Genomic DNA, 57,671 nt, shown 5'->3' with positions numbered 1-57,671 from the left:
AAGACGTCAAAATTATGGGTATTTATAGATTACAAGTATCACAATATAAATAGGCGCCATTAGGATCGTCAAAAGAGGCGAATGTCGTTAACATATTTTGCCATTTCGACATTAAAGTATTCATGATAGGGCTTTGAGACTGCGTTTGTTGAATGGGGAGATACACCGCCGCTGTCGCAAAGATATCTTGTATAATTTGTTCTTGCGGGCTGAGCTCTTGTTCAATGAGCTGAGTATCAAATTGTTTTAATTTAGCCATTTCTGCCGCTTTTTGAATGGCCTGTGGCATATCTCCAATAGCATCAACTAAGCCTAGGTCTAAGGCTTGGCTGCCTGTCCAGACACGGCCTTGGGCAATGTTATCAACGGCTTGTTTTTCCATATCACGGCCATTGGCGACAATAGTAATGAAATTATCATATCCCTGTTCAATGGTGCGCTGCATAACCTGACTAAAGGCGGGGGTTAAATCCCGAGTGACACTAAAGCCTGCCCATTGTGAAGTGCCTACACCATCAGTGTAAATACCTAAATCAGCTAACGAGTCTTTAAAGGTGGGGATCAGCCCAAAAATACCAATGGAGCCGGTTAATGTCGTGGGGGTGGCATAAATATAATCGGCATCGGCTGAGATCCAATATCCCCCTGAGGCAGCGTAACTGCCCATACTGACAATAATGGGTTTATTTGCGGCTTTAATTGCTAACACTTCTTGGCGAATTTGCTCTGAAGCAAAGGCGCTGCCGCCCGGGCTGTCCACTCTTAATACAATGGCTTTAACATGATTATCAAAGCGTGCTTTTCGCAGCAGTTTTGAGGTACTTTCACCACCAATTTCACCGCTGGGTTGATTGCCATTGAGTATGTTGCCTTTAGCGACAATAATCGCGACTTTATTCGCCTCTGTAGGCTGAGTGTGGGCTTTTGCTATTGGCAGGTAATCATAGAAACTAATTTGCTTATAGTTATCACCTTGGCTGGCCTTACCGACTCTATCCACCATGGCGAGCCTAAAGGCTTCTGCTGTACTGAGATTATCGACCCAATGCAGATCCAAGGCCATTTTGGCCATATCGTTATCGGCTTTCTCCAATTGGCTTAAGTACTGCTCAGGTGATAGGACGAGTTGATCGGCTTTGATGTTACGATTATTGGCGACCACCTTGCTATAACTGTCCCATAAGTTACTCAGTAAGCTCATATTGGCTTCTTTCGCTGCTGGAGACATATCATCACGAATAAAGGGCTCGACTGCGGATTTAAAGGTCCCTACTCGAAAGACATTCATTTTGATGTTGAGTTTATTCAGTGCCGATTGAAAATATTGGCGATAACGGCCCATTCCTTCAATGGTGACCATACCTTGTGGGTTTAAATACACAGTGTCTGCAAAACTGGCCAGAAAATATTGATTTTGATTGTAGCTGTTGGCGTGCGCAATAATGGGCTTACCCGAGGCTTTAAAGGCTGTGAGCGCATTGCCAATGGATTCTAGTTTGCTCAAGCCTGCGCTTTGTAATTGGTCTAAATCGAGAACCAATGTGCTGATATCATTATCATCTGCGGCACTATTGATCACTTTAATCACATTGGACAATAAAATTTCGTTATCGCTGCTGTTTTTTCTTTCGCTATTCATAATCGCTTCGAGCGGTGCGACGGGCTTTTTCTGCTCAACGATGCTACCAGATAAATTTAGGACCAAGGCGGAGCCTTTTTCTAAATTCACTTTGTCTTCTTTACTCAGTCCAATCAACAGTGCGATCAGTAATCCGAAAAAAATGACATTGAGTAAAAGTTTGCGAATACCGTTTAGGGTATTCCAGAGAACAGAAAATATCTTTTTTAAAAATGAAGGTTTAGCGGACATTTGCCACTCCTTTATGACGAGATTGACGTCATGTTAACTGAAATAATACACAGATGGAAAACTCAATTAAAAACAAATGACTCTTTTCCCTTATTGAGCTTAGTACAGACTCAAGGTATGCTGAATTAAATCATTTGTTTAAAAAGGATGTTTGAATGTCGTTTCCGCATTTATTAGAACCCTTAGATTTAGGCCATACTCAATTGAAAAACAGAGTCTTAATGGGCTCCATGCACACAGGCTTAGAAGAAGAAAAGGGTGGTTTTGAAAAATTAGCGGCTTTTTATAAAGAACGCGCTGCTGGCGGAGTCGGGCTCATCGTCACTGGGGGAATTTCACCCAATTTACGGGGGCGTTTAGCGCCTAATGCATGCCAACTCAGTTTTCCATGGCAAGTTAAAAAACACACCATAGTCACCCAAGCGGTGCATGATGTGGGTGGGAAAATTTGTATGCAGTTACTGCATGCGGGGCGATATGGCTACCATCCTTTCTCGCAAGCCCCCAGTAAAGTGAAATCACCAATCACTCCGTTTACCCCTAGCGCGATGTCAGCAAGGCAAGTGAAAGGCACCATAAAAGATTATGCAACCAGTGCGGCACTGGCGAAAAAAGCAGGTTATGACGGTGTCGAAGTGATGGGCTCAGAAGGTTATTTGATTAATCAGTTTGTCAGTAGCCGCACCAATCAACGCACTGATGAATGGGGCGGCGCATTTGAAAATCGTGCGAAATTCCCCCTTGAGATTGTACGCAGCATTCGTGAAAAAGTGGGCAATGACTTTATCATTATCTTTCGTTTATCCATGTTGGATTTGGTCGATAACGGCTCAACGTGGGATGAAGTGGTGCAATTAGCCAAAGCATTGGCGACAGCTGGAGTCTCGATTTTAAATACGGGTATTGGCTGGCACGAAGCCCGCATCCCCACTATCGCAACGAGTGTGCCAAGGGGCGCTTTTGCCTGGGTGACCGAAAGGCTAAAAAAAGAGGTGTCAGTGCCGTTAGTCGCCACTAACCGCATTAATACGCCAGATATCGCAGAAGGCATTATCGCATCGGGTCAAGCGGATATGGTGTCCATGGCGCGACCCTTTTTGGCCGATGCCGACTTTGTCAATAAAGCCGCTGCGAATACGCCAGAGCTGATTAATACCTGTATTGGCTGTAATCAGGCATGCCTCGATCACACGTTTTCATTGAAGCGTGCCACCTGTTTGGTCAATCCCCGGGCTTGTTATGAAACTGAGATGAATTTTACCCCAGCGACGCACAAGAAACGCATTGCGGTGATGGGCGCAGGACCTGCGGGTATGGCGTTTTCTGTGTATGCGGCGAGTCGTGGCCATGATGTGGTGCTGTTTGAGGCTAAAGCTGAGGTGGGTGGGCAGTTTAATTTGGCCCGTAAAATTCCGGGTAAGGAAGAATTTGATGAAACCATTCGCTATTTTCTTGAGCAAATTAAATTGCATAAAGTGGACTTAAGGCTCAATACGCGCTTGGATGCCTCTGTGGTGCGCGATGAAGCTTTTGATGAGATTGTCATGGCATCGGGTGTGCTGCCAAGAGCCATTGATTTACCGGGATTTGATTCGCCTAAAGTGGTGGATTACCAACAAGTGCTAACGGGTCAAGTGAGCGTGGGCGATAAGGTCGCGCTCATTGGTGCGGGGGGAATAGGCTTTGATATGGCGCACTTTTTAGGCGAAGAAGAGTCGAGCACCTTGCATTTAGATAAATGGCTTAAGCAGTGGGGCATAGACAAAACCTATCAAGAGCGCGGCGGCTTGATGCATCCTCAAAAAGAAGCGGTTCATAAACAGCTGTATTTATTGCAGCGTAAAACGACCAAGATGGGTAAAGGCCTTGGGCGGACCACAGGTTGGATCCATCGCTTAGTCTTAAAGCAGCACCAAGTCATTCAAAAAATCGGCGTGAGTTACGAAAAGTTTGATGAACAAGGTTTGCATATTAGCATTGATGGTCAAAGCGAAGTGCTTGATGTGGATAATGTGGTGTTATGTGCGGGGCAAGTCTCCAATCGCACTTTATTGGAAGAAATGCAGTCCACTGGACTGCCAGTGCATATGATAGGCGGTGTGGATGTGGCCGCCGAGCTCGATGCCAAGCGGGCTATTCGCCAAGGGGCCCAGCTAGCTATAAAATTGTAGCGATTACACTTTAGCCATTAAAGGTTAGCCATTAAACGTTAACGTTTAATCTGGAATTTGTTTGACTGGGTTCACTGGGTTTGTTACTTGTTACTTGTTACTTGTTACTTGTTATTCGTTGATAGTGGATAGGTAGTGGATATTCAGCTTAGCGGTAAGCTAAGCTGGATCTTTTTTAAGCAGTGCTTTTATCTGTCGCTTGTTGGGGGGTTAGGTTTTCAAATGAAAGTTGAGTACATTTTTGTGTTATCCCTTGGTTTATTTGATATTAATAACAACGTCCATGTTTAAGAGCCAGTTCGGCATCGATGCCTCTCGTTCGAAGCGTTTTACAAAGTAAAACCTCACCCTGCCGCAGGTTAAGGTCGTGGATGCCTATCCACACTAGGTTTCTTAAGTGAGCGTTTGGCTCAAGTGGTATTGGAAAGTGTGTTTATTCATTGAAGCTTCATGTGGATTTATCGCTTCCAGCAGGTTAAGGTCGTGGATGTCTATCCACACCATCATCCACACTAGGTTTCTTAAATGAGCGTTTGGCTCCAGTGGTATTGGCTAGTATTTTTTAGCTTTTAGCCTTAATGTTATTCATTGCTGCCGCAGGCTTTTGTGCAAATACAAAAATAACGCGCCGTGAATATATCCCTATAGGCTCAGACGAAGGCATCCTTGCCTCCGATGGTTATTTTTGTATTCACACTGGCTTTAAGAGCAAAGAGCAAAGAGCAAAGAGCAAAGAGCAAAGAGCAAAGAGCAAAGAGCAAAGAGCAAAGAGTAAAATCAACAGAATAATCACAAACGGGGTTTCTTCGAATTGGGTTTGTTGGCTGACTAAGGTGAATAACTTTGTGATAAATATTTATGATAAAGATCAGGTGTTTTCACTTTGCTTCAGGTGTAACTAAATATTTTATTTACAAATGTATTCTCGCAGTGGTATTTTGCTTGGCTAGCGTAAAGAGGCTGGGTTAGCAGTGTACTCTAGCTTAATGATTTGTTTAAAAAAACTGTTTCAAAGAATTAGCAGTTTGGAAGATTATCCTGCTGCTGAATAAGCTGTTATGTGTCTTCGCGATAACTCAGAGTAAAGGAACACTATGACCGAAACCGAAAGGGTTTACTGGGCATTGCAACAATTTATGTTCGCAGCGAAATTTGCAGCTTGTTGTGACAACCAATCTATTTATTACAATGTGTTTAAGCCAGTAAGTACTGTACGCATCCCTAATGATGTTACGTTCGATATACCAGAATGGGATATTTTCAATCAGGAAGGCCTAATGACAGCCGCCCTAAATCAGATGATGACCTCGCTTGGAGCATGTTCTATAGCTGTAGATGAGGCACTTTCGAGTAGGGATGGAAACAGCAGTTTTCGAAATTGGCAGAACAATCAAAACGACCTGAATTCATTACGATAAATAATGTTTTTGTTCAGGTCTGCTTACGCTCACAAAATGCCTGACGTCCATTGGCATATTAGCGGTCCACGGACAACAGCTGTATATACGGTAAATACTCCAGACGGTGTTGTTGAGTTCAATGCCAATGATAAGCATGGAAAAAAATTGGAATTGGCCCATGTTGGCGGACTACGAGGATATATACATCTTGTGTGTTTTGCTTCTGATTTACTGAATTAGGGGTATTTTTGAGAGTAATACATAACAAGTACAGGTTGTCAGAACGTCTTTCCGCTCCTTCGTCGCTACAAGTCGTCTGCAACTGCAGGCGTTATGTTTCAAGGAGAGAATATTGCTAAATATTAATACATTTAAAAGTAAAAAAAAGGTTTATGGTAAAGTATTCTGGGGAGCAATCTCTAATGAATTACTTTTTACCCTATTACCTATTGCGATCATCTTTATTATTCGTTTGGCAACAGACTCCGTTGGTACTGAAGTTTGGCTATGGCCAGACTGGTCATTTGCTTCAATAATATTAGTAGGCTCTGCCCTCACAAGGTTTATACAAATAAAGTCTGCTGATCCATTGGATGGTCAAGATATCTTAGCGATCGGATCAAGGCTCATAATATTTGTCCTCGTTTTATCTGTTGTAACTCTCAGCTTGTCCGTACTAAAGGGATCTGGACTTAATGTGCAGAACTCATTTGTAACCGCCTCACAAAAGATAGTTTTCTGTATCTCTGTACTGCTTGTATTTTGGGCCCATTATTTATCTGGTAAATCTTGGTTCACGGAAATAGATAATAATACTGATTACTACAGGTGGGCACTTAGAAATGCTGACTATGCTTCACAAAGAGTTACATATCTAATTAAAATAACAGAAACTTGCGCTAACCATAATAAAAGGAATAAAAAAGGGCTGGTTAGAAACATAGATGAAGACAGACACTTCAAGCAATTGGAGAAAAAACTAGAAATTGTTTCAGAACAAGCAAATTACTTAGTTGAAAGGTTAGAAGAGTTGAAACATAACAAGCAAAGCCAGTCGGACGTTAGGCTTTTGTAGTCATTGTCGCATGACTCTCTGGGTGCGATACATGGATGTTTAATTGGAGAAAAAGGAATAACCCATGAAAAAAATAGCAAACTTTACCGGTGCCATTGGTGCCTGGCTGACTAGTGAATTGCATCCTGCAGGAGCTACTTACAGCTCCCCCAACAGCAATTTCAGTTCCATTAAGCTCAACGGGATTTACGGCACCCTTGATTACCTCAGTATCGGCTGGTTTGGTGTGGATATGAGCAACCCGACCAATCCTACCCTGAGCACGAGTAACGCGTATCTCGCCCAACAGGTGGCAGATGCCCGTGCACAAAACCCAGACATGATCATATTTGCTTTGCTGGCTTATACCGATCAAATCACCGCTGATCTGCAAAAGATCATCGCCGATTCCATATTGCTTTCCACCTTTGCGAACAATGTGGCCAGTTTTCTGGGTAACAACGGCCTCAATGGTTTCGACATTGATTGGGAGTCTCCTACCAATAGCCTCACTTCGCAGCAATCTGGCGCCTGGTTCAACGCACTAGGTGCGGCTTTCGGGGATACGTATTATCTGGCTGTTTCGGCGAGTTCGAATCAGGGCCAGCAGAGTGTCGACAACCTGAATGCGGATGCTGTGAATGCCAATGTGGATGTGTTCAATTTGCAAAGTCGCTGGGTTAGCGATCCAAGCGTATTTATAGCACACGGCATTAATGCCGATCTGTTGGGATTCGGTGCCTATTTCGAAAGTGGAGTCACTGCGCTTCAAGCCTATCAGCAATACGCGGCAGGGATTCAGTACCAGGGGCAGAGTTACCCCTACCAATCCATGATGAGTTGGCGGCTTGATTCTTCCAACTGGCCTTTCGAGCAAAGTCAGCAACTATTGATCCGACAATACATGACTGGCCAACCGTATGTGTTGGAGTTCGACGATGGTGCCATCCTAAATGTGCAAACCACACCCACGCTTGTTCAAAGTATCGTTATCCGCAGCGGCGATGTCGTGGATGCCATCCAATGTACCAATGTCAGCAGCGATGGTTCGTATTTGGTACAGCTATTGCAACACGGCGGAGATGGTGGCCATGAGAATAATCCTATCAACTTCACCAATGGCCTCACGGCTTTCAGCTACGTTACCGGCAACTGGTACGGACAACAGGTTATTGCTCAGATCACCATTAACGATATCAACTATCCGGCTGCGGTAAGCCCTTCAGTATCCAACCAGCAAATGCATCAGGTTACAGCGCCCGACGGAAAAACCATTATTGCCTTTAGCGGGCAAACCCAATATGTGAACCTCGCGGGCGGCGGCTTCACTTGGGTGCTGGCGCAGATCAACCCTGTTTTTGGATAACACGCCAGTCAAAGCCATAAGGTACGCCAATAGGATGCGCCGAGATAAATAGGTAGACTCTTATTTAAAAAAAGTGGAGGAGGTGAAAGCCCTCTGCTTACTCTTTACTCGAGATGAGGCAAACAGCCAAGACCTTGAGTCATGAGCTCTGCGCTGCGTCGCCTATTGAAAAATACTGTGTGCGTTAGCAGAAGAGGCAGCTATCCTGATATTGTGTCGCGAATACTTTCAAAGGATGAGAAGGAGCATGTTACTCATGATCATAGTCTAACAAATGGCCAAAACATTGTTAAATTTCTGCTATTAAATAGATTGTAAAAATGCATTGTGAGAAAATTGCGCTTAGTCTGCTAAATGGGTAAAAGTAGGCAAATTTTAGAGTCTCAGATCACCTCAGTATTTAATAAAAAGCACTTCCTACTAAGTGCTTGAGTTTTCAACGACTGGATTGTTCTCTTTAGACAGCTAGAGTCCATACGGTATTAGATAATCAATATATCGAGTAAGGTTAGAAATTAAACTAAATTCCGGATAACTTCAATTCAAGTACTGGATAAAGATGGTTAAATGGTTAATGAATATTAATCATTATTATATCCTATGTAAAAACAGTAAATAATATGAAACAGTCATATTTACATACATATTTTACATTTTTTTGTGAAGCTAAAGGACTATATTGTTAGGTTGTTTGTAGGCTAGTTTAAATTTATGCAAAGTTGTTATTGTGCTTTACAAGATAATGTGTTTTTTACTTTCTCGAAGTCACTTGTGGCTTTGGTTAATGTATGAAGAGCAAAGACATTAATTAAGTGAGGTGTAAAATGAATTATGACTATAAATACAGTATTGCGAAGTGGTTTACTTTATTCATTATATTGATACTAGTTATCGGTATGCCTAATAAAGTGAATGCTGAAAATGTTCGGGTATGGGTAGAGAATTACAGTATAACATCTCCACTAGAAGTCTATTTCTCTGAGGAACACTGCGCTAAACCTGCCTATGGTGAGTCTACTGGAAAACTTGGAGAAAGTATTCCAGTTTATATCGAAAATGACGATACATATACAGATTACAAGCGTGCCATTTCAGTCGATTTCGTCACAGGAGTAGGATGTGATACAGAAGCAAGTCATTTCAAACTCACATTTAAAACAGAATTTGATGGTGAAACTGTAGGTGCTGTTCGTTTTAATCAACGCTCATATGGCATATCTAAATGGGGGTATGGTTATGTTGCTTTAACGAGACATGACGGAGGGGTTTTGAATATATTAGATGATAAAGAATTTCGTATTTACACTTATTGTGCTTTTGGTATTGAAATGAATGACGATGTGACTGGAGATAGTTATTTCAGACCCTGGATTAAAGTGTTTGATGAAACGCAATCTAATCATAGTAACGGGCAATGCCAGTAATTTCTCCTTTATACATACTTTAGATATGTTTAGTTTATTTAAAGGTTAATCATCATGAAATATATTATTGATCATTTTTTTAACCAATCAAGCTATATTAAAGCTATTTATACTGGCCTATTATTGTTGATAATCGGAGCCAGCACTTCGGCGTTAGCATGGGAAATGCGTTTTGCTGTTTATAACCATCATTCTGAAGCTGTTCAGGTTTCTTTTTTAAATAATCATTGTTCAAGGCAAGCTGGTGGAGGTGGACCACAAGCACCAGCAGTCTGGAAAACAGTCCTTTCTGATAAAAAAGAAGATTTTAAGATCGACTTTACCTGTTCTGGTAAGAGTGACTTTTATGTTATTTTTAATACACAAAGTGGCCTTCCACTCGGTGATGTTACATTTGACCAAAATTTTTCTGAATATGATACATACGGAATTGATGGTGCCTCAATGTGGGTACATAAAAATAGCGAATTAGGTGAAAAACTAATTCATGTCTATTGTACTGGGGGCTCTAATTTAGAAGATCCCGTGGCGACAATACATGTTTATGACACCGAGCAAAAACCTTTTTATCAAAACTTGTGTTTTCATGATTAAGTGAAAGTGGCCATGCTAAGAATAACTAAGACATATACGGGCACTTCCATTGAATCTGTGTAAGGTGTTTTTTGTACATGTCCTGCGTTGACAGAAGAGGCAGCTATCCTGATATTGTGTCGCGAATACTTTGAAAGGATGAGAAGGAGCATGTTACTTATGCTCATAGCCTAACAAATGACCAAAACATTGTTAAATTTCTGCTATTAAATAGATTGTAAAAATGCATTGCGAGAAAATTGCGCTTAGTCTGCTAAAGAACAATTAAGACATATATGTCTTAATGACTTAAGTTTTTCATAGCACAGAATACTCGTTGAGCGACTGATTGTATCATCCATTCAATTATTTTTATTTACTTCAGATTGCTATCGGCATTTTTTGTGTTTAATCATTATTGGGTTGGCCAAATTTTCGGCGGAATTCGGTCGGTGTGATCCCTGTGCAACTTCTAAATATTCGGCGCAGAAAACTGATATTTTCATAACCAACTTGTGGTGAGATGGCTTCAAATGATAAGTTGGTTGTCACTAAAAGCATTTTAGCGGCTTCAACTCGAGTGAATTGCACATACTTATTAGCGGTTTCCCCAGTTGCAGCTTTGAATCGGCGATTAAATTGTCGAAGGCTTGTCCCCGATTTTTTTGCTAATGCCTCCATTTGGATACTTTCTTGAAAGTTTTTTTCTATCCATTCCTGAGCTTGAAGAATGATTTCATCTTCATGCTCTTTGTTAGGTAAGAACACTGCAAATAGTGCTTGAGAGGTCCTATCTAAATCCACAAGCATACATCGCGAACTTTGTAAGGCTGCTTCACGTCCACAGTATTTTTCTATTAGGTGGAGTGAGAGATTTAAATCAGCGGTGATGCCTCCACCACAAAATAGACGGTCTTCTTCGGTGATCATACATTCTGTTTGCAGAGTTACTTTAGGGAACAGCTTTCGAAACTGATTTGCAAGGCTCCAATGCGTGGTTGCTTTTTTACCATTTAATAAGCCCGTTGAGGCAAGGGTAAATGCACCAGCACAAATAGCGGCCAAATCTGCTCCTTTTTCATACCATTCAATTAACCAAGTGACTTTTTCTTTATGGGCGTCACTCGTCACTTCATAGAAAAAACCTTGTGATGGAATAACTATTAAATCAACCTCCTTGATGTCGTACATAGAACAAGCGGGGATCACTGAAAAATGATTTAGGGCTGTAATGGGCTTACCATCGGTGGTGACTATTTTGACTTCAAATTCTGGACTTGGCTTCTCACCAACGGTCATATTCCATAATACGCCTGTTTGAAGAAACATGTCCATCGGGGCTGCAATGGTAGATAAAACACAATTTTCAGCAGCAAGAATTACGACTTTTTTCATGAATATGTCCCGAATGGTCTTTTTTGGTCCCTTATAAATCTTATATCAATGACTGTGCACAAGTAAAGTATCACTCAGATATTCGAAGAAGCATTTTATTCAATCAATTATTAGGAGTCATGAGCATGAAATTATATGGTATTCCAATGTCCCCATTCGTCCGCAAAGCACGTGTTGTGCTTGAGCTAAAAGGCCTAGATTACGACATCGTTGATATTTATCCCGGCACGAAAACTGCTGAATATTTAGCCATTAGTCCATTGGGGAAAATACCTGCACTCCATGATGGTGATGTGGTTATTTGTGATTCAAGTGTCATTATTGAGTATTTGGAAGAGCAATACCCTGATACCACGGTAAGACCTAAAAGTATTGAGGACCGGGCTAAAAGTCGTTGGTTGGAAGAGTATGGCGGATCAATGTTATTCAAGCCTTGTGCCGATCATATTTTTATGGAGCGACTGACCAAGCCTGTTATGACAAATAATCCCACGGATGAAAGGATTGTGGAAAATAGCATAACAAATTTAGTGCCACCAGTATTTGATTATGTTGAATCTCAACTTCCTGCGACAGGTTTTTTCTTTGGTGAATTAGGTGTTGCAGATATTGCCGTGGCTACGGCTATTATTAATGCAACTTATGCAGATTTTGATGTTGATGCGCTGCGATGGCCAAAGTTGAGCGCACATTTAGCTCAGATCATGGCCCATCCTGTTTTGATGAAATGCATGCAAACGGAAAAACCAATGATTGATTCGTTAAAGAAAATGGTAGGTCAACAAATGGTCGTTCAACAAATGGTCGTTCAAGCTTAATGGTAATCAGTATGAGAAGTACCTGTCATGCTTGTGTTGTTAATTCTATTGTACCATGGAGAATGATATGCCGACTGAACTGATATCCTTAACGTTGATCACTTTATTGACTGCATTGATGTGGGTGCCTTACATGTTCAACCTTGTTAAGGTTAGAGGCATCTCAGATGCACTCGGTTATCCAAGCGGGCCTGCAGATGTTGCAGAATGGGCAGGTAGAGTCGATCGTGCTCATCGAAATGCAATCGAGAATTTAGCGATATTCGCCCCCTTAGTACTTATTGTGCATGTAACTGGAATAAGCAGTGACGCAACGGTTATCGCCTCTGTGGTGTATTGCCTTACTCGTGTGGCTCATTTTTTCATGCTGGTTTTTGCAATACCTATTATTAAATCAATTAGCTTTATGATTGGTTCAATATGTCAGCTAGTGTTAGCTATCGCAATTTTGCAAACATGAAGTCAATTAAACATGACTAATACACTTATTATAGCTAAATCACTTTTCATTCCAGCTGACTATGTCATTTTATATTGATTTAGCTATATTTCAAACCGTAAAGGAGCAACCTGATGAAAATCATTCGACTATTTATGAATAATTTTTTGAGCAATTATTGTCATTTAATTATCTGCGAGCAAACGAATGAGGCGATTATTTTAGACCCACTCGATGTTGATAAATGCTTAGCTGAGGCGGAACGCCATGCTGTAAAAATCACCACAATAGTGAATACTCATGAACACTTTGATCATATTGAAGGGAACCCGGGGATTGTCGCGGCAACTGGCGCCAAAATTTATGCTCATAAAAATGCCATCAGTAGTATCCCCAATGTTGATGTTGGTTTAAGTGCTGGAGAGTTAATTGAGGTTGGCACTGAGATCCGTCTTCGAGTATTACACACACCCGGTCATACCTCAGCGCATGTTTGTTTACTGTCTGAACAAGGTGAACCGGCTTTGTTTTGTGGTGATACCTTGTTCAATGCGAGTGCCGGAAATTGTAAATACGGAGGCAATGTTAATGATTTATATCATACATTTGTTGAGCAATTAGCCAATTTACCAGATGACACAAGGATCTATCCAGGACACGACTATTTCGTTAACAACCTGAAATTTTCGCAACAACGTGAGCCTGGTAATATTCAAGCTGCGGAGCTGTTGGCTGTTGTTAATAGACAAGATCCAGAAAACCGAATGGTTACGACCTTAGGGATTGAAAGACAAATCAATCCTTTCTTTAGGCTTCAAAATGAAGAAATTATCAGCAATCTAAAAAACGAATTGAACGATCAACAGACTGATCCCAAATCGGTATTTATTGGACTGAGAAACTTGCGAGATAGGTGGTAACCTTAAATTGGAGATTAGTCATAAATTAGGTTGTTGGATTTAGCTTACTTATTGATTTTTATGAAAATGGTATAACTTGTTGCGTCAGTTGTGTTTTTGGCGCTTTTTATATTTTGATTAATCATTATTTCTTAGTATCCAATTGAGTATTTGAAGAGCGAGCATATTTTAGGTTATTTAAAGTAATGCTCCACTATTATTTAAATATTCAACCTTATTGGTTTCTAATCTATTTTTTGATAAAGCATTGGGAGTGGAGGGGGATGATATTAGGAAGGAGGCCATAACGTTCATGTTATGGCTCATTAAAGGGGAATGGTTATTGAATGATTGTTGCCTAATTCCCCAACACATCTGGGGTTGATTTTTTAGCCAATTTGGCGGCTTTCTTCTCTTTCGGTGTTAATAGAGGTTTCTTTTTAGCGTCTCTTTTACCTTTTTTACCTTTACTCATAATACTCTCCTTTTAACTGTGACCTATTAAGCCTAGTGTTTAGCTTGAGGTTAGCGTCAGGTTGAAGTGTTAGATTGAATCTCTGTGTTCATTTGTCGCAGTATAAGTATGGCTTAAAAATATGCAATTGGTATAAAAAGTGAGCGAGTTGTGGGAGGTTTATTATCTCAAGCATAATAAAAACTGCCACACTATCAAGGGAACAAAGCGCTTTTTTCGGATTGGAGTGAATGTATCATCTAGAGAAATATGACTGTTTTTTGTATGAATAATACAGGGTTTTCATTAATGAAAATAAAGTGACTGCCGTCGTCATTACGCGGTGGCTTTAGAATTAGAAGAGCAGTTTTTTGCGCTATGTCGAGTGGGTGGTGTTTTTTGGGAATGCATGACAAATGACAGGCGATAAGTGCTATCGCCTGTTAACCTTGTTTCGCCAGTATTAATGGCCAGTTTCATAATTCATAGATGCACTATTGGTGGTTTCCCAGGTGCCATCATCATATAAAATCGTGGCTTTTGCGGTGGTATTACCGCTATAGGCACGAACGGTGACATAACATTGAGTCCCGCCTGAACAACTTGCATCGCCTTGCCAGATCACCGTATCCACATTTTTAGTGATGTTTTGAATCGCAAAACGACCAGAGGTACTATTGCCAAAACTAAAATCCAGACCTGAGCAATTGGCGGTACCATTGCCAAATACATTGCCGCCGGGTTTGACGTTTAAATAGCAGACCAAATTTGCGGATATGGCGTTTTGGGACAGTAATAATGTTGAAAATAATGCCGACGCTTTTAATAGATGAGTTAATTTCATTTGAAGTCCTTTTTCTTTATTTGCTTTGTTGTTAATGAACTGCACTTGATGGATCTTTAAGCTAGCAAGCTTAGGTGCAGTCGACAATGTGTGGATAGGGTGTGGATAGGAAAATTACTCTAAAGAGGGCAGTCAAAAGTAGGGCGTTTTTTTTGGAGGGAAGACAGAGTAGGTTATTGATATTGATGCATTGTTATTTTAACATATAAAAATCAGTTTCTTATCACTTTTTGTGGTGGAATGAAAAGCAGTAAAGGGAATGGTTGTAATATGTTAGTTGTTAAGTGGTACAAAAAAACCAGAGATGATAGTGGCATTTTCTGCCTTATTGATAAGCTTAATTACGGCTGGAGTGAGCGTATATTCAGCTTATGTGGATCGCAGTTATGCTCGAGCATCAGTCTGGCCAAGGTTGGAGTGGCATCGCAGTTTTGGAGAAAATAATTTTAACTATGGTGTGACTAATAGCGGTAATGGCCCAGCGTTAATCCAGTATGCGATAGTGACATATCAGTCTAAACCGATTAAAGAGTGGCGGGATATTCCGGATTTACCTAGAGTGTCTCAATCGCATATTAGTAGCCGAATTTTATCAGCACAAATAATGATTAATCCCTTGTCTTATCAAGGTGACAAAGCCGATTTTTTGTTAGATATGGATGAATTTATCGAGGTTGAACTTTGTTATTGCTCCCTGTATGAAGAGTGTTGGATTATTAATAAAGGCAATGACGTTAAGTCGGTAGCACAGTGCGAGGTTGACCCATCAATGGCATTTACGCAATAGAATGACTTATATGGATATAAAGAGGGGGCAATGTTCAAGGGATAAAGTTAGTGCAAGAGCATTAAAGTTTATTGAAAAAGTGCCGCTATAAATGGGTAATCCCTTTTTTTAATAGGCTCAACTTTATAATGCAAGCAGTAACATTAAAGTTTGCCATCGATGATGGTTCGACAAACGTAAAAATCAGCTGGATAGATAAGGGGCAAGTATGCAGTATCACTTCTCCTAATTCTTTTCGTAAAGACTGGAAAAGTGCCGCACTATTAAGTGATAAAAAAATCTTTAATTATCAGATTGGTTCGACAAAATATACCTATGATGCGACCTCCGATAAAGCCTTATCAACGACCCATGTGGCGTTTCAATATGATGATTTAAATTTACTGTCGGTACATCATGCCTTGTTGCAAACGGGCATAGCCCCTTGTGAAGTGAAAATTCTAGTGACCTTACCCATCACTGAATTTTACAATGCCGATGATTGTCAAAAGAATGAAGATAATATTGCTCGTAAAAAAGCGAACTTAATGCGAGACATCAATTTAAATAAAGGTGAAGTGTTTAAGATTATTGATGTGGAAGTTTTGCCTGAAAGTCTACCGGCAGTATTGACCACATTAGTGGATTCTGGGGTGAATGAATTTACCAAGTCGCTTGTGATTGATGTGGGCGGTACCACATTAGACATGGGCGTCATTGTTGGTGAGTTTGATGATATATCAAGTGTTTATGGTAATGCAGAAATTGGTGTGTCTATGGTGACGGATGCGACGAGAAAAGCATTAGCGGCTGCAGACAGTGATGCCAGTTATTTAGTGGCAAATGAGCTGATAAAACGTCGTCACGATCGTGATTTTGCCAGTGAAGTGATTAATGATTTAAGTAAGCTAGATTGGGTGCTTGAATGTATTGCGAATAAGATTAATGAACTGGGGGATGCGGTGGCCTATGAAGCGAAAACCTTCATGCGAAATCCTAACCGTATTTACCTAGTGGGTGGCGGTGCGACCTTAATTGAACAAGCTGTGAGAGAGGCTTACCCCAGTTTAGCCAGTAAAATTGTTTTGTTGGATGAACCTCAAGAAGCATTGTCACGTGAGATTTGTTGTTATCATGCGGCTGAAGTCGATGATATCGCAGTTGCATCATAAGCTTACTGAATAGAGAGACCGACATGCGTATTCGATGTAGCTTTATTGTTGAGCCAGAATTACATACCCATCATCAGTATGCGATTGATATTTTAAGGGCATGGCAGAAACAAGAAAAAGAAATGGAAAGCGGTAAAGAAGTGATGATTGCGCGAAGTAACGCGTTTCACCAGTCTTTATATTTATCTGGATTGTATTTGCATAAACTGTCCCCTGATTTACCTAAGTTGATCTGCGAACTGTTACCCAATGATGAGTTGAGTGTTGAGCCTTTGCTGTGGCAGCTGGCACAAGTGGGCATTAAACAAAAGCCGCAAGATGCCGTGTTGTCTCAACCTCAATGGCAGCAATTGACCTCAATGCTAGAAAAACACAGTATTGATCAAACTGAGGCGGTAAAAACAGAACTGAGCACATTCTCTCAGCTTGAAGCTGGAGTCACAATCCAGACCCAGCTTGATAATATTGCCTCGCTACAACAAGCGTTATTAGAAGGGTTGAATCAACTTGATATCGAAAAGGGAAGTGAAGTCAATCGCTCCTCAAAAGTGTTAGATATTCGTGAAGTCAATCAAAATATCGAGTCGATTAAAGCGAGCCAACAGGATTTAATTAAACGTGTTGAACACATTTCTCAGCAATTGAAATCGTCATCAAAGGTTGCGCCTTTAGAGAAAGCTGAAGTGGATAGTTTAGAAACCCAATTAAAACGAGCTCGCAGTGTTAAAGCTAAGGGGTTGTGGTAGGTTAATGGATGATAAAATGAAAAGTACACAGCAATAGGGTGTACTTTTTTGATGCCTTTATTGATATTGATTTAGTTATATTGAAGACAAGTAATGAACGCTGAACAATGAGTCTTCATCAATCCAGGTTTTTTTGACTGATAAATTTGCTTTATTCACTAAGCTGTTAAAGCTGTCTAGTGTATATTTGTAGGAGTTTTCAGTATGGATCCGTTCACCTTTTTTAAAGGTCAATGCATGCTTGTTGAGATGAACAATATGATCAATATTGCTGACTAAATGCATTTCAATTCTATGTTGTTTTTCATTATAAAAAGCCAAATGTTCGAATTTTTGTTTGTCAAAGTTGCCATCAACTAATCGATTAACGTGTGATAATATATTTAAATTAAAGGCTGCGGTGATCCCAGCAGCATCATTATAGGCCGCATTTAATTGTTGTGATGATTTATGCAGATCGATGCCAATCAAGATCCCGCCTTTTTGTTGTGAATTGTTCCCATCTATCCATTGACGTAATTGATTTAGGTAATGAATGGCTTGAGGGGGAGTCATATTGCCCAATGTTGAACCGGGGTAAAAAATAATGCGTTTACCTTGAGGTAACTCGTTTGGAAGGGGAGGAGATTGACTAAAATCAGTGCAGATAGCGTGGATATCAAGCCAAGGGTATTTTTCACCTAATTGATTTGCTGCACGTTGTAAAAATTCGGCTGAAATGTCCATAGGCACATAACTTTTCGGCTTGAGTGCTGCTAGCAGTAATCTCACTTTATCGCTGTTGCCGCTGCCAGGTTCAATCAAAATAACCTGCTCTTCGCAATATTGTGCAATTTCTTGAGCATGATGACTTAGTAGGTGCTTTTCTGTTCGTGTTGGATAATATTCAGGTAATTGTGTTATTTTTTCAAAAAGCTCAGATCCCTGTGTATCATAGAAATATTTTGGATTAATGGTTTTTTGTGGTGCTTGCAATCCTTGGAGTAATTTCGTTATATCATCACTTCTGTCTTCTTTGTGATAGTTAAAATAAACATTATCTGCTGATTTTGTTTTGATGACGGAGTCGAACATCTGAAGTCCTTATTAGATTTATTTGGCTAAACGAATACCGCTAAATTGCCAGCGCTGATCAGGGTAAAAAAAGTTTCGGTAACTGGGTCTAAGGTGATTATTAGGACTGACTGGCGAACCCCCTTTAAGCACCCATTGGTTACACATAAATTTTCCGTTATATTCTCCAATGGCGCCTTTGGCTGCTTTAAATCCTGGATAAGGGCGATAAGGGCTACTCGTCCATTGCCAACACGTATCATTAAGGTCGACTAAGGCAGCGTGTTGGTTGGCGGCATGTTCCCATTCTGCTTCAGTGGGGAGTCGCGCGTCTGCCCAGTTGGCGTAAGCATCTGCTTCAAATGCACTAATATGGATGACGGCTTGATCATCATGTCTTTTTTGCAAGCCATATAATGTGTATTGTAGGGCTTCACCCTCTATTGATAGCCAATATAAAGGCTGCTGCCATTGGTTTTTTTGACGGTGATCCCATCCATCTGAAAGCCATAATTCTGGGCGTTCATATCCACCATCGTCGATAAAAGATTGAAACTCTTTATTGGTGACGAGTCGATTAGACAGAGAAAAATCGCTAAGATAAGTGTGATGTTTAGGTGATTCATTATCAAAAGAAAAAGGTAACTCGTCAGGATCTACACCTATTTGGTAAAGACCGCCTTGAAAGGGGAGCCAGTGTTGGGCGTATTGGGGTGGTGCAGCGGGAAGGTCTGTCATTAATGTGGGGTATAAGGGGTTGTGTGATAAAGAATATTTAATGTCGGTATAGAGTAATTCTTGATGCTGTTTTTCATGTTGGATCCCAAGCATGCAGCGTTTGAGAATGATTTGGTGCTTTGGATGATGGATATCACAAATTAAATTGATTATTGCTGTGTCAATGACTTCTCTGTAGGTGAGCACTTCATCAATACTAGGTCTTGATAATAAACCGCGTTGCGATCTTGGGTATTGTTTTCCTATACCGTTATAGTAAGAGTTAAATAGGTGCTCATAAGTTGCGTTAAATGCGACATAATTATCTGTAAACTCTTTCAAAATGAAGGTTTCAAAGAACCAAGTTGTATGGGCTAAATGCCATTTTGGAGGACTGACAAAAGTAGCGGCTTGAATGCCCATATCTTCAAGTGTGAGTAAGTTACAGGCTAAAAGAGAATGTTGCCGAGTGTCGATAAATAATGGTTTGAGTGTGCTAATCTTTGTCATATTATTTTATGTAAAATAGTGTGAGTGTGACGGTTAGCACTTACGGCGTGTGTTAACGCGAGAGGTATATTATAAAAAATCTATGTGTCTGTATGATGACATGAAACCAATTACATTAGCACTTTAGTTAGCAAAATGATAAATATTTATTAAATATTTTATGGCTTTGTTTTACAATTTAGCTGACCAAAATCATCTTTTTGACAGTGATAACCACATTTTATCTCACTCATGTTTTGTATACATTCTTGATCGGGTTTTTGAGCGCATGTCCATTGACCTGCGAATGACTTACAGTCATACCCGCAGACTTTTTGACCATACTGGTCATGGCAGCGGTATTGTTTTTGGGCTTGGGAGGTGTTGATATTGATACTGGGAGGTTGGTTGGTAATGACAAATTGGTAACCTTGGCGGTACGATTGATTGAGTTTTTCAGGCGTAGTGGGGCATCCTTGAGCATAGTTAGGCTGCATATCGATATCATGACGTGCGTCATTAACACCTTGGGTATAAGCTGACTCTTGATTACAATGTTGGGCTATCCAGTCTTGCTGCATTTGTGCGCAACCGGATAATGATAAAATAAATATAATAATGAGATAACGCATCATGTTTCCAAGTTTATAGAGCTTTTTGGTTAAGATTAGCAGATTTATAAAAAAGCGGAAATTAAGATAGCCATGATCCCTCCTGTGACCCCAATTATGGTCTCCATTATTGTCCAAGTTTGAAGAGTTTGCTTTTCGGTTAAGCCTAAGTAGCGATTGGCTAACCAGAAACCAGAGTCATTGACATGAGAGAGAACAACTGAGCCTCCTCCAATGGCAATGGTGATAGCAGCGAGTTGTGCACCGTTAAGATTAAGAGGGGTAATAATGGGGAGAATAAGACCGCATGCAGTCAACATGGCAACGGTTGCAGAACCCTGAATAATTCTCACTGCTGCGGATAAAACGAAAGCAAGTATCACTACGGGTAAGCCTGAACCTGCGAGGAGATCTCCTAAGGCAGTACCGACGCCGGAATCAATCAGTACTTGTTTGAAAATACCTCCCGCACCTGTGACTAAAATGATAATACCTGCGGGTTGCAGGGCGCTATTGCAAATATCCATAATGCGATCGCCAGATATACCACGCTTGATCCCTAAAAAATAAAATGCCATTAAACAAGCGACTAAAATAGCGGTAAAAGGGTGACCAATAAATGCCAGCCATGAGTGTAATGAGGAGTTTGGAGCAATGAGTCGAGTGCCAAAAGTATTAAGTGCAATCAAAAATAGCGGCAGGCTAATTAAGCCTAAGGCCAATAAAAAGCTGGGACTACCTTCTCCTTCACGAGCAATGGTTATAGTGTTGTTTGCTTGAGTTTCATTTTCTATGTTTTGGTTGTTAAAGTCACTTTCATTGGGTAAGTCGACATGGACTTTAGTGGCAATAAAACGGCCAAAAAGGGGACCTGCGAGGATCATGGCTGGAATAGAGGCCAGCAAGCCGAATAAAATCATATAACCAAAGTCAGCATGTAATTGCGATGCGACTAAAATGGGACCTGGTGCAGGAATAAGAAAAGCTTGGCAACTGGCAATACCAGCGAGTAAAGCGATCCCCATTTTGATTAAACTATCATGACTTCGTCTAACGACGGCAAAGGCAACTCCAATGAGCAGTACAACGGCGACATCAAAAAATAAAGGTAACGCACAAATAAAGCCAGTCAGTGTTAGGGCCCAATGTGCATTCTTTTTACCGAATTGTGTCAACAAAGTATGAGCTATACGATCGAGAGCGCCTGTGACTTCCATGATTTTTCCAAACATGGCACCTAATGCAACAACCACGGCAACAAAGCCTAAAGTGCCTCCCATGCCTTTTTGAATCGTGCTCGCAATATTTTCAGGACTCATGCCTGACAGTATCCCTGCAATCATGGATACTAAAATCAGTGCGACAACAGCATGTAATCTTGTTTTCATGACTAAAAAAAGCAATAAGAGGATGGAACCCACAGCTGTAAGGATCAATGATGAGTTAGACATGTTGTTTCCTTATTTGATTATTATTGTCGAATGATTATGTCAATTTAATGTATTGTATAAGTCATAATTCCGATTATCGAATACTTGACTATGGCAGTGAATACTGTGTAATGTTACCGGTAACATTACACGCACCTTATGTTGATGTCTATTAAAAATCAATGATATTTTGAGGGTAGTAAGAACAAATGTATGAGAATATTAATGGTCGATGTCTCATTATTATGGGAGTATCGTGTACGGGGAAGTCTTCTATCGGTAGAGCAATAGCTCAAGCTGTCAATGCCAAGTTTATTGATGGAGATGATTTACATCCCAAAGACAATATTATTAAAATGGCTTCGGGACAATCACTTAATGATGAAGATCGTCAACCTTGGCTTGAGAATGTGCGAGATGCTATTGGATATTTAGTGGATGATGAACACTCAGGCGTAATGGTATGCTCCGCATTGAAAAAACAATATAGAGATGTCCTTCGTGAAGGAAACGAAAAGGCTGTTTTTTTACATCTGTACGGGTCATTTGAGTTGGTTCTTGAGCGAATGAAAATGCGCGAAGATCATTTTATGCCCATTGAATTACTTCAAAGCCAGTTTGACACATTAGTTTTCCCCTCAAGGGATGAAGATGATGTTTATTCCATTCATATTGAAGGGACGTTTGAGCAAGTCCTTGGCAAATGTTTATGTGTGATCCGTCAATTGTAACTTTTTAAGTCTATATTAACCCTTAGGTTGATTAGGTACTTTCTCCTACATGAATACTAAAACCTAAGTCGATGGTTGATTGAACGATATCGTGATTATTGTCTTTAAGATTAAGTTGAGCGAGTAGGGCTTTAGCTGCGGTTTGGCCTATTGCTTCTCTTGGTGTTATAACCGTGGTTAACGTTGGCACCAGTACTTGGCCAATATCATGACCGTGAAATCCTGCAATGGCCATATTATCTGGCACTTTGATACCTTGTCGCTGACATTCAAATATAGCGCCTACTGCGAGATCATCATTAGTACAAAAAATGGCATTGGTTTGGGGATGTGTATCTAATGTCTGTTGTAATAGTTGAGCGCCTAATGAAAACGAAGAAGCGGTTTGGGTGGAAATTTGAATAGGGTTTAGGCAATTTTTCAGCATAGCTTTTTGATAGCCTTGATATTTTAATTCGGTGCGTTTATCTAAACGGGCTGCAAGGTAGACGATTTGACTATAACCTTTGTCAATGAGAGTTTCAGTCATGTCATATGCCGCTAGCACATTATCAAACCCGACCGCTATTCCTGCATGGCTTGAGCGGGTGTCCATCATTTCAATAACCGGAATACCCGATGCTTTGAGCATTTGTAATGTACGTGGAGTGTGTTGCATGTCGGATAAGAGTAAGCCGTCTATATTATAAGATAATAGAGAAGCGATATGTTTTTCTTCTTGATTGGGACAATAGCTATAGTGGGCGAGCATCGTTTGATAATTGGCACTATCGGTAATACTTTCTATGCCTCGGATCACTTCTGCGAAAACTTGGTTGGTCAAAGAGGGAACCAATACCCCAATAGCCTGACTCTTTGCATTAGATAACATACTTGGAGCGCGATTATTGATATAGCCAAGGTGATTAATAGCCTGTTCAAGTTTCTTTTGGACAGGTATAGACACTTGTTGTGGATCTCGAAGAAAACGACTTACGGTCATCTTAGTGACACCAACAAGATCAGCAACATCTTGCAGGTTGGGCCTTCTTTTTTTATTCATTGATATGACTAGAGTAAGCTTGTTTATTGTCTTGATTATACACTTGTAAGATATGCCTATGCTACCTGAGAGTTAATGTTTTTAGCTTTCTTATTATCAGTGTTCATAAAAGGGAGGAGCAATGAAAATGCATTTTTAGATTTTAGAATGGGGAACGTAAAAGGGTTGCTGTGTTTAAATTAAGATCGCAGTGTCGTTCGAAAGGTTTTTTTATTTCTGTTTACCCTTACTTTTTAAGTGGGCTTATATTGAGGTTAAATAGGCATGAATGTTCTCAATATTGAAAAATAGTGTTGGTAAATCGCTTATAAAAGTGATGGATCCTGTTGAAGATCTTAACGTAGACTTGTGCCGCTTTCCATTAGATTAATAACAGATTAAGATGCCGCTTTACTCTTTTTCTAGAAAGGTACGATATGGATAAAATGGCCGCTATTTATTTCTATATTGATGGACTAAGGAAAAATCAGTCTCATGATATACCCTCTGATCTCATTAAGTTTATCCATCTCTCTTTGACTAATGGAAAAGAGCAAATTGAGGGGGCGAGACTTATTCAGAGGTTGCGTTTATTAGATGACTATTGGCGAAATATGACGTGGGAAATGGCCTTGAATGATATTAAACGCTTTAGTCAGTTAATAGTGAATAACGCTGGGCCATTGGCATTTTATGATGATTTATTCGCTTTGCTCACAGCGCATTTATCAATGCAAGATAAACAACAGGCTTTATGGTGGGCGCACAAAATTGTGATTGCCTGCTGTGGTCGCACCCATTTGTATATTGATATGGGTTTTGAAGAAAGACAAGGCATCACGGCGTTGTTTAATCAATATTTTCCTTCTTTTGCCATAAAGAATATCGATAATAAAATGCGTTGGAAAAAATTTCTTTATCGGCAATTTTGTTTAGCTGCTCAATTGCCATTATGTCCAACGGCTTCATGTTCACAATGCTCTTCTTATCAAGAATGTTACTCTGCTTCATGATAGGAATAGGCCCGACTCACTCATTTTAAATTAGTGATAGCTTATTGATTAAGCATGCTTTACAACTTTTGTCGGTATTATCCAATTTATTTTGTTTATTAATTGCACTTTGTCGTCAGCTTGGTACATTAAGTGTGAGCTATATCACATAAAGGACAATGAAAATGGATAATCAAGCTGTTGAGCAATGTCGTGCTGTATACCTTACCGCTGAAGACTTACGGGTTGCTGCCTCTATTCTTTATAATGCATATCATAGCGATCCTTTATTTTTGGATGCATTAACGACAGGCGAGCAAACACAATATGAAAAGAAGTTGAGAGGAGCGATTAGAGAAGAGCTCAATGAATTGTGGCAGCAAGAGCAAGCATTAATCGGTTTGTTTGATGATGATAGATTGATTGGTGTTGCGTGTATTGCGACGCAGCAGGTACCATTGGGAGAAGCAAGATATTGGCATTGGCGTTTAAAAATGCTGTTGAGTACAGGTTGGCAATCCACTCAGGCTTTGATGAAAAAGGAAAGTCAAATTATTGATAATTTACCCAGTAAAGAATGCGGTATTTTGCAATTTATTGCCATTTCTCCTTCTGAACAAGGTAAAGGTTTTGGTCATAAATTAGTCCAAGCGGTGTTGAGCTGGTGTGATGAACAACCGGAGCTTGACGGCATTGGACTTTTTGCTAGCCGTGTATCAGATATTCAACTTTTTAACCATCATCGTTTTGAAAAGCGAACAGAGTTGATGATAGGGAATATCCTTGGCGAATTACTTTTTTATTCTTCAGATCAAACTAGTTAATATATGAGTCTGGAGTAATTAAGGCGTTAAAAAGTTTTAGCTTATGAGTTTACCGGTTTCTTGGCTGATTGAGATAAAGTATGAAAATCTAGAATTTGTTTGGCTTTGTTGACGCCTCGGGTTGAAATATAACTGAAATAGGGACGGATCAGATGACCGAATAATAAGTCAATGAAATAATGGTCGAAAGCGTAAAATAAAGTGCGAGTGAAATAGGTTTTTTGATCTTTGGAGGTTAAGTCGTAACGTACATATCCTCTAATTCCAAAAAGAAAAGCACTCTCTCCATACACTAAAAAATAATGGGGAGCATCATTAATTTGGGGAGTCCATTTTATTTGATGTTGAAGTCCTAATACTTGTGTATGTTCATTAATGGGTGGATGATTGGCCGTTAAGGGCTGTTGTAAATAAGGTTCGGTCTTTATAGACCAAGGATAAAATAAAATAGGCCAATGGTTAGGGTTCGTGACGTAGTCGAAGACTTGATGAATGGGGGCATTGATTAAGACTTGTTTTTTAATGGACGCCATAAAGACCTCTTTAATACTTTTTAAGGTTCACAGTATGCGTGTTTAATCGGTATATTATAAGTATAGTTTATTCATTCTTTCACCCCCTCACTTTTGTTATTTAATTTTATTACTATACATTTTATAAAGTTAAATAGTTTTGTAAAACATGCTGTTAATGACTATTTTTATATTTACCTGTTGCAGCCGATCCTTCTTTTAGTGTTGATTCGCTTTAGCATTCCTGTCTTTATGACGTTTTTAGTATTAACTGTCTTGTGATAGTGAGTAGGCGAGTAAGGCCCTGTTAGCCTAACTGGGCCAGTATTTTTTATTATGGTCTTATGTATTAGATGTTTGGATTTTCTATTTCAGAGGAGAGGAGGCTTCGAAAAATGATACAGGCATAGGGATTGTTATCAGCGTTGGGAAGCATTATACGTACTTTTTTACATGATTTAATAGCTCATCAGAGACTAATCTGATAATCCCCATTTTTATTGACTAAGGTGGCATTGTGTTGAGAGAAAGAGTTTAAGATAATGGAATAGTTATCATATTAATTGTAATATATTTGTTTTTTTTGCGCCTTATTTTTAATAATTGTTTCTATATTTCTCAATATTAATGGGTTAAAAGTGTTTTTTGTTTCTTAAACCTTCTTTTTAATCTAACTTTATTAATCATATATAAACATATTTAACTTTTATTGGTTAAAAGATAAAATATGTGTCAAAATTTGTTTTTTTCTATATTCTTTTATTCTATGATATTTGTATCAATTCAAATGGCTAATATTTTTAGCTGTTATGAGTTTTTGTGTCTATTTAGTTTTATATATAACAATATTAAATATCGAGAGAGTTCTGACTCTTTATTTTTATATTTATTAGAGTGAAAGTATCATGAAAACATATTTTGAAAAAATATTATCAGAGTTGTGTGAAAATGTAGGTGCTTCAATTTCTATGGATTCTGAGGCGATTGTTATTAAATCTAAATGTGGAATGGAGATTAATTTAGAATGGTCTAATAAAAGCCAGTCAATGACATTGTTATCTTATTTTCCCTCTAATGAAATTGAGATTGAAAATATAGAAAGTATTAATTTAAATAGAGATATAATGGGAAGTGCTTGGGTATTATCCATTAATGGCATGACTACTTTGGTGGCGACAGTGATGATTGAATTTGTGACTTATGACAATTTGAATGAGTTAATAGCACGGTTTATTTCATTGAAAAAGCTGATTTTATCCAGTAGTGAGGAAGGTCACGATGTCAAGGTTGAGGATAATAACAGAGCGATGATAAAAGGAAAGCCTTTGTCTTTCTCATTCGCGTAATCCATATCCGTTCATTTATTTTTCTTTTTTTAATCCTTCATTATATGTAGAGGTTTTAATGGTCGACACTACAAATTCAGTGAGTTCTTCAGTATCTCAAACGTCTCAGCAAAGTCAGCAACATAATAGTCACTCTAATATTGGGAGTATTTCATCGGGCTCTCGAACCTTAGATTTGGTTGATAACTTATTAAGTTATTTAGGCTCACATACGAGTAAAAAGCCGGAGATTAGTATAATAGAACCTTCTTTGAAGATGAGTATACCTTTATCTGATGATAGTGGTGAACTTGATTTGTCTTGGAATCGATCAAACTCTCAATATAAAAAGGTATTAACAGGTTTAGACACTCAAGGTGAAACCAAGTTAACATCGCCTTCTTCACCTAGAAGCAAATATGTTAAAGTTTCTCCTTTGAAGGATGGGTTCAATTTAAATGTGGGGGTTGAAAAAGCACATGTTCAATATACGATATCTAAGGTATTAGGGACTCTAGAGACGGTGAATAGTGATAGCGTTTATAGTTCTAAAGGTATTCTTGTTGGGACAAATAAAGGGGATGACCTTTCATTAGAGAGACATCAACTGACGAAAAAACTGTTGTACAATAATAGTGATGTTAAAACTAAACTATCTAAGTTTAAGTTAGCTGACAATAAGAATGACAATATCACTAAAACACCATCGATAAAGAGTCAAACCTTATTTAATGAAAGAGCAAATATAAAATTGGGTAAGGATGATAATGAAAGCTTAGTTAAACTACAGTTGACTCAAACACGAAAAGGGATTGCGAAGTTTGAAGTGACCGCAGGTAGCAAGAGTTATTCTTTTACCGTTGGAGCTACTAGTCCTACAGTTGAAAATATACAAAGTAATACAAGCCGTGCCACAAAAAATGCTTGTGCAGTGAGTCTTCCTGAACCCGTTCCTTTTTATGTTCTACAAACTTTATCGCATTTTGGCTTTAAAAGAATGGCAAATGTACTGGATCCTGGTGCTCAGGTGAGTGGTACTAATCCTAGTATGAGCCCACACCTTAACCATAAACCTATTTCAGTCGGGGACAAAGGTTTTACCTTTACCCCGACAGTCGATAAAAATAGCCCTATTTATCCACCTTTAATGCGTGCTCAAATTGAAGATGCATTTGATTTAATCATGAAGACTAAAACAGGTAGAGATTTGATTAATGCGCTTACTGAAATGGGCATTAAAAATATTGAGCATAGATTCTCAGAAAAGGGCCCGACAGTAGATTGGGATCACGATCATGAATTGAGTAACCCTTCGAGTGTTGATGTTAAATATTTTATGAAGGGGGATCCTACTCGGTCTCATCACTATGAGTCAGTGGATCTTGGGGATAAAAAAGATATTAAATTTCAAACTGTTACCGCGCCTATGGCAAGGGTGATTTTCCATGAGCTTGTTCATGCTTACCATACTAAAGGGACGACTGAAGGCAGGAAGCTTGTTGATCATCAGGTTGAACATAAGCATGAATATGATGAAGTGATACAAGGTACTTGGAGTAATACGGAAGAGTTTCAGACCATTACAGGTGTGACAAAAGATGGGATGAAAGATCCGATTAATGAAAATGCCTTTTTGGCTGAGATAGGCGTGCTTAATCCAAGATCCACTCATAAAACAGGTAAGGCACCGATGGTACAAACAACAGAGTTAGGTAATTACGTGAGAACAGGGGGGACTCAACAAATTTCATTTGAAGAAACCTTTGAAGCTTATGGTGATACTGTTAGAGGTGTTGAGGATAGTACACAAACAGTGAAAAGCTATTCTCCTGAGTCAATAGAAACTAAACTCAAGTTTAAAGATTAATGATATTAATAAATATACGATTGTACTGTATTAATTATCTCATTTTAATTCACCTATTGATAAAATCGAGCACCACTTGATTAAACAATTCGGGGTTTTCCACCATCATAAAGTGGTTACCCCCTTGTTGCTCTTCAAATATAAAGAGTTCTGAATGGGGTACTTGATCATGCATCCATTGATGAGATTGCCAAGGGTGTAAGCTGGCTCTGCCTGTGATAAAAAGCACGGGTAAAGTCAGTTTTTTAATCACATCGCGGAAATCTTGGCATATATTATTTAAATAGAGCTGGCAAGCCGCACTGCCCGGTATTGCCATACAACTTAGAATAAAGTCTTTTTGCGCAGTAGTGGCGTGGGATGTGGTCATGGCATTAACAATATTCTGGCAGAGCTCACTGATATCCTCTTCAAGAAAACCATTGGTTAGCCCGTGAAGTTCTGCCGCTTGATAAATGCTGCCGTATGCTTGTTTCTCATTGTCAGACCAAGCTGGATTAATAAGCAACGCCGCAGGCTCATCAACGACAATGAGCTTTTTAATGGATTGGTGACCGAACAAATCGATATAGTTGTATACCATCGCAGCGCCAAGTGAATGAGCGATAATAGTCACATTGGTTAACGCTAAGTTTGTTAGTAGATCATGTAAATCATGGGCAAAGCGAGACACGCGATAACCATAATCCACTTTTTCGGATTGTCCATGACCGCGTTTATCCAATGAAATGACGCGATATTGCTGACTAAAAACATCGATTTGATGTTGAAAAATATCGGCAGAAAACCCGCCTCCTGGTAGGAGTAATAAGGTGTTGTTTTGATTGGTTTCTAAGCTATCCGCCTCTAATTCCCTTGCTTTGAGACACTTTGCTTCAAGATAGTGTAATCTTGCGCCATCACTGGCTGTAAAATAATGTGATTGAGCAGCATTCATATCAAAAACCTTTGTTTCATGATTGGCTATACCCGTGATACTTGAAGATGCAGGATCCTATATTGCTATTGATTATAGTGTAAGTCTATGGACTTTACTCTAACGGGGTTGCCAATGTGTCGATGACGTTAAGGATTAAGTTCATTCCTTGTTGTAACGTTGCTTCATTCATGCCTGCAAAGCCTATGCGGATATGATGATTGGGTGAAGTGTGTGGTGTGAGCTGAAAGTGCTTTTCTGATAATAAATAGATATTATTTTGATGGCAATAGGTCTCAAGGGTTTCTGCTTTATCACCCACTTCAATCCAAAGGGCCATGCCACCTGCAGGAATGATAAAATGAAGAGGGTTGAGGCTTTGCTGATTGTAGGTCATTAACATTGAGACTAAATGATCTCGGCGCTGGTGGTATATCTTGGTCATTTTTCGTAAGTGGCGTTCAAAACCCCCTGATAGCATCCATTTTGCAACAGCTTGCTGCATTAACACATTGGGTTTGTGGTTCATTAGTTGTCGATAGGCTAAGAGTGCAGGGGCTAAGGTTTTATCGATAGCCATTATGCCTAATCGACTGCCGGGAAACATGATTTTTGAAAATGTGGCTAAATAAATGATTAACCCATGAGGATCATCGCTGGCCATTGGACTTAATGGTTGACTGTCGTAATGAAATTCATGATCGTAATCATCTTCGATGATGGCGATATTGTGTTTGGCGGCGAGCTGGTAAATGGCCATGCGTTCTGCGACGGGTAAAGTTACGGTCGTGGGATATTGGTGTAAAGGGGTTAAATAAATCAGTTTGAGTTTTTGACGCTCTGCAAGTGCTGTTAATTCTTTAATATCAATCCCTTGTTTATGTTGTTTGATAGGCACTAATATCGCCCCAGCTGCGCGAAAAGCTTGCCAAGCAGGCTGATAACCTAGTGCTTCTACAGCGACATGATCTCCTGAGTTAATTAACACTTGTGAGAGTAAATATAACGCTTCTTGAGAGCCGTTAACGGCAATGATGGTTTTGTCTTGTATTCCCCGTGTTTTACGTAAGTAGCGGCTCACTTGCTCAATAAACAGTGCGCTACCGATGCCGCTTCCATAATGCAATTCACTTAAATCTGGTCTGACTAAAGTCTGATTCATAAAAGCTTTAAAGTGATGAAAAGGAAACAAATTGAGATCGGCTTGTCCTCCCGCAAAATTGAACTGAAATTCATGAGCGGGACGCTGAACTTGTGATTTATTTTTGACTGTTGCGAGCATTCTAGGACTGAATAACCACTGAAAGGGAGAAGTAATGTGGTGTTGTGTTTGGCTGAGCATTTGGCTACTTTCAATGGGTAAATGCAGATTAACGGTATAAGCCTTGCGCTCGCTTGCACTGAGCCAGCCTTGGGCGATGAGTTCTTGATAAGCTGACATTACCGTATGACGATGACTGCCAATTTGTTTAGCGAGTGTCCGTGTAGAAGGGAGTCTTTCACCAGGTTCAAGTTGGCCTGAATGAATACAGTGTTTAATGGCCATGGCAATTTGCAAAAAACGGGGTTGAATGGCGTCATCCAGAGATAAGGCAAGTAATGACATGTTTATTCCTTTATTTTATCGACGTTTTTTATTCAATTTTTGTTGCTGGCCATGATTAAATCTGGTCTAAGTAAAATTCAATTTTTGGTTGTTAATCTTATACCACATATGGAGGAGGATAGGATAAAAATAGCATTAAAGGATGAATATGATGATACCCAATATACCCTTTACCCCAGCTCCAACGACATTAACAGCCGCTAAAGTGACCTTAAGGCCTATGTCACATCAAGATGCTCACCCCTTATTTTTAGCCGGCAAATATTCATCGTTATGGCGATGGGTACAGCCTAATCACTGCACTTCTTTGGTCAACACTCAAGCTTGGATAGCCTCGTCTTTGGCGGCTCAAGCAAGAGGGGAGCATATTCCCTTTGTGATCATTGATAATCAAACACACGCTTTAATCGGTACGACGCGATTTTGCTCGATTCGACGTGAGGATCGCAACATAGAAATCGGTTTTACCTTTATCACACCTCAGTATCAGCGAACTTATGTGAATACTCAGGCTAAATACTTACTGCTTGAGCATGCGTTTGAGTCTTTGGGGGCCGTTCGGGTTGAATTTAAAACCCATGAAAATAATCAAAAATCACGGCAGGCTATTTTAAGGCTGGGTGCTTCATTTGAGGGGATATTACGTCATCAACGTATTCTCGCCGATGGGACGTTACGTAATACTGCGCTTTTTAGCATTATTCACACGCAGTGGCCAAGGGTAAAAGCAAGGCTATTACAGTACCCCTCACTGTCTGAGAGAGGATAGTCGCTTGCATAATACAAATGATTTACAGATCTTTATTAAGGCTTATCCTTTTGGCGTGTTAGTGTCTTCTGATTTAACGGCAACCCATTTACCTTTTATCGTCGATATTGATGAAGGGGGGATTGTCACCACGTATGGCCACTTCGCCAGAGCCAATCGTCATTGGCGTCAATTGGAGAGAAAAGAGGTGATGGTTGTTTTTAATGGTCCTCATGACTATATTTCTCCCCGTTGGTATCAAAGCCTGCCAAATGTACCCACTTGGAATTATGCGGCGGTCCAACTTAAAGGCTGCTTGAGCCTATTGGATGATAAACAAACCCTTGACGTGATGGAGCGCACATTTGCGCAGTTCGAACCGACATTATTGGCTGACAATGCTGTGTCGACTCCTGCTTATCGACAAAAACTGTTGGGGGGAATTGTTGCCTTTAAAATAGAGGTAGCACAATGGCAAGGCAAGCAAAAACTGGGGCAACAGAGAAGCCTTGCGGATCAGCAAGGCGTTGTTAAAGGGCTACAAGCATCAAACACTCCCAGTGCCCAAGGCTTATTGCACTATATGCAAATGATGCAAATAGGGCTGGGTGGATCCCAGTAAAGGAGAATTCAAGTAAATCGGGGGGGAGTTACAATGCTTTTCCTTTTAACAGCTTACGCATCCACATTCGATTTGGGCTAAGTAAAGCCACTGTTTCTTGATTAATGGGCAGTGGTTCGCCGCAGATCATGGCAGCTAATGCTTCAGCGGCTAAGGGGCCGGAGCTTAATCCTCGAGATCCTAGACCACCTAATACGTATAAACCTTGATGCACCGGAGCTGGAGTGGTTTGCCAATATTGTCGGCTTTCTGGGGTTAATTGATGTTGCTGGTAACGGGCGAGCACTTGTTCTACATCGGGAACTGGCCCCATCATAGGTGCATGATCCCGTGTCACCATACGCACACCGACTCGAGCCTCATTGTCGCTAACATCAATATCCTCAACCCAAGAGTGATTGGGGTAACTGTGGTGCATTTTGTTTAAGTTGTCGTTTTGCTCTTCTGAACAAAAATTCAGATCGGCGGCATTTTTGACGTAACTGGCACCGACACAATGAGTGTTTTTATATCCAGGGGTGAGGTAACCATGTGCGCACAGAACGGTATTGAGTTCACTCAATTGTCCTTTTGAGGGAATATGACTGACTTGACCTCTAAAGCCTGACAGCTGAAGCGCCTTTGTTTGTGTAAATTGGGTTAAGGCATGGCCATTGGCGAGAACAATGCTGGCAAAGGGGCCGTGTACTTGTTCGCCTTGGTATAAGTACCATTGATTATTGTGCTGTGCGACTCGCTCGATAGGGCAATTGAAATGAAGCGTGAGTGATGTGAGAGTCTTGGCTTTATTGATAGCAGCATGGGTATAATCTTCAGGGCAAATCCAGCCACCTAAGGGATAAAAAATGCCTGACTTATCGATATTTATGCCGGCAAGTTGGCTGGCTTGTTGTTGATCAACTTGCTGAGCAATATCTCGATCCCATGTATGGCCATTAATGATTTTAGTGAGTCGAGCCTGACTTCGCTCATCAAACCCTGTGTGCAGTACACCGCATAAATCATGTGCAATAGTGAAACCGCTTTGATGCAGGGTTGCGAGTCTACGCCGACTATACAAAAAAGCCTGCTGAAAGAATTGACTAAGTGTATTATTTTCAGGCGTTAATAACGGGTAAAGTGCACCTTGTTTATTACCTGAGGCCTGTGCGGCCAGCTGACTATCTTTGCAAAACAGGTGTATCTGCCGTTGCCTGCTTGCTAGGGATAAGGCTAAATTGGCACTGGCGAGTCCTCCACCAATAATGGCGATAGTGCCTTTTGTCGTACTCATTAATGGAAATGGCGCGTTTTTAATGGCTTGTCGATGGCGTAATGCTTGGCGTTCATTGTGGGTGATATCATCATTAACGTTTTTGTGGGGCTGATATGGAATGTGCGGGTGTTGTTTATTGAAATCATGTGTGCCAGCGTCTGACTGGAAAGGGATGCATTGAAAGCCAACGTTTGCAGCTTGCTGCAGAAAGTCAGTGAGGTTGGTTGGCAAATCCTTTGTATTTGTCTTTGAATTTTTGATAAAGAGTTGCGCTGCATCATGGCTTATTTTAGCCATTTTCCAAAGTTGAGTTTGATTCATTTGGCACAGTAATGCCTTGTCGTCACAATACCAATGGGAGATTAAATGTTGTTTTGAAACAATCATCTCATCAATTTGGGTGGATAGCTCTCCCACATGGAAGTCGATGAGCAGGCGTTCATCGTTCAAGCTGAGACGTTGTATACCATTAATATTAATTAATCTTGTCTGTTGAGGTGACGTGAGAGCGGCAGTCATATCAGCAAGATTGAGCACGCTTGCTGCGGATGGAATAAAAATGTTGATTATCAATATTTGAGGCGTTGATTTTTGATGTTGGGTAAGTAACGTTAACCAAGCTTGAGGCTCACCTAGGCCTATTTGACCTAAAACAATAGGTGAGTTATCTGTTTTTGTTGTTTTAACATACTGATAAAGCGTACTGACTGTCATGCTGGGCTCTTTAATGCTACCGTGATAAGCGAAATGAAAAGATGATTATCTTTTTTCTGAGTCAATTGTACATTTTATTGAGCAAAGAATGTTAACCTATTTAGCATTAAATAGGCGTTTAGACAGACTTTTATGGCCCTTTTGTGGAAAGCTGACCACTTTACCTGACTAAAAGGGATACCATTAGCTCAGTAAAATTGGGTACTACATGTACATAATGGATAGCAAAAAATGAAAAGAGTCGTGATCACTGGGCTTGGCGTCGTGTCGAGCATCGGTAACAACAAGCAAGAAGTCACAGAATCCCTAAAAGCCGGCCGTAGTGGTATAACCCATTCCGATCAGTTTGTAGAAATGAAGCTTCGTAGCCATGTTTGGGGCGACATTAAGTTAGACCCAAAAGATCATATTGACCGTAAAGCTTTGCGCTTTATGGGCAAAGCTGCTGCTTATGCTTATATTGCCATGGAACAAGCCATTGAGGATGCGGGACTGACTGAAGAGCAGTATTCTGATCCTCGTGTGGGTATTATTGCTGGAACAGGCGGTGCATCTTCAGCGAATCAAGTTGAAGCCGCAGATATTTTGCGTGAAAAAGGCGTGAAACGTGTGGGCCCTTATATTGTGCCGCGTATTATGGCCAGTACAGCGAGTGCTTGCTTAGCCACACCGTTTAAAATTAAAGGCATGAACTATTCAATTAGTTCGGCTTGCGCAACCAGTGCACATTGTATTGGCCATGCGGTAGAACTTATCCAAATGGGTAAGCAAGATATGGTGTTTGCTGGTGGTGCTGAAGAAGTCGACTGGACATTGACCATGGGCTTTGATGCTATGGGTGCATTATCCACTAAGTATAATGATGATCCGACTAAAGCGTCTCGCACTTATGATGCCGATCGTGATGGTTTTGTGATTTCTGGCGGCGGCGGTATTGTTGTGGTTGAAGAGCTGGAGCATGCTTTGGCCCGTGGTGCTAAAATTTATGCTGAAGTGGTGGGCTATGGCGCATCATCAGACGGTTATGACATGGTTGCACCATCAGGTGAAGGCGCTGTGCGTTGTATGCAAATGGCACTGGCCGATGTGGATACACCGATTGATTATATTAACACTCATGGTACGTCCACACCTGTAGGAGACACGCGTGAGCTTGAAGCATTGCGTGAAACCTTTGCCGATGATTTACCCGCAATTGCGTCAACCAAGTCATTGACAGGTCATGCATTAGGGGCTGCAGGTGTGCATGAGACGATTTACAGTCTTATCATGATGGAAAATAATTTCATTGCACCTAGCATTAACATTGATAATGTCGATGAAAAAGCCGAAGGTATGCCCATTGTCACGCAATATCGCGAAGCAGAGCTGAATACGGTAATGAGTAACAGTTTTGGTTTCGGTGGCACCAATGCGACTTTGGTGATGAGCAAATATAAGTGATCATGATTTTTTGATTATTTTTGAGACTTAAGGGAAGCGATGAGCTTCCCTTTTTTGTATTCAAATTTGCTATTATTTAGCATACTTTCACTGTGGTTGAAGACAATGAGTATTATGGGAAGTACATGAAAATCATAGCTGATGAAAATATGCCCTATGTGGATGCGTTATTTGGCGAACTAGGGAAGATTGAAAAAGTGAATGGACGAACACTGACGGCGGATGATGTGGTTGATGCTGATGTCTTGTTGGTGCGTTCAGTGACACAAGTGAATGCCGAGTTACTTGAGAAAAATACACGGTTAACCTTCGTTGGTAGTGCGACAATTGGGACAGATCATATTGATGTCGAGTATCTTAAGTCTCGTGATATTCCATTTGCCAATGCACCTGGTTGCAATGCAACAGCGGTAGGTGAGTTTGTTTTTATTGCTCTGTTAGAATTAGCCCATCGTTTTGGCGAAACATTAAAAAATAAAACGGTGGGAATAGTGGGGGCGGGCAATACTGGCAGTGCGGTAGCGAAATGTTTAACCGCTTTTGGGGTGAATGTCTTATTACACGATCCATTGTTACAGGCACAAGGTGATGAAAGGGCTTTTGTGTCTCTTGATACTTTAATTGAGCGTTGTGATGTATTAAGTTTACATGTGCCTATGACTCGCACAGGCCCGTTTCCCACATGGCATTTATTGGATGAAAGGCGGCTATCACAATTGGCGACAGGAACTTGGCTTATTAATTGTTGCCGAGGAGATGTCATTGATAATCAAGCCTTAATTAAAATTAAACGGGCCAGATCTGATCTTAAATTAGTGTTAGATGTGTGGGAAGGTGAGCCTCATCCGATGCCAGAATTAGTGCCTTTGGTGGAACTGGCGACCCCTCATATTGCTGGTTACAGCTTAGAAGGTCGCGCTCGAGGCAGCTTTATGTTGTATCAAGCCTTAACGGCACATTTAGGTTATGATTGTAACCATTCGTTGCACGATTTGTTGACACCCCATTGGATCGAGCGTGTTCATTTACACGATTTGCCTGATGAAAAGGCATTATTGCAGCTAGTCCGTCTTGTGTATGATCTCAGAGATGATGATCGTTTGTTTAGAAATCAATTTCTTAATGTAAACGGATTCGATCATATGAGAAAAATTCATAAACATAGACGTGAATTAAGTGTATTAACACTAGTCAATAGCGGACAGTTTGATGTAAATTGGTTATCTTATTTAGGGTTTTCTGGAGTTGAGCTGTAATTATGTCGCAAGAATTTAACGTGGTAGTTTTAGGTGCATCGGGCGCGGTGGGTCAAACAATGATTGAGATCCTAGAAGAGCGCAACTTTCCAGTGGCTAATTTGTACCCACTTGCGAGTAGTCGTAGCGCAGGTGGAACGGTGAATTTTCATGGTAAACAAGTCGAGATCCTTGATGTCGATACCTTTGACTGGTCACAAGCTCAAATTGGTTTCTTTTCTGCTGGTGGTGATGTTTCTGCCAAATGGGCGCCTATCGCAGCTGAAAATGGTTGTGTTGTGATTGATAACACCTCTCACTTTCGTTACGACATCGATATTCCACTTGTTGTGCCTGAAGTGAATCCTGAAGCCATTGCCGATTTTCGTAACCGAAATATTATTGCCAATCCAAATTGTTCAACCATTCAGATGTTAGTCGCACTGAAACCTATTTACGATGCATTTGGTATTGCCCGTATTAATGTGGCGACGTATCAGTCTGTGTCGGGATCGGGTAAACAAGCCATTGAAGAATTAGCGAATCAATGTGCGAAATTATTACAAGGTTTACCCATTGAACCTCAAGCTTACACTAAACAAATCGCCTTCAATGTGTTGCCGCAAATTGATAAATTTATGGATAATGGTTACACCAAAGAAGAAATGAAAATGGTGTGGGAAACACAAAAGATCTTTGGTGATACCAGCATTGAAGTGAACCCCACAGCGGTAAGAGTCCCTGTTTTTTATGGTCATTCAGAAGCTATTCACCTTGAAACACATCAACCGGTTGATGCCGATGATGTTAAAGCTGTGCTTCGAGGCGTTGAAGGCATTGAGCTGTTTGAGTCTGATGACGAATACCCAACTGCAGTGACAGAAGGGGCGGGGGCTGATCCTGTCTATGTTGGGCGTGTCAGAAAAGATATTTCACATCCAAACGGCATTAACCTTTGGGTTGTTTCTGATAATATTCGTAAGGGTGCAGCACTGAACAGTGTGCAAATCGCTGAAGTTTTGATACGAGATTATTACTAAATCGATTGAAACTATCCTATATTTTGTAACAAGGCCTGCGATTAGCAGGCTTTTTTTGTTAACTGTTATTTTTACAATCAGAAAAGTAGCAGAGTGAGAATTTCTGGTTTATAGTAATCTCAATAAATACAATTACCTAAAGTTATCGCCGTAGGGAAACCCCCTCTTGGTGGTAGTGACATGTTTGCAAAGGAAGGTACGATGAACTTTCGGTCTCGAAATGTGATATCCCTGATGGCAACCGGTGCTTTATTGTTAAGTGCTTCTTTTACATATTTTCCTGCGAATGCAGCAGAGCCTTTGAGTGTTGTCGGGCCTCAAGGACAAGTGAATACGGCGGCAAAGCAATATGGCCCGATACAATCGTTTGACACATTGTGGAGTATTGCACAAAAGGTTAAACCTGATCCCAACTTAACGAACTATCAAGTGATGGCAGCCTTGTTTGATGCCAATCCTCAAGCGTTTTCTAGCAGTAGTTACAGTAGCTTAGTGAAGGGAGCTTTGCTTGCTATACCCAGTCAAGCCGCGATGGAGCAATATCCTCGCACTGCCACACAATCAGCAAAGACACAAGTGTCTTCACCTGCGGCGGCTCAATCAGCGGTTAATCAATCGACAAATGATATCAAGCCTGCGGTATCTAAATCTGTGCCAACCGCTGATTTAAAACAGCAAGCCGAGGCATCGGCCCAAACCAGTTTGTTGTCGAGTCAATTGCAAAAGGCTGAGGTGCGAAATCAGCGATTAAGTGCTGAGTTTGTGAAGGTTAAAGATGGATTAGTGCTCGCACAAAGTGATAATCAAGAATTAAAGAGTACCGTTGCCGAATTAAACGAAAAGGTGGCGCTGTTAAATGATAAGTTAAAGGCGAGTTTAATACAGAATGCCAAACAAAAGCAGGCATTAGAGGAAGCGCAAGAGCAAGTTTCGACGTTAACGGCCATTGAGCGGGATTTACGCAGTCAATCTGTAGAGATGCAGTCTCCAACTTTTTGGCAAAGTATCTTAGCTCAGCCTTGGCTATTAGCTGCTTTTGCGAGTGTACCGGCGTTATTACTGATTATTTTATTTTGGGTAGGATTGAGTCGACGCTCAAAACCAAGTGATCCAACCGATTCGAATGATCCTTCTCCTTCTCCTGCTAATGTAATGGCTGAGCCTGAAACCCATGAAGATAATCTTGCTCCTGATCATGCTGAAGTATCCACCGATAGTGATAGCACTGACAAAACCCTTGATGAGCCGCATAATGATAGGGCGGTGCAGTTGGACACTCCGCTGTCTGAAGAAGAGTTACCGGCATTTGAAACGGAGCAAAGGAATGATTATCTCTCCTCTTTAGAGGCGCAGACTGAAAAGGATACGGCGATTGATGAGCTGTGGGCGGAAGTCATTGAAGAGCATGATGATGAGATAGAAGCGGATAAAGACCTTCCATCCATGGAAGCACAAAATGATGAACAAGTTGATTCGGCTAGTGTGGCGCCTTCTACTGCCTCTTCTATCGATCCCGATATCAATAGTGAAGAAAATGACGTGATGGCTGGGCATCAAGATGTTTCTCTTGAAGCTGATAATATTGTTCAAGATCAGGCCGTCAAGGCGGAGTTCGGTCAAAATCATTTGGATGCCAATAGCTATACCGAATCCCACTTAGACGATCACATTCCTTTTGCTAGCGCTGCAATCGCTGATGAACAATCAGGGCCGTTAAATACGGAACAATCAGGGCCGTTAAATACGGAACAATCAGGGCCGTTAAATACGGAACAATCAGAGCCGTTAAATACGGATGAGATTGAAGATTTCTTTAATGCCAAAACGCATGATGAGGACATCTCTTCAGCGGATGATAATGGGCAGGATAGCGATCATGCTGAGTTGAAGCTATCGCCTGATTTATCGGATAAAATTGCGGCTGAACTGGCTGATGAATTACCTCAGAACCATCTAGATGATGCTGATAATCATTCTAGTAATCAAGATGATGAGTTAAAAAGCTTATTAGCTGAATTTGATAATGTTGAGCCCATAATCAAAACGGCCGATAAAGAAAGTGAACAAGCGACTCAAACGAGCAACACAGATGAGGTTATTGTTGGGTTGAATAGTCATTTAGTCAATGACAGCGTACCCGATGAAGTGGTCAAAGAAAATGCTGCTCAACAGGCGGAGATGGCTGATTCGGTTTCCGACATTGACGCTTTATTGGAAGAGCTGGAAGATGAGGTCGTGATTGTTGATCCCAAGCATCATGCGACTGATGTGGCAGTCGATTTGGGCACTCACTCTGACGCTTCAGTAACGGATGAGCAAGAGGAAACAAACAGCCTTAATCAAGAGCTGGATAAGTTTGCAGAAGAAAACAGCTTTATTGATCTCAATACGTTATTAAATGATGAGCCGGAAAATGATAATGGCCGAGTGGATCCGTTTTTTGAGTCTAATCTTGACATCGATGAACTTGAAACCTTAATCCCCTCAGAGTCCAATAATGATGATGAGATAGACAGTGTTGAGCAAAGTATGGCAGCTAAACTGGACTTGGCCCGTGCTTATATGGACATTGATGATAAAGACAGTGCACGAGCCTTGTTAAAAGAGGTGGGCTTAGAAGGTGACGAGCAGCAAAGGCGAGAAGCTGGCGCACTTTTAAATGAGCTGGTTGGCTTGTAAGGTTTATTACAAGGGATATATACCCGTGATACTTGAAGATGCCTGTTTTCAGAGCCTGTAAAAGTGCCTAATTCAAGGCGTATTATTGCAGGAATGCTTATTGCCTTTTAAGGTGATGCAACGCAGAAGTAGGTGATTTTATAGACTCCCAAGGGGCTGGTTTAAAAGCCTTTTATGCTGCGTTACTGAACACCAGCTTAGAATCACTAGGCACGCTGTTCAAAGCCTTGCCTAAAAGGCTTTTCATTCCAGCTGAATCCTGCATCTTCAAGTATCACGGGTATATCGCTAGGGATGGCTAGAAATGGTTAAAATATCAAGTCAGTATTAAGGTACTGACTTTTTTTGTGCTTAATGTCGCCATAAAACGCCATTAATATGGCAAGGGGGCCGAAATGCTTATTGCCTTTTAAGGTAATACAACGCGGAAGTCGGTGATTTTACAGACTCCCAAAGGGCTGACTCTTATCTGTAAAGAGAAAAGCCTTTTATACTGCGTTGACTTTCCATCAGCTTAGAATCACTAGGCACGCTGTTCAAGCTGACCATCAAGGATGATGGAAATGTCATTTATGCAGGAGCAATTAATGACCTTGTCTAACAGGTTTTTAATTCCAGCTGAATCCTGCATCTTCAAGTGTCACGGGTATATCGCTAGGGATGGCTAGAAATGGTTAAAATATCAAGTCAGTATTAAGGTACTGACTTTTTTGTGCTTAATGTCGCCATAAAACGCCATTAATATGGCAAGGTCGTGGATGCCTATCCACAGAGGGCGCTATTGAATATTAAGCGTCGCTTAATGGAAGGTCGTGAGTTCCCACTCACATAGGGGCAAGAAGGACTGCTCGTCCTATCCTCCTTGCATCCACCATGACGCCCAAAGTGAGTAGGCTTTCAGATGAAGGACGATGACATTTATCTGCCTGTGATTAGTTGGTGTATTTGAGACTGGGAATTTTGTTTAGTCATTAACGTACCATTGTTATTTATTGCTGCCGCAGGCTTTTGTGCAGATACCTTTGTGGCACGCTGTTAACTCATCCCTGAGCGCTCTGCGACTTCTTCCTTGAAGTCGAAGGCCACAAATGCATCTACACGATACTTTAAAAGCAAAAAGCACAAGTAGTATGTTTCTTCGAATGGGCTGTTTATATTGTTAAGCGCTATTTCGACAGCTTGAGTACTAAGTTGCGAGTGAGATCAAGTATTTCCACTTTGTACCAGCTGTAAATAAACATTTTGTTTACAAAAGTAATGTTGAGGTGGTATTTTGCCTGGCTAGTGTGAGGTGGGGCGGCGAAGAAACCCGTTAGTTTATACCATTCAATTGATGAGTTGTGTGCTGGGTTGTAGTGATAGGTTGACGTCACAGAGCGAATGAAGAGGCTGGGTTAGTAGTGTACTCTGGCTTAGTGATTTGTTTAAAAAAACTGTTTCAAAGAGTAGGCAGTTTGGAAGATCACCCTACTGCTGTTGAATAAGCTGTTATACGAAAAGGAGAGTTCATATTAATAAGAAGTATCTTCAAGTATTTGTAGTTTTACTTTTAGTATTGCTGGTAATTCCTGTTTTGGCTTATGTATTTGAGATTTTAGTTAGGGGAAACTATATCTACACTGCATCTCCAAAAGCTTGGGAAAGCTTCGCTGTTTACTTCAATAATATTTCTGGACCATTTCTAGCAACTATAGCCGCAGTTGTTGCATATCTATCTTTGCAATTTCAACTGAATGAAACGAGAAAGTCACAAAGTATCAACCAACAAGCAGAGAATTATTTAAAATACATATCTTTGTTAGGAGGGATGATCGAGAAGAGATGGCAAGTTATTTACACCTACTGTGATATTAATTTTGAGCAGATTGGCGAAAGTGTAATAGATCTCAAAAAACTGAACGAGCTTGCTAATAAACAATACATGACCGCTGATGTTGTAAAGCTAATGAAGTTATTCCATGATTTGAGTTTTGCTGTCCAGTGGTACACATCCATACATAAAAGACAAATTGAATTTAATAAAGATGATTTTCTTTTGAGTGAGTGGAGCCATCTTTCTAACGCATTCATTAGAGAACGAAGTAAACAAATGAGATTTTGTTACTACTTTGGCCTTTCTATTAAAGATTCGCTCAATCAAAACTCTGATGAATTTACTGAAGTTATCATGTATGAGAACTTTTATGAAAATCTTAAGAAACAAGGTCTCGTATAATCACTTAACAAGGGCGTGTGATCTGACTCCGAAAGATGACGCTGGCGTTACGCGTATATCATGAATCAGCTACTGTGAAAAAGTTGAGTGTTACAGTGAAGAAACAGCAACCGTAACACTTGAAAGTGAAGCTGCATCGATTGATGTGTTTTGCCACATGTGTGAATACAAAGAAGGGAATAAAATTGATGATCTCCTTCAAGTTTTAGGTGCAGATGTTAAGGCTGCTTACTTAACAGATTGGCTTGAAGAACTGATTAAAGAAAAATCTAAGGAAAGGTTAGATAAAACAGGTTCTTATTCATATATTGGTTGTGGGAAAGTTGTCGAGACAGAAAGTTCAATTGTAGAGGTACAAGGCTTTCGAATTGACCTAGATGAAATACCAACTCAGGATATAGTTGAGTTTAAAATTTCTAGGCTGGATTTATGGAAAATCCGCCTAACTAATAAGAATAGGCCGCGCGCAACCACGACCTCAATATTAAGATCCGAAAGGTTGGCAAGCGTTTTGTGTTGATCGATTGGTATTAGGGGCGTGTTGTTTAAGTTAGATAAAGAATGAGTGAATATATAACCGAAGAGCAGGATGCTGTCTGTTAGTAACTAAAAGGGCATGTCCGGATCTGTGTGGGCGGCTCAGTAATGGCCCGCTTTATCACAATTATGTTAGTTGATATGATTTTTTGATAGGAGCAAAGATGGCTATAGATGAAGAACAAAAACTTTGGTTACATTCAAGCGTTTCTCGTTCTAACAATAAATTTTTTGGGATTACTTTAGTCAGTATTGGATGTGTTATTGTATTTTTATATCAATATCTTGACTCTTTTTCTTCAACTTCAACTTCAACTTCAACTTCGCAAGTAGTACTAAAAAATTTGCCAGATAGATGTAAAGATAACATGAATGCGTTAACTTTGTATGATAAATCTAGGCTTCAACTTTCTCGTCAGACTAATCAATCTGTCTATATTAATTATCTGAATAATTTGGGGAATACTCATCATTTTAAGTTTGAAGATGATAAGGTTCTATTATTCGGTAAAGGTTCCGGCATTTGGATGGAAATGTGAATCTTGTTCATTTTTCAAGGAACAGCAGCAGGCGTGACGATAAAAACAGTCAGGTGATGATTGGATTAAGACTGAAGATTGAAGTCGGATAAAAACATCTGTATGTTACTGGATTAATAATGGCTGGCTATGGTTAGTCCCGCCGCTTATTCAGGCGTTTGAGTTACTTAGAGAGTGGTGTTAAATTAATTTATGGTGTTAACTCGAAACAGAAATTACTTTCAGATATTTTTTGCATCTTTATCGCCAATGATAGTATTGGTTATTATTCTCGTAGAACTTGATTTTGGCATAGGCTTGTCGTTACCTATTCTTCTCGTAAGTTATTTAATTTCATTAATATTTTGGTTTAAGAACGGAACTAAACCAGCTGCATGGATTAAAGGTGACAAATTGCACATTAGAGATGGTGTTTTTGGAACTGATGTTATTCATAAAAGTTTAGTGGAATCCATGCGTTATGAAACTGGACATAAGCGTGCAGTAGCAGGAAGCAGAAGTGGCGAAGAAACAGATATGCATATAATGGTTATTAAAATGGAAGGCTTTAGTGAATGGGTTTTGCCTATAAAAGATTTAATTGAGCATGGTGCTAACTTAAGGCTTTATAAATTCATAAAAGAAAACTTTTATGAATTGAAGTTGGTTAAAAAGTAGCCCTGACAAATTAGCATAGGTTGCGTGAAGCCTCGACCTTAATGTTATCGATAGGCCAGTGTGGGCAACTAGGAAAATACCTTTATATCATCAATTGCTGCGTGAGAGTTTATGATGGTTAATGTGAAGGTGTTTTTTTGTTTCATTTATGTTTCGTGAGATGGTACCCTTGCCACCATATAAAGATATCTTGCTTATGTACAAGATATCTTTATGAAAAAATCAATACGAAGATGAAAAATTCTAAAAAGGGATAATGATGAAGGTTATTTTTACTTTGCTGATCAGCATGGTGTCTTTGGGGGCTTTTGCTTACGATGGTTGGTCTGGTGCGAATAAAGTTGCCAGTATTCGAGTTTATTCAGACACCAAAGTGTACATCACTATGCCAGGTGCCGAGAACCCTAAAGAGTGCAGTAGTCCTAACTTCTTGATGTTAGCGAATGCTGATACCGATGTGGGTAAGAGGCAATATTCGGCATTACTAACAGCTTATGCGTCAGGAAAGGCTGTCGATTTGGCCTTAACGGGTTGTTCGAACGGCGGAACCAGCGGTTACCCATTGATAGAGCAAGTTTGGTTGAAATAAACACATAACCAGTCAAGAGATGAATGCCTCTTGGGGTTGACGCATTAGCACGCTTTACTTTTTTGGCGGAAGATGTGCTGTAATGAATATGTCGCGTCAATAAAGCTACCTACATTCTAATTTTGTTATCATGTTGATTTTGTTATTGGTGTCATTATCTTGAAAAACACCACTCTTGAGAACCCGACTAGTTAATAAGGAGGAAAAGAGTCCAAGATATAAGTCATCAGTCATGCCCCCTGATTTTCATGTCTATATTTTTACTGAGTTTGCAGGCCGGAATGTGATAAAATCCGCCGATTAAAGCCCTATTGTTCGGGGTTGTTGGCTTTTAGTGAATGATTGGACGGTGTGTCATCGTCTCTTATGTAAATTTTTGAGGTAGAGAATGCGGTTCGCGTTAGGTATTGAGTATGATGGTAGTAAGTATTGTGGTTGGCAACGTCAACTCGAGGTGGATTCCGTACAAGCGCAACTTGAAAAGGCCTTGTCTAAAGTCGCTAATGAGCCGATAACGGTGCAATGTGCGGGCAGAACGGATACAGGCGTGCATGCGACTGGGCAAGTGGTGCATTTTGATACGAATGCTATTCGCAAAGAGACGGCTTGGACCTTAGGGGTGAATGTGAATTTACCCGATGATATTGCGGTCAGATGGGTGCAAGCGGTGGATGAGGATTTTCATGCACGTTTTAGTGCTACCGCCAGACGCTACCGTTATATGATTTATAATCATAACCTTAGACCTGGGATTTTACGCGCTGGCGTGAGTCATTATATGGGGGATATTGATGAGACTAAGATGCATCAAGCGGCGCAGTATTTGATTGGTGAGCATGACTTTACCAGTTTTAGAGCGCTTCATTGTCAGTCTAAGACCCCTGTGAGGTTGATGCATCAAATCAATGTGACTCGTCAAGGAATGTACATTTGCGTGGATATTTCGGCCAATGCTTTTTTACATCATATGGTGCGTAATATTGTCGGTTCCTTGTTGGAAGTGGGCATGGGTCGGCAACCCATTGATTGGTTAGCTCAGCTGTTGGAAGGGAAAAATCGTAAAGCCGCTGCGCCGACGGCTAAACCGAATGGATTATACCTTGTTGATGTAACGTATCCTGAACCACATGCTTTGCCTAAATTATCATTAGGCCCTTTATTTATGTTGGATTAACTTTGAGAGTGACACTGCCTATGCCTGTTGTGCCTATAAAAGAACAGCTTCATTCGTCTACTAACGTATCTACTGACATGCCTTTGGCGCCAATGCAGCATGCCTCATTAGCGCTTTGGACAGAGTATTTATTAGCTATCCATCCCACTGAAATTGATATGGGGTTAACCCGTGTATCACAGGTTGCTGAAAACATGGGGCTGCTGGATCTTGGTGAGTCGCAGGTGGTTACTGTGGCGGGAACCAATGGCAAAGGCAGCACTTGTGCCATGATTGAAGCGGCGTTAATGCTAGAAGGTTTATCAGTGGGGGTATATAGCTCTCCTCACTTGCTCCATTACAATGAAAGGGTCAGGGTTAACGGCCAAGATGCGAGTGATAGGGAATTTGTCGCGGCTTTTGAAGCAATTGAGCGAGGCAGGGGTGAGATTTCTTTGACCTTTTTTGAGTATGCGACACTTGCGGGCCTATACTTGTTTAAAGCGGCTAGCCTAGATGTGATTATATTGGAAGTTGGTTTAGGTGGGCGCTTGGATGCGACGAATATTATCGATGCCGATGTGGCTGTGATCACGTCTATCGATTTGGATCATCAAGCGTATTTAGGTGATACTCGAGAGCGAGTCGCGGTGGAAAAAGCAGGAATTTGTCGTCAAGGAAAACCGGTGATTATTGGTGAGCCAAATATGCCTGACAGTTTAATGAAAACAGTGAATGACATTGGCGCCCATGGCCATGCCGTCGGTCAGGTTTTTCATTACCAAGTATTAGGTAAACGTTGGTCTTTTCAAAGCCAATCGATCACTTTAAGTGATATGACATTGCCTGCCTTGCCTTTACCTAATGCGGCTACGGCGATTGAGGCGCTAATGCATATCTGTCCTTCTATCTCCTTGGATCATATCAAGCAGGGGATTTTACACACCCAATTAAGTGGCCGTTTAGAATGTGTGTCTCAATCGCCCACAGTTTATCTGGATGTTGCTCATAATCCTCATGCCGCGCGCTATCTCTTGTCCCAATTACAAGCCAAGCAGCCTAAACGCCTGCTGGCCTTATGTGGCATGTTAGAGGATAAAGATATCGCTCAAGTCTTGTCTGTCTTTTCACCGCATGTGGCAAAGTGGTATTGTTGCGACTTAAATGTGCCTCGTAGCGCAGCTGGGACTGACTTAGCGGCATATTTGCCAAAAAACGAAACCACACAGGTTTTTACCTCATTAGCCTTAGGTTGGGACAAATTACAAGAAGAGCTTCAAGAAGGTGATATTGTGATTGTTTTTGGATCTTTTTATACTGTTGCAGGGATTAAAATGTTGATAAAAGGAAATAGCAGTGTCTAATCGCTTTCAAAATCGTTTGGTTGGGGTGGTTGTAATCGTTGCCCTAGGGGTGCTTTTTTTACCGGATTTACTCAATGGTAAAAAACAGCGACAAGAAGAAACCTTTACCGAAATTCCGCTTAAGCCTGTGTTAAATGATACGGGCTTACCAGAGAAGGCCTATGATGTCGTGAGTACGGATCTGGATGAAAAAGTGGCACAAGCGCAAGCGGCTTCGAGTGTCGAACCCGATAAAGTTGAACCTGAAAAGGCGACTTTACCACAAGCTAAGCTTGATAAGTCGAGTTTATCTAAGAGTGCATGGACGTTACGTTTGGGCAGTTTCAACAATGCCAAAAATGTGACTGCATTAGTTGAACGTCTGAGAAAGAAAGGGTTTAGCGCTTATACATTACCGCCGAAACCCATTGATGGCAAATTGACGAAAGTGTTTGTTGGCCCTGATGTCTCAAAAGATAAGCTGATTAATTTGCAGTCTGATATAGAAAAATTGACCCAATTGAAAGGGCGAGTGGAGCCTTATAATCCGATTGAGTCTTAGTTTATTTGCTCGTTTGTTCTGTGGTGAAAACAGAGAATGATGAATTTACGCATCTTGTTTAAGGTGTGGATTATCGCCTTCTCTGTTAGAATCACGCCGTTTTCACCTTTAATGCTGGATACACTTCTCCATGGTTTGGATTGACTACGCTATAATCGTCATTATTGGCATATCGACATTGATCAGTTTAATGCGCGGCTTCGCAAAAGAAGCGATGTCTTTAGTGGTTTGGATCGTTGCCTTTTTTGTTGCAAGTACTTTTTATTTAGAGCTGTCGGTTCACCTTACAGCAATACAAGATAAAATGGTTCGTCATGGTGCGGCCATTGGTATTTTATTTATTTCAACCTTGATCCTTGGTGCCTTAGTGAATTTTTTATTGGGCCAACTTGTCGAAAAAACAGGATTAACAGGAACCGATAGGGTTCTTGGACTCTGTTTTGGCGCCTTAAGAGGGGCGCTTATTGTGAGTGCCTTGTTATTTTTTATGGATGCTTTTACGGGGGCACCCAAAACGGCGTGGTGGCAAGACTCACAGCTTGTTCCAGAGTTTGGGGTCGTGATCCAATGGTTTTTTAATTATCTGGAAAATACCTCAAGCTTTGTTCCTAAAATATAGTATGCCAAATAAACCTTTATAAGCATAATAAATAGTATTGATTGCGGATGTGTTGCATTTCAATATTTTTCATTAAAATGATAGAACATCTTACAATGAGGAAGCTCACCTATGTGTGGTATTGTCGGAATAGTCGGTCAGTCGTCGGTTAATCAAACCATTTATGATGCACTGACTGTGCTTCAGCATCGAGGGCAAGATGCTGCAGGTATTGTGACTATAGATGGAGCGGCGTTTAGGTTACGTAAAGCGAATGGGTTAGTGAAAGACGTTTTTGAATCTAAACATATGCAGCGACTACAAGGTAAAGCAGGGATTGGCCATGTTCGGTATCCTACTGCGGGAAGCTCCAGTGCATCTGAAGCTCAGCCTTTTTATGTGAACTCTCCTTTTGGTATTTCTATTGCACATAATGGTAATTTGACCAATGCCCAAGCGCTCTGTGAGCGATTGGTGAAGCAGCGCCGTCATGTTAATACGACGTCAGATTCTGAAGTCTTATTGAATTTATTAGCCGATGAGCTGCAGCACACTAAGAGTCAAATACTGAGTGCAGATGAAGTGTTTGACGCGGTCAGTCAGGTTCATGCTATTACACGAGGAGCCTATGCGGTAGCCGCCATGATTATTGGTCAAGGGCTAGTCGCATTTCGCGATCCATTCGGTATTCGTCCTTTGGTCTTGGGTAAACACGAGACCGAAAATGGAACAGAATATATGGTGGCATCGGAAAGCGTTGCACTTGATGCTGTGGGCTTTGAAGTGATAAGAGATGTTGCACCAGGAGAAGCTATTTATATCACCTTAGACGGGCAACTTTTTACTCGCCAATGTGCTCAATCCCCTAGTTATGTGCCTTGTATTTTTGAATATGTTTATTTTGCTCGCCCAGATTCGACCTTAGATAAAATCTCTGTTTATGGCAGTCGGGTGAATATGGGTAAGAAACTGGGACAGAAAATTAAAAAAGAGTGGGAAGATAATGATATTGATGTGGTGATCCCCATTCCTGAAACTTCTTGTGATATTGCGTTGGAAATTGCGCGGGATTTAGATTTGCCTTACCGACAAGGTTTTGTTAAAAATCGTTATATTGGCCGGACGTTTATTATGCCGGGTCAGCAAGAGCGTAAAAAGTCTGTACGCCGAAAACTCAATGCCATTAATGCTGAGTTTAAAGGCAAAAATGTTTTGTTAGTGGATGACTCCATTGTTCGAGGCACCACGTCGGAGCAAATTATTGAAATGGCAAGAGAAGCGGGCGCGAATAAAGTGTACTTTGCATCAGCAGCGCCCGAGATCCGTTTCCCTAATGTGTATGGTATTGATATGCCGACGACAAATGAGCTCATTGCACATGGTCGAGATGTTGATGCCATTGCGAAGTTAATTGGTGCTGATGGTATGATTTTTCAATCTTTAGAAGATTTAGTGGAGGCGGTCCGTCAAGAAAATCCACAGATCACAACATTTGAGACGTCTGTTTTTGACGGTAAATATGTGACAAATGATGTGGATCAAGCGTATTTGGATCATTTGACGCAACTGCGCAGTGATGATGCAAAAGCGGATCGTAATCGTGAATTGGGTACGAACCTTGAAATGCACAATGTGTGTCATCCTTAGTCAATAAAACACACTGTATTGATAATTAGAAGCCGAGCAATGCTCGGCTTTTTTACATCATTTATTAAATGACCAGTTTCACCATTCACCTTCGATCAGCCATAAGCAAAATTTATGTTAACAGTTGCCCTGTAATGATGGTGGCAATGAGCAATAAGTACAGAGAGCCAATGAAATAGGCCACACTGGATAAATTCTTGCTGATTTTTTCAGCGTTAAAAGAGGGATCGGCATCTTGAATCGTTGACAGACGTTTTTTGCCATTTTCCTTCCGATAAGAAGACTGCTGGTTTGTGTCAACTTGAGTATGAATAGGGTTTAATCTGCTATGTTTGCTTTGGTTCACTAACATAATAAATACTCACATAAGGTGGTTAATCACCAGAGTAAAATACGCTGTGTTGACTTAATGTAAGCTGAATATTGCTGTATGAAATGTAACCAAATATGAATGCGAGAAAAGCATTAAAAAGGCAGGTTGAAAAAGTCGACGAATTGTAACCACTTTTGAAGAGCATCGTGTCTATTTGCCTTGGCAAAGTGGACTTTGGTATCAGGTTTCGCTTGTGCGAGCTTAGGTAAATCAAGTTTAGCAATGCAGCCTATTTTGGCATAACCTCCTAATGTTTGTCTGTCGTTTAATAAAATAATGGGTTGTCCATTTGGCGGTATTTGAATGGCTCCGTAAGCAATGGGCTCTGAAATTAAATGCTGGCTTTTAGGCGCAATAGCGGGGCCTGTTAATCGGCACCCCATACGATCACAATAAGGGCTGACGGTATAGGGAGAGTGATAAAAAGTGTGCTTGTCTGCAGTTGAAAAATGCTTTTCTTGGTAAGACTCTATGACTCTTAATGTGACTGTATCTGTGTAGTGAGGGCGAAATTGTGGCGGCATGATATGTTGTATGTCTTTACTCACTGTCTGATCAGCTATGCTTATTGATGGGCTGTTTAATGTGTCCCCTTGCTTGAGCGCAACCATACCGATATTGTCTCTGATGACAGTTGCGGCACTGCCGGCAATGTTGTGGGTATGAAAACCATGCTTAATGGTCAAATAACTCCGTAGTCCGTTTTGCGGATAACCTAAAGTCAGTATTTGATCTTTTTTGAGTTTGAAGCTTTGCCAAGGGGCGATGGGGTTACCATCAATTTTTGCTTGGGTGTCTGAGCCGGTGAGACTGCAGAGAAGATCATCATGTGCTTTGAAGCTAGCTTGCCCTAATGTGATTTCAATTTGAGAGCATGTCATGGGATTGTTTAGCAGATGGTTCGCCCAACAATAGGCATGCAGATCAACGGGTCCGCCCTGAGAGAGCCCATGTTGCGATACACCAAATCGACCTAAATCTTGTATTAAGCTTAATGGACCTGAATTGATCACTTCTAGCTGTGGCAAGTATGTCCTCCTAACGCTAAACAAGCTTTACGTATATGTGTGTTGTCATGTCCAGTTTTTGTCAATTTGGCCTCCTAACGCTAAGAAAGCCTCACGTGTAATGGGGGTAAATGTCACTTTATCACCCACATTGAAAGGCGTTATGGGTGAGGCGCTGATATCAAAGAGGGGTGATGGACAATTACCAATGATATTCCAGCCACCAGGGGTATTATTGGGATAAACGGCAGTTTGCTGTTCTGCTATGCCAACACTGCCTGCTGGAACATTGAGTCTGGGTGAGTCTCGACGAGGAGTGGCAATAAGGGAGTCGACTTCACCAAGAAAGGCAAAACCAGGGGCAAATCCGATAGCATAGACATGGTATTCTTTTTGAGAGTGGTATTGAATAATCGCTTTTTGAGTCAATTGATGTTGTTGAGCTAACAATGGAAGATCGAGTCCCACTTCTGGATGGTAATAAACGGGGAGTTCATGCAGGCATGTGGATAGTTTTTTCTTTGATGATGAATGTGTTTTTATCCAGATTTCTAGTACCGCATTGATGTCTTCATAGGTCAGTCGAGAGGCGCGGTACTGAATGAAAAGACTTGTGTATGAAGGTGTGATTTCAAGAATGTTTTCTTTTATCTGATGTGAAAAGAGATGACTTGAGCTGTCAAGTTTGAGCTGTTCTACCAGTTGCATGATCGTTTGAGTAACAGACAGATGAATGGTGTCATCGAAGTTGATCATCAAACTGTCTTCTGTAATAGGATGAACGGTTATCATCTTTTTTGTTTTATGATCATTTTATTGCCCTATGGGTTGAGAATTTTGTGAATAGCGGCAATTTCTGCGACAGAGGTTTCATTGTCGCTATGAATACATAAAGTATCAGCATGTAAATCAATAATACGACCTTCATGGGTTTTTACAAAGCCTTGGCTTAAGTTCAAACTTTGCTGTTTAATGTGTTTTGAAGAGGTTAAAAGTGCATCTGGATGCGTTCGAGGAAGAAGTAAACCTTGATTATCATAGGCTCTATCGGCAAAAGCTTCTAATATTAATTCCACATTATGATATTGGGCGATAGCTTCATAAGGAATATTATTGAGAGTACTTTGAATCACCAGTTTAAGGGGCGTTGTTAAGGCTGAGTTGATTTTAGACAATGTTCGTACAATGGTTTCATAGACCTCGACTTTAGTCATCATATCAAAATGTAATGCGCCATGAGGTTTGACATAGGTCATTTCTGTTTGTTGTATTTGGCAAAGTACCATTAAGGCACCACATTGATAGGCAACCAAGTGATCGATTTCTACGAGTGTGTGAGGAATATTTCTTCGGCCAAATCCTTGCATGTCATGGTAGCTAATATGGGCGCCAATGAGTGCATTATGTGTTTTTGCTTGGGCAATCGTATCGGCCATAATATCAGGATCGGAAGCATGAAACCCACATGCAATATTGGCCATGTCAATCCACGGCATTAAGGCATGGTCGTCGCCCATTTTCCATATACCATAGCTTTCACCCATGTCGCAATTCAATTTCATGTTGCTTGTTTACCTTTACGATATGCTGTTCGTATTATGATTACGTATTCAAACAATAAGCGTGTGAGTAGAAAAAGACAGGATCTTTACGTAATTTGTCACTCAATATAATCATAGATTAAAAATACAGGTTACTTAACGTTATTGTGTTTCATTTTTATGCGTTTATGTATTCAAATTATGGTTATTCAATTTGATACACATTCTTTGTTGATGTTTTTATTGACTTTAATGATAAAGCTTCCTTGCTTATTTGTTTGTAATGATAGATACGTTGCTATCACTGATATAAACGGTCAGTCATTGGATCATAATTAATGCGCTTGGTAGTCGAAATTAGGTGTCATCAGTAGTAGAATCATTCTAATGGTTTATTGGTAAGGTAATGGAATGAGTCAAGTGTTAAACGAGTTGTTGTCTTTGTTGTCTTTAGAGCGGCTCGAGGAAGGATTGTTTCGAGGCCAAAGTCAAGATTTAGGCTTTGGACATGTGTTTGGTGGTCAAGTGATGGGACAAGCATTGAGCGCGGCGAAGCAAACTTTGCAAAGCAGTAGGCAAGTGCATTCATTACATTCTTATTTTTTACGCCCAGGTGATGAGCATTTACCGATTATTTATGATGTGGAAATTATCAGGGATGGAGGGAGTTTTAGCGCCAGACGGGTTAAAGCTATTCAGAAGGGACGGCCGATTTTTTATATGACTTGCTCTTTTCAAGCACCTGAAATAGGCTTTGAACATCAAGATGAGATGCCCAATGTGCCAGGGCCAGATGCCTTATTAAATCAGCAGGATTTAGCCTTAAAATTAAAAGAGCAGTTACCTCAATCGGTGTTTAATAATTTGATGTGCGAGTCTCCTCTTGAGATGCGCTTACTTGATCCTATGAGTGATATGACATCAGACAAGAAACCGGCTAAGCGTTATGTATGGCTAAGAGCGAACGGAAAAATGCAGTGCGATCCTTGCATGCAAGACTATTTACTCGCTTATGCTTCAGACTTTAATTTTCTGGTGACTGCGTTACAGCCTCATGGAAAATCGTTTTTAACGCCGGGTATTAAAATGGCCACTATAGATCATGCTATGTGGTTTCATCGTCCCTTCGATTTAAGTGACTGGGTACTCTATAGTGTCGATAGTTCCAATGCCTGTGGGGGAAGAGGACTTGTTAAAGGACAGTTTTTTAATCAACAAGGAGAGTTGCTTGCTCAAGCAACACAAGAAGGGTTGATCCGAATGAAGCCCTCAACATAACGTATTATTAAAGAAGGAAAATTATGTCAATTCTACAAAAAAGTGTCATATTCATGGGCATGTTACTGTTATCTGCGTGTGTTACAGTAAAGCCCCCTGAGCCGGTAGTGGTCAATGGCGCCGCGGGATATTTAGAGGATATTAATTTGCCTCAAGGAAGCAGTATTGTTATCGCCATTATTGACTTAGATAAGAAAGGGACAATTATCGCACAAAAGACCTTTAATATAGCCAGAGTCCCTGTGCCATTTAAGTTTATCTTACCTGCCGACAGTATTGATTCATCAATTAATTATGGAGTGGTGGCGATGATTTTATATCAAAATCAAGTCATTTTTCAGACCTATGATAAATATCCCGTGATCAATAATGGTAAAAATACCACAGAGGTTATTATGAAACCTGTAATGGTGAACAGACGCTGATTTTTACAATTGATGGTTATTCAAGTGAAACGAATTTGAAATGGGTGCTTAAGGAAGCACCCATTTTTTTGGCTCAGATAATGTTTATCGACTGATAAGTACTTCAGTGAATGATGTCGACTTTTATTTCGATTTTTAAACACTTTTAAAAAAAGTAAAAGGAAAAAAAGTGCCATTTTATTTTTATTGAATAATAAGCAGAGTAGCCGATTAAGGCTCTCTTGCTGTGGTTTTTTATTTTTTGAGGGAGGTCAATTAACGGTTGGATGTGACGAAACTTAAATATTAATGACGGCAGTGAGTATGCCTAAAATGGTTAATGCAATCCCAATACTTAATAATCCTTCTCGAATAGACATAATCTCTCCTTAGACTGTTATGACTTTTTAATACTCATCTTTTTTTGGAACTTCTTTTACTGTTATTTCACTTTATTAATTTAGAACACTCTAACATTGTAGTCCTATTTTACTGACTTTGCTGACGTAAATAGGTGGATCATGGGTTTTAGATGAGTTGTCATCTTTTTCTTTATTGAATGTAGGATAGGCTATTCTCTATAAGGATTTAATTGAAAAGGGTTGTTGTAAATGAAAAAACATGGATTATCCATAGGGGTTGAGCGAGTCGATAATGAGTTTTTCTTATCTTTAAAAGCCGTTGGTAAGCTTACTCATGAAGACTATTTGCACATTACGCCTCTGATTGATTCCGCCTTAAAGGAAGTTTCCCATCCCAAAGTGAAAGTGTTGGTGGATGCTTACGAATTAGAAGGCTGGGAAGTGAGAGCGGCTTGGGATGATTTTAAGCTAGGACTGAAACATGGCAGCGAGTTTGAGAAAATAGCCATTTATGGTGATAAACGATGGCAAGAAATCATGGTGAAACTGGGGGCTTGGTTCCTTTCTGGAGAAGTACAATATTTCGATGATATTGGTTTGGCGTTGGAGTGGTTAAATAACTAATGTCTAAATAGCGAATGGTTAAATAAGGCACAAATCGGGCTGAGCCGAGATGTTTAAAAGTGGTGGGCGACATAAATTGTGATCTCACTCATGGTTTTGAGTTAACTGGGTTTGTCCATTGAATGACTTTGATATAGATCAAATTGGTATTATGTATTTGCAGGCATGCTTAGCCCATCAATAAAAACTGCAAAAATGCAGTTATGAGGATGAAATGATGAAAAAAAATAGGCTTTCAAAGGCTGTTGCTATCGGACTCGTTGCATTGGGGTTATCGGCTTCGGCAAATGCTACTCAAGCGGGTGATATTATTGTACGTGCGGGTGTGGCTGTAGTGGCCCCTAACGCGTCTAGTCAAGATGTGGCTGGGCTAGGGGAATTTGATGTCAGTAGCGATACACAATTAGGATTGAATTTTGCGTATTTGTTTACTGATAATATTGGCATTGAATTATTAGCGGCCAGCCCTTTTAGTCATAATATTTCATTACCTAATATTGGTAATATTGCTGAAACGAAACAATTGCCTCCTACACTTGTGGTGCAATATCATTTTGGTGATGCGACATCAAAATTTAGACCTTATATTGGCCTCGGGATAAACTATACCAATTTTTATGATACTAAATTTACCAACGATTTAGATGGGGCATTAACGGATATCAGTTTATCCAACTCATGGGGAATAGCGGGACAAATTGGCTTGGATTATCAATTGACCGATAAATGGTTACTTAACGGTTCGATTTGGTATGCCGATATTGACACTGATGCGAGCTTTAAGTTGGCGGGTGAGTCCGTCACTATTGATACTAACATCGATCCTTGGGTGTATATGGTCAGTGTGGGTTACGTATTTTAAATCATATTTCATCATTCAGAGTTTTCATTGAAAGAGAAATAATAAAAGGCGCTGCTTAAGCGCCTTTTTGTTATTTATGCTTTGTTCCGTCCTGAGGTAAGTTGACACTTTGGAGACTTATCTATGAAAACCTCAAAAGCAATGGGCGTTAAACGCACA

Annotated in this window: 54 protein-coding genes; 38 read left to right on the top strand and 16 right to left on the bottom strand. The window is 40.4% G+C overall.

Features of this window, described 5'->3' with window-relative positions; all coding sequences use genetic code 11:
* Nucleotides 1-22: 22 nt before the first annotated feature.
* The gene (sppA, locus tag Q0779_RS15640) at nt 23-1,870 is read right to left on the bottom strand and encodes a signal peptide peptidase SppA (RefSeq protein ID WP_298773912.1); all 1,848 of its coding nucleotides are present in this window, start codon (nt 1,868-1,870) and stop codon (nt 23-25) included.
* Nucleotides 1,871-2,025: 155 nt separating this feature from the next.
* On the opposite strand from sppA, the gene Q0779_RS15635 reads away from it, so the two are divergent.
* The 7 genes from Q0779_RS15635 to Q0779_RS15605 all read left to right on the top strand — a co-directional run bounded on the left by Q0779_RS15635 (nt 2,026) and on the right by Q0779_RS15605 (nt 9,879).
* A complete protein-coding gene (locus Q0779_RS15635; RefSeq protein ID WP_298773911.1) occupies nt 2,026-4,041 on the top strand; it encodes an NADPH-dependent 2,4-dienoyl-CoA reductase in 2,016 nt (671 codons plus the stop codon).
* Nucleotides 4,042-4,619: 578 nt separating this feature from the next.
* The gene (locus Q0779_RS15630; protein ID WP_298773909.1) at nt 4,620-4,943 is read left to right on the top strand and encodes a hypothetical protein; all 324 of its coding nucleotides are present in this window, start codon (nt 4,620-4,622) and stop codon (nt 4,941-4,943) included.
* 192 nt (nt 4,944-5,135) lie between these two features.
* Nucleotides 5,136-5,459: a hypothetical protein gene (locus Q0779_RS15625; protein WP_298773908.1), complete on the top strand. Its 324-nt coding sequence runs from the start codon at nt 5,136-5,138 to the stop codon at nt 5,457-5,459.
* Between the two features lie 334 nt (nt 5,460-5,793).
* A complete protein-coding gene (locus tag Q0779_RS15620; protein WP_298773906.1) occupies nt 5,794-6,516 on the top strand; it encodes a hypothetical protein in 723 nt (240 codons plus the stop codon).
* Between the two features lie 64 nt (nt 6,517-6,580).
* On the top strand, nt 6,581-7,861 hold the full coding sequence (locus Q0779_RS15615) for a glycosyl hydrolase family 18 protein (RefSeq protein WP_298773903.1): 1,281 nt from the start codon (nt 6,581-6,583) through the stop codon (nt 7,859-7,861).
* Between the two features lie 824 nt (nt 7,862-8,685).
* Entirely contained in the window at nt 8,686-9,285 is a 600-nt protein-coding gene (locus Q0779_RS15610; protein ID WP_298773901.1) for a hypothetical protein, read from the top strand.
* Nucleotides 9,286-9,339: 54 nt separating this feature from the next.
* Nucleotides 9,340-9,879: a hypothetical protein gene (locus Q0779_RS15605; RefSeq protein ID WP_298773900.1), complete on the top strand. Its 540-nt coding sequence runs from the start codon at nt 9,340-9,342 to the stop codon at nt 9,877-9,879.
* 387 nt (nt 9,880-10,266) lie between these two features.
* On the opposite strand, the gene Q0779_RS15600 is transcribed toward Q0779_RS15605, so the two are convergent.
* Nucleotides 10,267-11,253, bottom strand: a complete 987-nt coding sequence (locus Q0779_RS15600; RefSeq protein WP_298773898.1) for a GlxA family transcriptional regulator — start codon at nt 11,251-11,253, stop codon at nt 10,267-10,269.
* Between the two features lie 125 nt (nt 11,254-11,378).
* Between Q0779_RS15600 and Q0779_RS15595 the strand changes: the two genes are divergently transcribed.
* The 3 genes from Q0779_RS15595 to Q0779_RS15585 all read left to right on the top strand — a co-directional run bounded on the left by Q0779_RS15595 (nt 11,379) and on the right by Q0779_RS15585 (nt 13,430).
* Nucleotides 11,379-12,071 (top strand): glutathione S-transferase family protein, encoded by a 693-nt coding sequence (locus tag Q0779_RS15595; RefSeq protein WP_298773896.1) that lies wholly within the window; start codon nt 11,379-11,381, stop codon nt 12,069-12,071.
* 67 nt (nt 12,072-12,138) lie between these two features.
* Nucleotides 12,139-12,531: an MAPEG family protein gene (locus Q0779_RS15590; protein WP_298773894.1), complete on the top strand. Its 393-nt coding sequence runs from the start codon at nt 12,139-12,141 to the stop codon at nt 12,529-12,531.
* A gap of 113 nt (nt 12,532-12,644) precedes the next feature.
* On the top strand, nt 12,645-13,430 hold the full coding sequence (locus tag Q0779_RS15585) for a hydroxyacylglutathione hydrolase (RefSeq protein ID WP_298773892.1): 786 nt from the start codon (nt 12,645-12,647) through the stop codon (nt 13,428-13,430).
* Between the two features lie 896 nt (nt 13,431-14,326).
* Here the strand turns inward: Q0779_RS15585 and Q0779_RS15580 are convergent.
* Nucleotides 14,327-14,707: a hypothetical protein gene (locus Q0779_RS15580; protein ID WP_298773890.1), complete on the bottom strand. Its 381-nt coding sequence runs from the start codon at nt 14,705-14,707 to the stop codon at nt 14,327-14,329.
* A gap of 304 nt (nt 14,708-15,011) precedes the next feature.
* Between Q0779_RS15580 and Q0779_RS15575 the strand changes: the two genes are divergently transcribed.
* From Q0779_RS15575 to Q0779_RS15565, 3 genes are all read left to right on the top strand, one after another.
* Nucleotides 15,012-15,494 carry a hypothetical protein gene (locus Q0779_RS15575; protein WP_298773888.1) on the top strand — a complete coding sequence of 161 codons (483 nt, stop codon included), beginning with the start codon at nt 15,012-15,014 and terminating at the stop codon, nt 15,492-15,494.
* Nucleotides 15,495-15,622: 128 nt separating this feature from the next.
* The gene (gene parM / locus Q0779_RS15570; protein WP_298773886.1) at nt 15,623-16,645 is read left to right on the top strand and encodes a plasmid segregation protein ParM domain-containing protein; all 1,023 of its coding nucleotides are present in this window, start codon (nt 15,623-15,625) and stop codon (nt 16,643-16,645) included.
* A gap of 23 nt (nt 16,646-16,668) precedes the next feature.
* Nucleotides 16,669-17,391 carry a hypothetical protein gene (locus Q0779_RS15565; protein ID WP_298773884.1) on the top strand — a complete coding sequence of 241 codons (723 nt, stop codon included), beginning with the start codon at nt 16,669-16,671 and terminating at the stop codon, nt 17,389-17,391.
* Between the two features lie 75 nt (nt 17,392-17,466).
* On the opposite strand, the gene egtD is transcribed toward Q0779_RS15565, so the two are convergent.
* The 4 genes from egtD to gntU form a co-directional block, all read right to left on the bottom strand.
* Complete coding sequence (gene egtD / locus Q0779_RS15560; protein WP_298773882.1) at nt 17,467-18,465, bottom strand: L-histidine N(alpha)-methyltransferase; 999 nt, start codon at nt 18,463-18,465, stop codon at nt 17,467-17,469.
* Nucleotides 18,466-18,483: 18 nt separating this feature from the next.
* Nucleotides 18,484-19,671 carry an ergothioneine biosynthesis protein EgtB gene (gene egtB / locus Q0779_RS15555; protein ID WP_298773881.1) on the bottom strand — a complete coding sequence of 396 codons (1,188 nt, stop codon included), beginning with the start codon at nt 19,669-19,671 and terminating at the stop codon, nt 18,484-18,486.
* 158 nt (nt 19,672-19,829) lie between these two features.
* The gene (locus tag Q0779_RS15550; RefSeq protein WP_298773879.1) at nt 19,830-20,282 is read right to left on the bottom strand and encodes a hypothetical protein; all 453 of its coding nucleotides are present in this window, start codon (nt 20,280-20,282) and stop codon (nt 19,830-19,832) included.
* A gap of 44 nt (nt 20,283-20,326) precedes the next feature.
* The gene (gene gntU, locus Q0779_RS15545) at nt 20,327-21,712 is read right to left on the bottom strand and encodes a gluconate transporter (RefSeq protein ID WP_298773877.1); all 1,386 of its coding nucleotides are present in this window, start codon (nt 21,710-21,712) and stop codon (nt 20,327-20,329) included.
* Between the two features lie 188 nt (nt 21,713-21,900).
* Here gntU and Q0779_RS15540 point away from each other — a divergent pair, with 188 nt between their 5' ends.
* Nucleotides 21,901-22,422, top strand: coding sequence for a gluconokinase (locus Q0779_RS15540; protein ID WP_298773875.1), 522 nt, complete (start codon nt 21,901-21,903; stop codon nt 22,420-22,422).
* A gap of 31 nt (nt 22,423-22,453) precedes the next feature.
* Here Q0779_RS15540 and gntR read toward each other — a convergent pair whose 3' ends face one another.
* Nucleotides 22,454-23,464: a gluconate operon transcriptional repressor GntR gene (gene gntR, locus Q0779_RS15535; RefSeq protein WP_298773874.1), complete on the bottom strand. Its 1,011-nt coding sequence runs from the start codon at nt 23,462-23,464 to the stop codon at nt 22,454-22,456.
* A gap of 416 nt (nt 23,465-23,880) precedes the next feature.
* Here gntR and Q0779_RS15530 point away from each other — a divergent pair, with 416 nt between their 5' ends.
* The gene (locus Q0779_RS15530) at nt 23,881-24,456 is read left to right on the top strand and encodes a nitrogen fixation protein NifQ (RefSeq protein ID WP_298773873.1); all 576 of its coding nucleotides are present in this window, start codon (nt 23,881-23,883) and stop codon (nt 24,454-24,456) included.
* Between the two features lie 164 nt (nt 24,457-24,620).
* Nucleotides 24,621-25,259 carry a GNAT family N-acetyltransferase gene (locus Q0779_RS15525; protein ID WP_298773871.1) on the top strand — a complete coding sequence of 213 codons (639 nt, stop codon included), beginning with the start codon at nt 24,621-24,623 and terminating at the stop codon, nt 25,257-25,259.
* Nucleotides 25,260-25,300: 41 nt separating this feature from the next.
* On the opposite strand, the gene Q0779_RS15520 is transcribed toward Q0779_RS15525, so the two are convergent.
* Entirely contained in the window at nt 25,301-25,792 is a 492-nt protein-coding gene (locus Q0779_RS15520) for an SRPBCC family protein (protein ID WP_298773870.1), read from the bottom strand.
* 884 nt (nt 25,793-26,676) lie between these two features.
* On the opposite strand from Q0779_RS15520, the gene Q0779_RS15515 reads away from it, so the two are divergent.
* Nucleotides 26,677-27,117 carry a hypothetical protein gene (locus Q0779_RS15515; protein WP_298773867.1) on the top strand — a complete coding sequence of 147 codons (441 nt, stop codon included), beginning with the start codon at nt 26,677-26,679 and terminating at the stop codon, nt 27,115-27,117.
* 58 nt (nt 27,118-27,175) lie between these two features.
* Nucleotides 27,176-28,963, top strand: a complete 1,788-nt coding sequence (locus tag Q0779_RS15510; protein WP_298773866.1) for a M91 family zinc metallopeptidase — start codon at nt 27,176-27,178, stop codon at nt 28,961-28,963.
* 49 nt (nt 28,964-29,012) lie between these two features.
* Here Q0779_RS15510 and Q0779_RS15505 read toward each other — a convergent pair whose 3' ends face one another.
* The gene (locus tag Q0779_RS15505; RefSeq protein ID WP_298773865.1) at nt 29,013-29,900 is read right to left on the bottom strand and encodes an alpha/beta hydrolase; all 888 of its coding nucleotides are present in this window, start codon (nt 29,898-29,900) and stop codon (nt 29,013-29,015) included.
* A gap of 94 nt (nt 29,901-29,994) precedes the next feature.
* Nucleotides 29,995-31,485, bottom strand: coding sequence for a PLP-dependent aminotransferase family protein (locus Q0779_RS15500; protein ID WP_298773859.1), 1,491 nt, complete (start codon nt 31,483-31,485; stop codon nt 29,995-29,997).
* 148 nt (nt 31,486-31,633) lie between these two features.
* Here Q0779_RS15500 and Q0779_RS15495 point away from each other — a divergent pair, with 148 nt between their 5' ends.
* Nucleotides 31,634-32,254, top strand: a complete 621-nt coding sequence (locus tag Q0779_RS15495) for a GNAT family N-acetyltransferase (RefSeq protein WP_298773857.1) — start codon at nt 31,634-31,636, stop codon at nt 32,252-32,254.
* 4 nt (nt 32,255-32,258) lie between these two features.
* Nucleotides 32,259-32,855: an FMN-binding negative transcriptional regulator gene (locus tag Q0779_RS15490; RefSeq protein ID WP_298773856.1), complete on the top strand. Its 597-nt coding sequence runs from the start codon at nt 32,259-32,261 to the stop codon at nt 32,853-32,855.
* Nucleotides 32,856-32,883: 28 nt separating this feature from the next.
* On the opposite strand, the gene mnmC is transcribed toward Q0779_RS15490, so the two are convergent.
* The gene (mnmC, locus tag Q0779_RS15485) at nt 32,884-34,824 is read right to left on the bottom strand and encodes an FAD-dependent 5-carboxymethylaminomethyl-2-thiouridine(34) oxidoreductase MnmC (protein ID WP_298773854.1); all 1,941 of its coding nucleotides are present in this window, start codon (nt 34,822-34,824) and stop codon (nt 32,884-32,886) included.
* A gap of 231 nt (nt 34,825-35,055) precedes the next feature.
* On the opposite strand from mnmC, the gene fabB reads away from it, so the two are divergent.
* From fabB to purF, 14 genes are all read left to right on the top strand, one after another.
* The gene (gene fabB, locus Q0779_RS15480) at nt 35,056-36,267 is read left to right on the top strand and encodes a beta-ketoacyl-ACP synthase I (RefSeq protein ID WP_298773852.1); all 1,212 of its coding nucleotides are present in this window, start codon (nt 35,056-35,058) and stop codon (nt 36,265-36,267) included.
* A gap of 125 nt (nt 36,268-36,392) precedes the next feature.
* The gene (locus Q0779_RS15475) at nt 36,393-37,523 is read left to right on the top strand and encodes a 4-phosphoerythronate dehydrogenase (protein ID WP_298773851.1); all 1,131 of its coding nucleotides are present in this window, start codon (nt 36,393-36,395) and stop codon (nt 37,521-37,523) included.
* Between the two features lie 2 nt (nt 37,524-37,525).
* Nucleotides 37,526-38,542 carry an aspartate-semialdehyde dehydrogenase gene (locus Q0779_RS15470; protein WP_298773850.1) on the top strand — a complete coding sequence of 339 codons (1,017 nt, stop codon included), beginning with the start codon at nt 37,526-37,528 and terminating at the stop codon, nt 38,540-38,542.
* Nucleotides 38,543-38,743: 201 nt separating this feature from the next.
* Nucleotides 38,744-41,221, top strand: coding sequence for a FimV/HubP family polar landmark protein (locus Q0779_RS15465; protein ID WP_298773847.1), 2,478 nt, complete (start codon nt 38,744-38,746; stop codon nt 41,219-41,221).
* A gap of 1,573 nt (nt 41,222-42,794) precedes the next feature.
* Nucleotides 42,795-43,436: a hypothetical protein gene (locus Q0779_RS15460; RefSeq protein WP_298773844.1), complete on the top strand. Its 642-nt coding sequence runs from the start codon at nt 42,795-42,797 to the stop codon at nt 43,434-43,436.
* A gap of 157 nt (nt 43,437-43,593) precedes the next feature.
* Nucleotides 43,594-43,956 carry a hypothetical protein gene (locus tag Q0779_RS15455; RefSeq protein ID WP_298773842.1) on the top strand — a complete coding sequence of 121 codons (363 nt, stop codon included), beginning with the start codon at nt 43,594-43,596 and terminating at the stop codon, nt 43,954-43,956.
* 181 nt (nt 43,957-44,137) lie between these two features.
* Nucleotides 44,138-44,512 carry a hypothetical protein gene (locus tag Q0779_RS15450; RefSeq protein ID WP_298773841.1) on the top strand — a complete coding sequence of 125 codons (375 nt, stop codon included), beginning with the start codon at nt 44,138-44,140 and terminating at the stop codon, nt 44,510-44,512.
* Between the two features lie 192 nt (nt 44,513-44,704).
* Complete coding sequence (locus Q0779_RS15445; protein ID WP_298773840.1) at nt 44,705-45,169, top strand: hypothetical protein; 465 nt, start codon at nt 44,705-44,707, stop codon at nt 45,167-45,169.
* A 259-nt stretch (nt 45,170-45,428) separates the two neighbouring features.
* Entirely contained in the window at nt 45,429-45,758 is a 330-nt protein-coding gene (locus Q0779_RS15440; RefSeq protein ID WP_298773839.1) for a hypothetical protein, read from the top strand.
* 388 nt (nt 45,759-46,146) lie between these two features.
* A complete protein-coding gene (gene truA / locus Q0779_RS15435) occupies nt 46,147-46,932 on the top strand; it encodes a tRNA pseudouridine(38-40) synthase TruA (protein ID WP_298773838.1) in 786 nt (261 codons plus the stop codon).
* Nucleotides 46,933-47,009: 77 nt separating this feature from the next.
* On the top strand, nt 47,010-48,275 hold the full coding sequence (gene folC / locus Q0779_RS15430) for a bifunctional tetrahydrofolate synthase/dihydrofolate synthase (RefSeq protein ID WP_298773965.1): 1,266 nt from the start codon (nt 47,010-47,012) through the stop codon (nt 48,273-48,275).
* Nucleotides 48,268-48,816, top strand: coding sequence for an SPOR domain-containing protein (locus tag Q0779_RS15425; RefSeq protein WP_298773836.1), 549 nt, complete (start codon nt 48,268-48,270; stop codon nt 48,814-48,816). Before folC ends, Q0779_RS15425 begins: the two co-directional genes overlap by 8 nt.
* Before the next feature lie 130 nt (nt 48,817-48,946).
* The gene (locus tag Q0779_RS15420) at nt 48,947-49,435 is read left to right on the top strand and encodes a CvpA family protein (RefSeq protein ID WP_298773835.1); all 489 of its coding nucleotides are present in this window, start codon (nt 48,947-48,949) and stop codon (nt 49,433-49,435) included.
* A 111-nt stretch (nt 49,436-49,546) separates the two neighbouring features.
* On the top strand, nt 49,547-51,061 hold the full coding sequence (gene purF / locus Q0779_RS15415) for an amidophosphoribosyltransferase (RefSeq protein ID WP_298773833.1): 1,515 nt from the start codon (nt 49,547-49,549) through the stop codon (nt 51,059-51,061).
* A 112-nt stretch (nt 51,062-51,173) separates the two neighbouring features.
* On the opposite strand, the gene Q0779_RS15410 is transcribed toward purF, so the two are convergent.
* The 4 genes from Q0779_RS15410 to Q0779_RS15395 form a co-directional block, all read right to left on the bottom strand.
* On the bottom strand, nt 51,174-51,413 hold the full coding sequence (locus tag Q0779_RS15410) for a hypothetical protein (protein WP_298773832.1): 240 nt from the start codon (nt 51,411-51,413) through the stop codon (nt 51,174-51,176).
* Between the two features lie 113 nt (nt 51,414-51,526).
* Nucleotides 51,527-52,462 carry a biotin-dependent carboxyltransferase family protein gene (locus Q0779_RS15405; protein WP_298773830.1) on the bottom strand — a complete coding sequence of 312 codons (936 nt, stop codon included), beginning with the start codon at nt 52,460-52,462 and terminating at the stop codon, nt 51,527-51,529.
* A gap of 45 nt (nt 52,463-52,507) precedes the next feature.
* Nucleotides 52,508-53,233: a 5-oxoprolinase subunit PxpB gene (pxpB, locus tag Q0779_RS15400; protein WP_298773828.1), complete on the bottom strand. Its 726-nt coding sequence runs from the start codon at nt 53,231-53,233 to the stop codon at nt 52,508-52,510.
* A gap of 29 nt (nt 53,234-53,262) precedes the next feature.
* Entirely contained in the window at nt 53,263-54,003 is a 741-nt protein-coding gene (locus Q0779_RS15395; RefSeq protein ID WP_298773827.1) for a 5-oxoprolinase subunit PxpA, read from the bottom strand.
* A 390-nt stretch (nt 54,004-54,393) separates the two neighbouring features.
* Between Q0779_RS15395 and tesB the strand changes: the two genes are divergently transcribed.
* The 4 genes from tesB to ompW all read left to right on the top strand — a co-directional run bounded on the left by tesB (nt 54,394) and on the right by ompW (nt 57,512).
* Nucleotides 54,394-55,260, top strand: a complete 867-nt coding sequence (gene tesB / locus Q0779_RS15390; protein WP_298773826.1) for an acyl-CoA thioesterase II — start codon at nt 54,394-54,396, stop codon at nt 55,258-55,260.
* Between the two features lie 23 nt (nt 55,261-55,283).
* The gene (locus tag Q0779_RS15385) at nt 55,284-55,685 is read left to right on the top strand and encodes a YbaY family lipoprotein (RefSeq protein ID WP_298773825.1); all 402 of its coding nucleotides are present in this window, start codon (nt 55,284-55,286) and stop codon (nt 55,683-55,685) included.
* 590 nt (nt 55,686-56,275) lie between these two features.
* On the top strand, nt 56,276-56,650 hold the full coding sequence (locus tag Q0779_RS15380) for an STAS/SEC14 domain-containing protein (RefSeq protein ID WP_298773823.1): 375 nt from the start codon (nt 56,276-56,278) through the stop codon (nt 56,648-56,650).
* A 214-nt stretch (nt 56,651-56,864) separates the two neighbouring features.
* A complete protein-coding gene (ompW, locus tag Q0779_RS15375; protein ID WP_298773822.1) occupies nt 56,865-57,512 on the top strand; it encodes an outer membrane protein OmpW in 648 nt (215 codons plus the stop codon).
* The last annotated feature ends 159 nt before the right edge of the window (nt 57,513-57,671 follow it).

It is taken from the genome of uncultured Shewanella sp. (assembly GCF_947491715.1).
Lineage (GTDB): Bacteria > Pseudomonadota > Gammaproteobacteria > Enterobacterales > Shewanellaceae > Shewanella.
This window is presented reverse-complemented; position numbering and strand designations above follow the sequence as displayed.

Coding starts and splice junctions, on each gene's coding strand:
- sppA (WP_298773912.1), bottom strand. CDS start 1,870: ATGTCCGCTAAACCTTCATTTTTAAAAAAGATATTTTCTGTTCTCTGG.
- Q0779_RS15450 (WP_298773841.1), top strand. CDS start 44,138: ATGGCTATAGATGAAGAACAAAAACTTTGGTTACATTCAAGCGTTTCT.
- Q0779_RS15525 (WP_298773871.1), top strand. CDS start 24,621: ATGGATAATCAAGCTGTTGAGCAATGTCGTGCTGTATACCTTACCGCT.
- Q0779_RS15550 (WP_298773879.1), bottom strand. CDS start 20,282: ATGCGTTATCTCATTATTATATTTATTTTATCATTATCCGGTTGCGCA.
- purF (WP_298773833.1), top strand. CDS start 49,547: ATGTGTGGTATTGTCGGAATAGTCGGTCAGTCGTCGGTTAATCAAACC.
- egtD (WP_298773882.1), bottom strand. CDS start 18,465: ATGTTCGACTCCGTCATCAAAACAAAATCAGCAGATAATGTTTATTTT.
- Q0779_RS15605 (WP_298773900.1), top strand. CDS start 9,340: ATGAAATATATTATTGATCATTTTTTTAACCAATCAAGCTATATTAAA.
- Q0779_RS15540 (WP_298773875.1), top strand. CDS start 21,901: ATGTATGAGAATATTAATGGTCGATGTCTCATTATTATGGGAGTATCG.
- Q0779_RS15520 (WP_298773870.1), bottom strand. CDS start 25,792: ATGGCGTCCATTAAAAAACAAGTCTTAATCAATGCCCCCATTCATCAA.
- gntU (WP_298773877.1), bottom strand. CDS start 21,712: ATGTCTAACTCATCATTGATCCTTACAGCTGTGGGTTCCATCCTCTTA.
- Q0779_RS15510 (WP_298773866.1), top strand. CDS start 27,176: ATGGTCGACACTACAAATTCAGTGAGTTCTTCAGTATCTCAAACGTCT.
- Q0779_RS15380 (WP_298773823.1), top strand. CDS start 56,276: ATGAAAAAACATGGATTATCCATAGGGGTTGAGCGAGTCGATAATGAG.
- Q0779_RS15500 (WP_298773859.1), bottom strand. CDS start 31,485: ATGTCATTACTTGCCTTATCTCTGGATGACGCCATTCAACCCCGTTTT.
- Q0779_RS15410 (WP_298773832.1), bottom strand. CDS start 51,413: ATGTTAGTGAACCAAAGCAAACATAGCAGATTAAACCCTATTCATACT.
- Q0779_RS15595 (WP_298773896.1), top strand. CDS start 11,379: ATGAAATTATATGGTATTCCAATGTCCCCATTCGTCCGCAAAGCACGT.
- Q0779_RS15615 (WP_298773903.1), top strand. CDS start 6,581: ATGAAAAAAATAGCAAACTTTACCGGTGCCATTGGTGCCTGGCTGACT.
- egtB (WP_298773881.1), bottom strand. CDS start 19,671: ATGACAAAGATTAGCACACTCAAACCATTATTTATCGACACTCGGCAA.
- Q0779_RS15600 (WP_298773898.1), bottom strand. CDS start 11,253: ATGAAAAAAGTCGTAATTCTTGCTGCTGAAAATTGTGTTTTATCTACC.
- Q0779_RS15455 (WP_298773842.1), top strand. CDS start 43,594: ATGTGTGAATACAAAGAAGGGAATAAAATTGATGATCTCCTTCAAGTT.
- Q0779_RS15440 (WP_298773839.1), top strand. CDS start 45,429: ATGAAGGTTATTTTTACTTTGCTGATCAGCATGGTGTCTTTGGGGGCT.
- folC (WP_298773965.1), top strand. CDS start 47,010: ATGCCTTTGGCGCCAATGCAGCATGCCTCATTAGCGCTTTGGACAGAG.
- Q0779_RS15505 (WP_298773865.1), bottom strand. CDS start 29,900: ATGAATGCTGCTCAATCACATTATTTTACAGCCAGTGATGGCGCAAGA.
- pxpB (WP_298773828.1), bottom strand. CDS start 53,233: ATGATAACCGTTCATCCTATTACAGAAGACAGTTTGATGATCAACTTC.
- Q0779_RS15635 (WP_298773911.1), top strand. CDS start 2,026: ATGTCGTTTCCGCATTTATTAGAACCCTTAGATTTAGGCCATACTCAA.
- fabB (WP_298773852.1), top strand. CDS start 35,056: ATGAAAAGAGTCGTGATCACTGGGCTTGGCGTCGTGTCGAGCATCGGT.
- Q0779_RS15385 (WP_298773825.1), top strand. CDS start 55,284: ATGTCAATTCTACAAAAAAGTGTCATATTCATGGGCATGTTACTGTTA.
- Q0779_RS15575 (WP_298773888.1), top strand. CDS start 15,012: ATGATAGTGGCATTTTCTGCCTTATTGATAAGCTTAATTACGGCTGGA.
- parM (WP_298773886.1), top strand. CDS start 15,623: ATGCAAGCAGTAACATTAAAGTTTGCCATCGATGATGGTTCGACAAAC.
- mnmC (WP_298773854.1), bottom strand. CDS start 34,824: ATGACAGTCAGTACGCTTTATCAGTATGTTAAAACAACAAAAACAGAT.
- Q0779_RS15420 (WP_298773835.1), top strand. CDS start 48,947: ATGGTTTGGATTGACTACGCTATAATCGTCATTATTGGCATATCGACA.
- Q0779_RS15565 (WP_298773884.1), top strand. CDS start 16,669: ATGCGTATTCGATGTAGCTTTATTGTTGAGCCAGAATTACATACCCAT.
- Q0779_RS15470 (WP_298773850.1), top strand. CDS start 37,526: ATGTCGCAAGAATTTAACGTGGTAGTTTTAGGTGCATCGGGCGCGGTG.
- ompW (WP_298773822.1), top strand. CDS start 56,865: ATGATGAAAAAAAATAGGCTTTCAAAGGCTGTTGCTATCGGACTCGTT.
- Q0779_RS15475 (WP_298773851.1), top strand. CDS start 36,393: ATGAAAATCATAGCTGATGAAAATATGCCCTATGTGGATGCGTTATTT.
- gntR (WP_298773874.1), bottom strand. CDS start 23,464: ATGAATAAAAAAAGAAGGCCCAACCTGCAAGATGTTGCTGATCTTGTT.
- Q0779_RS15495 (WP_298773857.1), top strand. CDS start 31,634: ATGATGATACCCAATATACCCTTTACCCCAGCTCCAACGACATTAACA.
- tesB (WP_298773826.1), top strand. CDS start 54,394: ATGAGTCAAGTGTTAAACGAGTTGTTGTCTTTGTTGTCTTTAGAGCGG.
- Q0779_RS15585 (WP_298773892.1), top strand. CDS start 12,645: ATGAAAATCATTCGACTATTTATGAATAATTTTTTGAGCAATTATTGT.
- Q0779_RS15610 (WP_298773901.1), top strand. CDS start 8,686: ATGAATTATGACTATAAATACAGTATTGCGAAGTGGTTTACTTTATTC.
- Q0779_RS15515 (WP_298773867.1), top strand. CDS start 26,677: ATGAAAACATATTTTGAAAAAATATTATCAGAGTTGTGTGAAAATGTA.
- Q0779_RS15445 (WP_298773840.1), top strand. CDS start 44,705: ATGGTGTTAACTCGAAACAGAAATTACTTTCAGATATTTTTTGCATCT.
- Q0779_RS15395 (WP_298773827.1), bottom strand. CDS start 54,003: ATGAAATTGAATTGCGACATGGGTGAAAGCTATGGTATATGGAAAATG.
- Q0779_RS15625 (WP_298773908.1), top strand. CDS start 5,136: ATGACCGAAACCGAAAGGGTTTACTGGGCATTGCAACAATTTATGTTC.
- Q0779_RS15590 (WP_298773894.1), top strand. CDS start 12,139: ATGCCGACTGAACTGATATCCTTAACGTTGATCACTTTATTGACTGCA.
- truA (WP_298773838.1), top strand. CDS start 46,147: ATGCGGTTCGCGTTAGGTATTGAGTATGATGGTAGTAAGTATTGTGGT.
- Q0779_RS15530 (WP_298773873.1), top strand. CDS start 23,881: ATGGATAAAATGGCCGCTATTTATTTCTATATTGATGGACTAAGGAAA.
- Q0779_RS15630 (WP_298773909.1), top strand. CDS start 4,620: ATGTTATTCATTGCTGCCGCAGGCTTTTGTGCAAATACAAAAATAACG.
- Q0779_RS15580 (WP_298773890.1), bottom strand. CDS start 14,707: ATGAAATTAACTCATCTATTAAAAGCGTCGGCATTATTTTCAACATTA.
- Q0779_RS15465 (WP_298773847.1), top strand. CDS start 38,744: ATGAACTTTCGGTCTCGAAATGTGATATCCCTGATGGCAACCGGTGCT.